Source organism: Streptomyces omiyaensis, from assembly GCF_014650895.1.
Classification (GTDB): domain Bacteria; phylum Actinomycetota; class Actinomycetes; order Streptomycetales; family Streptomycetaceae; genus Streptomyces; species Streptomyces omiyaensis.
This window is the reverse complement of record NZ_BMVV01000039.1, coordinates 1-47550: the sequence shown is the minus strand read 5'-3', so window position 1 is coordinate 47550 and position 47550 is coordinate 1. Positions and strand designations below refer to the sequence as shown.

At 73.5% G+C, this 47550-nt stretch carries 45 protein-coding genes, 1 tRNA gene and 1 pseudogene; 11 read left to right on the top strand and 36 right to left on the bottom strand.

From position 1 onward, the window contains the following. Positions 1–256: 256 nt before the first annotated feature. From IE287_RS35535 to IE287_RS35520, 4 genes and pseudogenes are all read right to left on the bottom strand, one after another. Entirely contained in the window at positions 257–1441 is a 1185-nt protein-coding gene (locus IE287_RS35535; RefSeq protein WP_189853540.1) for a zinc-dependent alcohol dehydrogenase, read from the bottom strand. A gap of 154 nt (positions 1442–1595) precedes the next feature. Beyond that, positions 1596–3064 (bottom strand): annotated as a pseudogene (locus tag IE287_RS35530) (aminotransferase class I/II-fold pyridoxal phosphate-dependent enzyme). Positions 3065–3275: 211 nt separating this feature from the next. Next, the gene (locus IE287_RS35525; RefSeq protein WP_189853539.1) at positions 3276–3692 is read right to left on the bottom strand and encodes an STAS domain-containing protein; all 417 of its coding nucleotides are present in this window, start codon (positions 3690–3692) and stop codon (positions 3276–3278) included. A 194-nt stretch (positions 3693–3886) separates the two neighbouring features. Then, positions 3887–4312: a MarR family transcriptional regulator gene (locus IE287_RS35520; RefSeq protein ID WP_189853538.1), complete on the bottom strand. Its 426-nt coding sequence runs from the start codon at positions 4310–4312 to the stop codon at positions 3887–3889. A gap of 497 nt (positions 4313–4809) precedes the next feature. On the opposite strand from IE287_RS35520, the gene IE287_RS35515 reads away from it, so the two are divergent. Both IE287_RS35515 and IE287_RS35510 read left to right on the top strand, forming a co-directional pair. After that, the gene (locus IE287_RS35515) at positions 4810–5106 is read left to right on the top strand and encodes a hypothetical protein (RefSeq protein WP_189853537.1); all 297 of its coding nucleotides are present in this window, start codon (positions 4810–4812) and stop codon (positions 5104–5106) included. A gap of 30 nt (positions 5107–5136) precedes the next feature. Continuing rightward, a complete protein-coding gene (locus IE287_RS35510) occupies positions 5137–6051 on the top strand; it encodes a SigB/SigF/SigG family RNA polymerase sigma factor (RefSeq protein WP_189853536.1) in 915 nt (304 codons plus the stop codon). Between the two features lie 162 nt (positions 6052–6213). Here the strand turns inward: IE287_RS35510 and IE287_RS35505 are convergent, their stop codons facing one another. Further along, positions 6214–6660, bottom strand: coding sequence for an ATP-binding protein (locus IE287_RS35505; RefSeq protein ID WP_189853535.1), 447 nt, complete (start codon positions 6658–6660; stop codon positions 6214–6216). 156 nt (positions 6661–6816) lie between these two features. Between IE287_RS35505 and IE287_RS35500 the strand changes: the two genes are divergently transcribed. Beyond that, positions 6817–7191, top strand: coding sequence for an STAS domain-containing protein (locus IE287_RS35500; protein ID WP_189853534.1), 375 nt, complete (start codon positions 6817–6819; stop codon positions 7189–7191). Between the two features lie 139 nt (positions 7192–7330). Here IE287_RS35500 and IE287_RS35495 read toward each other — a convergent pair whose 3' ends face one another. After that, entirely contained in the window at positions 7331–7780 is a 450-nt protein-coding gene (locus tag IE287_RS35495; protein ID WP_189853533.1) for an SRPBCC family protein, read from the bottom strand. A gap of 217 nt (positions 7781–7997) precedes the next feature. Here IE287_RS35495 and IE287_RS35490 point away from each other — a divergent pair, with 217 nt between their 5' ends. Then, positions 7998–8234 carry a hypothetical protein gene (locus IE287_RS35490; RefSeq protein WP_189853532.1) on the top strand — a complete coding sequence of 79 codons (237 nt, stop codon included), beginning with the start codon at positions 7998–8000 and terminating at the stop codon, positions 8232–8234. 523 nt (positions 8235–8757) lie between these two features. On the opposite strand, the gene IE287_RS35485 is transcribed toward IE287_RS35490, so the two are convergent. Together IE287_RS35485 and IE287_RS35480 are read right to left on the bottom strand one after the other, a co-directional pair. Next, positions 8758–8831: transfer RNA gene (locus tag IE287_RS35485), tRNA-Met, on the bottom strand. 65 nt (positions 8832–8896) lie between these two features. Continuing rightward, the gene (locus IE287_RS35480; RefSeq protein ID WP_189853531.1) at positions 8897–9100 is read right to left on the bottom strand and encodes a cold-shock protein; all 204 of its coding nucleotides are present in this window, start codon (positions 9098–9100) and stop codon (positions 8897–8899) included. A 406-nt stretch (positions 9101–9506) separates the two neighbouring features. Here IE287_RS35480 and IE287_RS35475 point away from each other — a divergent pair, with 406 nt between their 5' ends. Continuing rightward, positions 9507–9959 carry a hypothetical protein gene (locus tag IE287_RS35475; RefSeq protein ID WP_189853530.1) on the top strand — a complete coding sequence of 151 codons (453 nt, stop codon included), beginning with the start codon at positions 9507–9509 and terminating at the stop codon, positions 9957–9959. A 156-nt stretch (positions 9960–10115) separates the two neighbouring features. Here the strand turns inward: IE287_RS35475 and IE287_RS35470 are convergent, their stop codons facing one another. The 5 genes from IE287_RS35470 to IE287_RS35450 form a co-directional block, all read right to left on the bottom strand. After that, positions 10116–12467, bottom strand: coding sequence for a phosphoketolase family protein (locus tag IE287_RS35470; RefSeq protein WP_189853529.1), 2352 nt, complete (start codon positions 12465–12467; stop codon positions 10116–10118). Between the two features lie 293 nt (positions 12468–12760). Further along, positions 12761–15136, bottom strand: a complete 2376-nt coding sequence (locus IE287_RS35465) for a beta-xylosidase/alpha-l-arabinosidase (protein WP_189853528.1) — start codon at positions 15134–15136, stop codon at positions 12761–12763. Between the two features lie 8 nt (positions 15137–15144). Then, positions 15145–15966 carry a carbohydrate ABC transporter permease gene (locus tag IE287_RS35460; RefSeq protein ID WP_189853527.1) on the bottom strand — a complete coding sequence of 274 codons (822 nt, stop codon included), beginning with the start codon at positions 15964–15966 and terminating at the stop codon, positions 15145–15147. Next, complete coding sequence (locus tag IE287_RS35455; protein ID WP_189853526.1) at positions 15963–16907, bottom strand: carbohydrate ABC transporter permease; 945 nt, start codon at positions 16905–16907, stop codon at positions 15963–15965. The genes IE287_RS35460 and IE287_RS35455 overlap by 4 nt, the downstream gene beginning before the upstream one ends. 17 nt (positions 16908–16924) lie before the next feature. Continuing rightward, positions 16925–18223 carry an ABC transporter substrate-binding protein gene (locus IE287_RS35450; RefSeq protein ID WP_189853525.1) on the bottom strand — a complete coding sequence of 433 codons (1299 nt, stop codon included), beginning with the start codon at positions 18221–18223 and terminating at the stop codon, positions 16925–16927. 153 nt (positions 18224–18376) lie between these two features. Here IE287_RS35450 and IE287_RS35445 point away from each other — a divergent pair, with 153 nt between their 5' ends. Then, the gene (locus tag IE287_RS35445; RefSeq protein ID WP_189853524.1) at positions 18377–19438 is read left to right on the top strand and encodes a LacI family DNA-binding transcriptional regulator; all 1062 of its coding nucleotides are present in this window, start codon (positions 18377–18379) and stop codon (positions 19436–19438) included. Positions 19439–19786: 348 nt separating this feature from the next. On the opposite strand, the gene IE287_RS35440 is transcribed toward IE287_RS35445, so the two are convergent. The 15 genes from IE287_RS35440 to IE287_RS35370 all read right to left on the bottom strand — a co-directional run bounded on the left by IE287_RS35440 (position 19787) and on the right by IE287_RS35370 (position 33281). After that, a complete protein-coding gene (locus IE287_RS35440) occupies positions 19787–20194 on the bottom strand; it encodes a DUF8189 domain-containing protein (RefSeq protein WP_189853523.1) in 408 nt (135 codons plus the stop codon). A gap of 128 nt (positions 20195–20322) precedes the next feature. After that, the gene (locus tag IE287_RS35435) at positions 20323–20856 is read right to left on the bottom strand and encodes a flavoprotein (RefSeq protein WP_189853522.1); all 534 of its coding nucleotides are present in this window, start codon (positions 20854–20856) and stop codon (positions 20323–20325) included. Between the two features lie 116 nt (positions 20857–20972). Next, the gene (locus IE287_RS35430; protein ID WP_189853521.1) at positions 20973–21233 is read right to left on the bottom strand and encodes a hypothetical protein; all 261 of its coding nucleotides are present in this window, start codon (positions 21231–21233) and stop codon (positions 20973–20975) included. Then, a complete protein-coding gene (locus IE287_RS35425; protein ID WP_189853520.1) occupies positions 21230–21535 on the bottom strand; it encodes a DUF6247 family protein in 306 nt (101 codons plus the stop codon). The genes IE287_RS35430 and IE287_RS35425 overlap by 4 nt, the downstream gene beginning before the upstream one ends. A gap of 167 nt (positions 21536–21702) precedes the next feature. After that, a complete protein-coding gene (locus IE287_RS35420; RefSeq protein WP_189853519.1) occupies positions 21703–23142 on the bottom strand; it encodes an amino acid permease in 1440 nt (479 codons plus the stop codon). Positions 23143–23248: 106 nt separating this feature from the next. After that, on the bottom strand, positions 23249–25012 hold the full coding sequence (locus IE287_RS35415; protein ID WP_189853518.1) for an LVIVD repeat-containing protein: 1764 nt from the start codon (positions 25010–25012) through the stop codon (positions 23249–23251). Between the two features lie 51 nt (positions 25013–25063). Next, a complete protein-coding gene (kynU, locus tag IE287_RS35410) occupies positions 25064–26308 on the bottom strand; it encodes a kynureninase (RefSeq protein WP_189853517.1) in 1245 nt (414 codons plus the stop codon). After that, entirely contained in the window at positions 26305–27357 is a 1053-nt protein-coding gene (gene dmpG, locus IE287_RS35405; protein WP_189853516.1) for a 4-hydroxy-2-oxovalerate aldolase, read from the bottom strand. The genes kynU and dmpG overlap by 4 nt, the downstream gene beginning before the upstream one ends. Then, positions 27354–28268 carry an acetaldehyde dehydrogenase (acetylating) gene (locus IE287_RS35400; RefSeq protein ID WP_189853515.1) on the bottom strand — a complete coding sequence of 305 codons (915 nt, stop codon included), beginning with the start codon at positions 28266–28268 and terminating at the stop codon, positions 27354–27356. The genes dmpG and IE287_RS35400 overlap by 4 nt, the downstream gene beginning before the upstream one ends. Next, entirely contained in the window at positions 28265–29287 is a 1023-nt protein-coding gene (locus IE287_RS35395) for an amidohydrolase family protein (protein WP_189853514.1), read from the bottom strand. Before IE287_RS35395 ends, IE287_RS35400 begins: the two co-directional genes overlap by 4 nt. Beyond that, positions 29284–29856 carry a 3-hydroxyanthranilate 3,4-dioxygenase gene (locus IE287_RS35390; RefSeq protein ID WP_189853513.1) on the bottom strand — a complete coding sequence of 191 codons (573 nt, stop codon included), beginning with the start codon at positions 29854–29856 and terminating at the stop codon, positions 29284–29286. The genes IE287_RS35395 and IE287_RS35390 overlap by 4 nt, the downstream gene beginning before the upstream one ends. Continuing rightward, on the bottom strand, positions 29853–30272 hold the full coding sequence (locus IE287_RS35385) for a RidA family protein (protein WP_189853512.1): 420 nt from the start codon (positions 30270–30272) through the stop codon (positions 29853–29855). The genes IE287_RS35390 and IE287_RS35385 overlap by 4 nt, the downstream gene beginning before the upstream one ends. Next, positions 30269–31036, bottom strand: coding sequence for a 2-keto-4-pentenoate hydratase (locus IE287_RS35380; RefSeq protein ID WP_189853511.1), 768 nt, complete (start codon positions 31034–31036; stop codon positions 30269–30271). The genes IE287_RS35385 and IE287_RS35380 overlap by 4 nt, the downstream gene beginning before the upstream one ends. Continuing rightward, positions 31033–31869, bottom strand: a complete 837-nt coding sequence (locus IE287_RS35375; protein WP_189853510.1) for a 2-keto-4-pentenoate hydratase — start codon at positions 31867–31869, stop codon at positions 31033–31035. The genes IE287_RS35380 and IE287_RS35375 overlap by 4 nt, the downstream gene beginning before the upstream one ends. Further along, on the bottom strand, positions 31866–33281 hold the full coding sequence (locus IE287_RS35370; RefSeq protein WP_229883951.1) for a 2-hydroxymuconic semialdehyde dehydrogenase: 1416 nt from the start codon (positions 33279–33281) through the stop codon (positions 31866–31868). The genes IE287_RS35375 and IE287_RS35370 overlap by 4 nt, the downstream gene beginning before the upstream one ends. Before the next feature lie 207 nt (positions 33282–33488). Here IE287_RS35370 and IE287_RS35365 point away from each other — a divergent pair, with 207 nt between their 5' ends. Then, complete coding sequence (locus IE287_RS35365) at positions 33489–34466, top strand: LysR substrate-binding domain-containing protein (protein WP_189853508.1); 978 nt, start codon at positions 33489–33491, stop codon at positions 34464–34466. Between the two features lie 138 nt (positions 34467–34604). Here IE287_RS35365 and IE287_RS35360 read toward each other — a convergent pair whose 3' ends face one another. The 4 genes from IE287_RS35360 to IE287_RS35345 form a co-directional block, all read right to left on the bottom strand. Then, positions 34605–35966: an ABC transporter permease gene (locus tag IE287_RS35360; protein WP_189853507.1), complete on the bottom strand. Its 1362-nt coding sequence runs from the start codon at positions 35964–35966 to the stop codon at positions 34605–34607. Beyond that, positions 35963–36637, bottom strand: coding sequence for an ABC transporter ATP-binding protein (locus IE287_RS35355; protein ID WP_189853542.1), 675 nt, complete (start codon positions 36635–36637; stop codon positions 35963–35965). Before IE287_RS35355 ends, IE287_RS35360 begins: the two co-directional genes overlap by 4 nt. Before the next feature lie 293 nt (positions 36638–36930). After that, complete coding sequence (locus IE287_RS35350; protein ID WP_189853506.1) at positions 36931–38061, bottom strand: peptidoglycan-binding protein; 1131 nt, start codon at positions 38059–38061, stop codon at positions 36931–36933. After that, positions 38058–38552 carry a hypothetical protein gene (locus IE287_RS35345; protein ID WP_189853505.1) on the bottom strand — a complete coding sequence of 165 codons (495 nt, stop codon included), beginning with the start codon at positions 38550–38552 and terminating at the stop codon, positions 38058–38060. The genes IE287_RS35350 and IE287_RS35345 overlap by 4 nt, the downstream gene beginning before the upstream one ends. 89 nt (positions 38553–38641) lie before the next feature. On the opposite strand from IE287_RS35345, the gene IE287_RS35340 reads away from it, so the two are divergent. The 3 genes from IE287_RS35340 to IE287_RS35330 all read left to right on the top strand — a co-directional run bounded on the left by IE287_RS35340 (position 38642) and on the right by IE287_RS35330 (position 41623). Beyond that, positions 38642–39301, top strand: coding sequence for a response regulator transcription factor (locus IE287_RS35340; RefSeq protein ID WP_189853504.1), 660 nt, complete (start codon positions 38642–38644; stop codon positions 39299–39301). Positions 39302–39618: 317 nt separating this feature from the next. Next, positions 39619–40812 carry an ATP-binding protein gene (locus IE287_RS35335; protein ID WP_229883950.1) on the top strand — a complete coding sequence of 398 codons (1194 nt, stop codon included), beginning with the start codon at positions 39619–39621 and terminating at the stop codon, positions 40810–40812. A gap of 64 nt (positions 40813–40876) precedes the next feature. Then, entirely contained in the window at positions 40877–41623 is a 747-nt protein-coding gene (locus tag IE287_RS35330) for an esterase/lipase family protein (RefSeq protein ID WP_189853503.1), read from the top strand. A gap of 140 nt (positions 41624–41763) precedes the next feature. Here IE287_RS35330 and IE287_RS35325 read toward each other — a convergent pair whose 3' ends face one another. The 3 genes from IE287_RS35325 to IE287_RS35315 form a co-directional block, all read right to left on the bottom strand. Continuing rightward, positions 41764–43074 (bottom strand): competence protein CoiA family protein, encoded by a 1311-nt coding sequence (locus tag IE287_RS35325; RefSeq protein WP_189853502.1) that lies wholly within the window; start codon positions 43072–43074, stop codon positions 41764–41766. Between the two features lie 227 nt (positions 43075–43301). Further along, positions 43302–44501, bottom strand: a complete 1200-nt coding sequence (locus tag IE287_RS35320; RefSeq protein ID WP_189853501.1) for a S8 family peptidase — start codon at positions 44499–44501, stop codon at positions 43302–43304. A 397-nt stretch (positions 44502–44898) separates the two neighbouring features. After that, positions 44899–45123 carry a hypothetical protein gene (locus IE287_RS35315; protein ID WP_189853500.1) on the bottom strand — a complete coding sequence of 75 codons (225 nt, stop codon included), beginning with the start codon at positions 45121–45123 and terminating at the stop codon, positions 44899–44901. A 131-nt stretch (positions 45124–45254) separates the two neighbouring features. Between IE287_RS35315 and IE287_RS35310 the strand changes: the two genes are divergently transcribed. Continuing rightward, positions 45255–45911 carry a hypothetical protein gene (locus IE287_RS35310; RefSeq protein WP_189853499.1) on the top strand — a complete coding sequence of 219 codons (657 nt, stop codon included), beginning with the start codon at positions 45255–45257 and terminating at the stop codon, positions 45909–45911. 606 nt (positions 45912–46517) lie between these two features. Here IE287_RS35310 and IE287_RS38920 read toward each other — a convergent pair. After that, complete coding sequence (locus tag IE287_RS38920; RefSeq protein WP_229883949.1) at positions 46518–47000, bottom strand: restriction endonuclease; 483 nt, start codon at positions 46998–47000, stop codon at positions 46518–46520. Positions 47001–47550 lie beyond the last annotated feature (550 nt).

Below are 47550 nucleotides of genomic sequence, written 5' to 3'. Positions count from 1 at the left end.
GCACCGGTACCGGTACCGATCTCCAGGACCTCCGTGAGGCAACCGACCTCCTCCCGCGCGAGGGCCGCCGCCAGCAGCCGCGTGTCCGCCTGCGGCCGGTAGACACTCGGGAAGGCGACCAGACCGCCGGGAAACGTTCCCGCCGCCAGAGCCGTGCTGGACATCGACTACCTCTTTTCCGGTACGGGCCGGGCTCGCGCACGAGCCGTGCACCTGGGTCGCGGGGATCCGGGGCCACGGCGGGCGTGGCCCCGTGTCAGGGGGAGAAGAGGACCTTGACGGCCCCGTCCCGCTTCTTCTGGAACATGGCGTAGGCGTCGGGAGCCTGTTCGAGCGGCAGGCGGTGGGTGGCGAAGTCGTCGACCCCCAGCGGGTCCCCCTCGGTGAGCAGGGGGAGGATGTCGTCGACCCAGCGCAGCACGTTGGCCTGGCCCATGCGCAGCGTCAGCTGCTTGTCGAACATGGTCAGCAGGGGCAGCGGATCGGCCGCGCCGCCGTACACCCCGGACACCGAGACGGTGCCGCCGCGGCGGACGAGGTCGATGGCGGTGTGGAGGGCCGCGAGCCGGTCGACCCCGGCGCGCTTCATCATGGCCGCGGCCAGCGCGTCCGGGAGGAGGGTGGTCAGGCCCTGGGCGGCCGCGGCGACGCGGCTGCCGTGGGCCTCCATGCCCACGGCGTCGATGACGGCGTCCGGGCCGCGTCCTCCGGTGAGGGACCGGACGGCGTCGGACAGGTCGCCGCCGTACTCCTTCAGGTCCAGGGCGTGGAAGCCGCGCCGGCGCGCCCTTTCCAGCCGCTCGGGGACGAGGTCGATGCCGATGACCGTCTCGGCGCCGCGGTGGGCGGCGATGCGGCAGCTCATGTCGCCGATGGGCCCGAGCCCGAGGACCGCGATGCTGCCGCCCGGAGGGACGGCCGCGTACGCGACCGCCTGCCAGGCCGTGGGCAGGACGTCGGAGAGGTAGACGAAGCGTTCGTCGGGCGGCCCGTCCGGAACGGGGATCGGCAGGGAGTCGCCGAACGGCACGCGCAGGTACTCGGCCTGCCCTCCGGGTACCTGGCCGTAGAGCTTGGTGTACCCGAAGAGCGAGGCTCCCGTGCCGTGTTCTCGTACCTGAGTCGTCTCGCACTGGGAGTGCAGCCCCTGGCCGCACATGAAGCACGACCCGCAGGAGATGTTGAACGGGACGACCACCCGGTCCCCCGGCCTCAGGGCGGTGACCGCCGGACCCACTTCCTCGACCACCCCCATGGGCTCGTGGCCCAGGATGTCGCCGGGAGCGAGGAACGCTCCGAGGACCTCGTAGAGGTGCAGGTCGGAGCCGCACAGGCCGGTCGTCGTGATCCTGACGATCACGTCGTCGTCGTCGCGGATCACCGGATCGGGCACGGTGTCCACGCGTACGTCCCTCTTGCCCTGCCAGGTGAGTGCTCTCATGACGCCTCCTCATCGGACGTGCCGTGTCGTCTGCTCTCGTTCGCGGGCGTGTCGTCGTTCCCCGGCCGGGCGGACTGCCGCCCCGCGCGCCGGCCGGTCGCACGCCCGTCGGCCGCGTGTCGCGGTCCGTCGTCGTCCGGCCGGGTCCGCGGGGTCACGTGTCGCGCACCACCCGGACGCTCGTGACCTGGGTGTCCACGGCGTCCGGCACGACCATGCCCGCCTCCACCCCGCTCCGCAGGTAGCGCAGAACGCCGTCGTTCAGGCGCTCCCCCGGCACCACCGCCGGAATGCCCGGCGGGTAGGGCGTCAGCATCTCGGCGGCGATCCGGCCGTCCGCCTTCTCCCAGGGCACCTGTTCCGTACGGCCGAAGAAGGCGTCCCGGGGAAGCATCACCTGGTCCAGCCGCAGCGTCGACGGCGGCGGGATCTCGACGGGCCGGCCCGGGCGCAGCTCCGTCCGGTGCGCGGACAGGTCCGTCAGGCCTTCCACGAGCGCTTCCACCGTGTCGGCGTCGTCGGCGTGGGTGAGCTGGGCGCTGATGCGGCGGTGGTCGGCGATGTGGAGGTTGATCCGGTGGTGCGCACGCAGCCAGTCGGCGGCCTGGTAGCCGGTGATCTCCCACGCGCTGATGTCGATGACGATCTGGAGGGGGTCCATGTCCGCTGCCCCGCCCGGCCCGCAGAAGTCGTCACGGTCGTGGACGTGGACGCCGTCGATCCCGGAGAGGCGGGCGCGGGTCTCACGGGCGAGGGCCAGCGCGTGGTCGTACAGGGCCTCGCCGTGTTCGGTCATCTGGCGGCGCCAGCCGTCCAGGGCGGCGTAGACGAGCACGTTGGGGCTGGTGGTGCCCAGGAGGTCCTCGCGGCTCCTGAGCACCTCGGGGCGGACCAGATCGCCCTGGAGGTGGAACACCGAGCTCTGCTCCAGGCCGGATCCCATCTTGTGGACGGACGTGACGCACACGTGTCCGCCCCGGCGTCCATGGCCCAGGTGGGGAGCTCGGGGTGGAACGGCAGGTGGGCGCCCCACGCCTCGTCGACGATGAGGGGCAGGCCCCGCCGGTGGCAGACCTCGGCGATCGCGGCCAGGTCCGAGCAGGTGCCGTAGGGCGTGGGCGTCGTCACCAGCGCGCCCCGGGCGTCGGGGTGCTCGGCGAACGCCGCCTCGAACGCCTCGGCCGCCGGCGGGTGGGCCAGGTGGCGCCCGGCGTCCCATCGGGGGTCCACCCAGGCGGGCTCGATCCCCGAGAGGATCAGGCCCGACACCACGGACTTGTGGGCGTCCCGGCCGACCAGCAGCTTCTCGTGCGGTCCCGCGACGGACAGCATCGCCGACTTCACCGAGAGGGAGCTTCCGCAGGTGGAGAAGAAGGCGTGCTCCGCCCCCACGGCCTCGGCCATCAACGCCTGGGCCTCCTCCACCACGGCGCGGGAGGAGGTGCGGTCGTCCAGCCCGCTGGTGGCGAGGACATCGGCCCGGAAGACCGCGTCGCCCAGCACGGCCCGCACCCTGGGGTCGGCCCCCCTTCCCTGTTTGTGTCCTGGTGGCGTGAACGGGGTCTGGCCCTTCTCGTGGTAGTCCGCCAGTGCATCGAGAACGGGTGCTTTCGACTGGTCCATGGCGCGCGCCTGCCCCAGGACCGATCACGAAAACGGACATCCGGCAGGATTCGGTGCGCGGCGCGTGACGTCGGCGGGGCCGTCCGGGGCCCGCCGTGCCTCGAACGGCGGGCGAACACCGCCGAGGCGCCGGTGGAGGTGCGAAGCCCCTCCGGGGCCGTGCGGCGGCCTTCCCGGGCCAGTGCGGCCCCGCCCCCGGGCCGTTCGCCTCTCAGGCGGCGTCGAGGGCGATGTCGAGGGCGTGGCGGGTGTCGGTGAGGTCGAGCAGACGGGCGACCTGGCGGGTGAGGGGTCCGAGGAGGACGTGCCGCTGGGGGCGGCCCTGGGTGTCGGTCAGCTCGTGGACGAGGGCCGAGTCGCCGAAGGTCACGCCGGTCATGTCCAGCAGGACCAGTTCGATCTGCGGGGTGCGGACCGTGTCGAGGGCCTCGCGCAGGCAGGAGACGGTCTCGGCGTCGAACGCGCCGCTCAGCAGCAGCACCGCCGTGGCGGGGCTGCCGGAGGGCGCGTAGCGGACCAGGGCGTCGCCGCAGGACGGGCGCCAGGCCAGGGTGCCGACGGCGAGCTGGAGACGGACGCGGGACGCGTCGCTCAGGGGGTTGTCGCGCAGGGGTCGGTCGGGGGTCACGGGATGCACCTCGATCCGTGAACGGGAGCCCTCCGGGAGAGTGCTCCCGCTGGCCTCCGCGGGATTCCGGGCGTCGAGGCCCGGTCTCGAGACGACATCGCCGCCGGCGGGAAGGTGGGTGCGCCGGCGATGACCCGGATCGGTCCGGTACCCCCACCATCCTCCTCCACCGGCCGGAACGCACACTCCGCAGGTCAGGGCCGTGCGTGGGGCGTCGAGGCGGAGGCGGAGGGGCTCTGGCGCCTCGGCTCCGGTGTCGGGCCGGAGCCGTCGCGGGCGGCGCGTCCGAGGCGGTGCGGCTGGTCGGCCGGCGGGGGCGCGGGGAGGGGGGTGAAGAGGGTGATGAGTTCGGCGATCTCGTGGCCCTCTTCGGCGGGGTGGCGGAAGGGGGCGGTGGTGTCGACGCGGTACTGGTTGCGGCGGCCGTCGCGGGCGCGTTGCCGGGTGAGGTACTTGGCCTGTTCGAGGTCGGCGACGATGCCCTGGACGGTCCGTTCGGTGACGTCGCAGCGTGCCGCCACGTCCCTCAGACGGATCCCGGGGTCGGCTGCGATCGCGAGCAGGACCCGGGCGTGGCTGGTGAGGAAGGTCCAGCCCGACCGGTCGACACTTCGTCCCATGCTTCCCCTTCTACCCGTACTCTGAATTTTTAATACGAAATGGATTACATGTAACTGTTGACGCATATGCCGGACGGACGGAAAATCGGATCGAAGCCTTCCGTCTCAGGAGCAGGCATGGCCCCCACGCCCGCATCGCGAAATTCTCGCCCCCCGCTTCCGCCTTCGGAGCCGGGAGGGACGCACGTGGTGATCGACGCGGACGGGACCGTCCGCCTGGGGGGCGGGACCGACGGGGACGACGTGGAGCGCCCGGAGACCGTCTCGGCGCGCGCCCCGTCCCTCCGTACGGCGGGCGCTGCCCTCGTGGTGGACACGTCCGGGGCGTCCTTCTGCGACTCCACCGGCCTCGACGCGCTCCTGCGGGCCGGTGCCGCGGCCCGCCCGCGGGGCGTCCGGAGGGCGGTTCCCCCCGCGAGCCCAGGTCTCCCGCCCGTACCGCCTGACCGGAACCGGCCCCCTTCTCGGACACACGGACGCGTCCCCGGGAGGACGTCATGAACCGCGACCTCCTGCATCAGGTCGAACTCCTGCTCGCCGATGCCGGATACGGCGCCGACAGCGGTCTGACCGCGACCAGCGACGGCCCGGCCGTCGTCCTCGCCTGGACGGCGGATCCCCTGGTCCGGCCCCTCATCGACGCCCACGCGGCCGATCCCGACATCCATGCCATCGCGGGAATCCACGGGTTCCGTGCCGCTCTGGAGACCGCCTTGACGAGCGTCTTCCAGTCCGCCGGCCTCACCTCCCGACCGGACCCCGGAGGACTCCTCCGCGTCACCTCCGCCCGCTGAACCACGCGCTCGACCGCGGAAAGGAGCGCCATGAACACCCGTCGAACCACCGCCGGACCGGGGCCCGCCGCAGCCGGTCCCCCGCCCGGCGCGGCTGTGCGCCGCAGGGCGCTCGGGCCGCTGCCCGAGATCGAGCGCCCGACCCGGGCGAGCACCGACGAGGCCCGCGATCTGTCCGTCGCGCTGTTCGGACGGCTCCGCGAGCTGGAGGAGGGGACCGCGGAGTACTCCTACGTCCGCAATACGCTGGTCGAGCTCAACCTCAGCCTGGTGAAGTTCGCCGCCCGCCGGTTCCGCGGCCGTCCCGAGCCCCGGGAGGAGATCGTCCAGGTCGGTACGATCGGGCTGATCAAGGCGATCAACCGTTTCGACCCCTCGCGCGGCGTCGACTTCAGCTCCTTCGCCATCCCCACGGTCGTCGGGGAGATCAAGCGCTTCTTCCGCGACACCTCCTGGAGCGTCCACGTCCCGCGCCGGCTGCAGGAACTGCGGATCGAGCTCGCCAGGGCCCAGGAGGAACTCGAACAGCGGACGGGGCGCCGCCCCACCCGTACGGAACTCGCCGGACGACTCCGCGTGAGCGAGGCCGACATCGTCCAGGCCGAACTCGCCCACCACGCCTACGCCGCCGATTCCCTCGACGCCCCCCTCACCGGCGAGGACGCCGACGACCCTCCCGCCAGGGCCGCGGGGCGTGCCACCGCCGTCGCCGAACCCGCCTACGGCCTCATCGACGACCTCGTCTCGCTCCAGCCGCTCATCGCCCGCCTCGACGACCGCGACCGCGAGATCCTCTCCCTCCGCTTCGTCCACGACCTCACCCAGGCCGAGATCGGCCGCCGCGTCGGCCTTTCGCAGATGCACGTCTCCCGCATCCTCACCCGCGTCCTCGACGATCTCAGAACCGGCCTGCTCGCCGAGGACACGCACCCCACGGCCCCGTGACGCCGGGCCTGCCACCGCGCCGGGGAGGACAGCACGCCCCGGCTCCGGGCCGGCTCGCCCGCTCGGGGCGGGCCCGCCCGGCATCCGACGCGCAGCGGAGCCGCGGAAGGGCCCTCCCCGCGGCGGCCCCGGCTGTTCGCCGGCCCGGCTGCGCGGCCCCGGCTATGCGGTGCCGCCGAGGGACAAGCGCGCGGTGATGCGCTTGCCCACGGGCTCACGGCGCGCTTCGAAGCTGTCGGCGATCCTCACGACGATCTCCAGCCCGTGCCCGCCGACCCGCCCCGCCTCGGCGGCCCGGGCGGCCGGCAGGACGGGGTCGCAGTCCCGCACCACCACCTCCACCTGCTCGCCGACGATCCGCAGCTCCATCACGATGGGGCCGGGGGCGTACTTGACGGCGTTGGTGACCAGCTCGCTGAGGACCAGCTGCACCAGGTCGACCGCCGACGGCGCCACGGAGCGGACCCCGGCGGCGTGCACGTCGGCGAGGAAGCCGGCGGCGAGGCGGCGGGCGTGGGCGATGCAGGCGCCGGTTCCGTCCAGGGGCGCCGACATGTGCGTGACGGGCGCCGTGAAGGCCTCGCGCGTTGCTGTTCCTGGTTCGTGCATGACCGTCCGTACACCCGCTTTCTGCCGAAGGCCGACTACCCCCGCACCGGGGTCCGATGCCCGGTCCTTCATGTGAGACACAGCACTCCGCGAGAGCGCCGATACCAGGTACCGGGCGGGCTGTGGATCGCCCGAAGAGTGTGCCAGGATTCCCGCATGGCTGCGGCAGAGAACACCGACTTCCCGCACCCCGGGTCCGGACAGCTGGTCTTCACCACCGCCTCCGCACCCGGGGGCGTCCACCTCGTGCACCTGACCGGAGAGATCGACCACGCCACCGGAGACACGCTCCGGGGTGCCCTGCGCTCCACCGGCCCGCGGCCGAGGGTCGTGGCCGACCTGAGCCAGGTCACCTTCATGGACTCGAGCGGCATCAACATCCTCATCCACGCCCACCACGAACTGACCCGGGCCGGCGGATGGCTCCGCCTGGCCGCGCCCTCCCCCGCCGTACAGCGCATCCTCACCATCGTCGGCCTGGACGCCGTCATCGACTGCCGTCCCGTACTCGCCGACGCCCTGGCCCCCTGAACAGCCGTACGCTCCCCCCGCCCGCGACCGCACCGGCGCCGCGGGGAAACGGGGCGTCCGCTCCGGACGACGCGAGCCGGGGCCCGGTGCCCAGAGGCGAGAGGCACCGGACCCCGGCCGGCCGCGCGGGTGCCGCGGGTCAGACCTCGCCGCGCCAGGAGCCGGTCTCGCGGCCGCGGTCCTCGATGTAGGTCTTGAAGCGCTTCAGGTCACCGGTGACCTGAAGCTTGACGAAGCCGAGCTTGTCGCCGATGTTCTCCGCGAACCCCTCCGGGTCGTAGTCCATCTGCAGCATCACCTTGGACCTGCCCTCGGCGAGGTGATGGAAGGTCACCACACCGGCCTGCCTCACCTCGCCGCCGACCGTGGTCCACGCGACGCGCTCGTCGGGGATCTGCTCGGTGATCTCCGCGTCGAACTCACGCTCCACTCCCCCGAACCTGGTCACCCAGTGGGTGCGGGTGTCCGTGCGCTGTTCGATCCGCTCCACCCCGTCCATGAAGTGGGGGAACGACTCGAACTGCGTCCACTGGTTGTAGGCGGTGCGCACGGGGACATCGACCTCGATGGACTCTTCGACCTTCGACACGAAAGCTTCCTTCCTCTTCGCCGGCCGCACGGGCCGTCCTCGGGAGCCGGGGAGCTCTTCCCCTCAACACCCCGCCTGCCCGTTCTGTCCTGACTCATGACCCCCTATTCGAGACAAGAGGAAGCGAGAGGGCGAGCGATCCGGCACTCGTCCTGGAACCCGTACTCCTGCGGCCACGTCCCATGACTGCCGCTGTCCCACCATGGGGGGAACCACGATGCTCCGCACCACCGTCGTCCTGCTCACGCTGCTCGTGGGGCTCACCGCGTGCGGCGACTCCGAGGCGAAGAGGCGCGAAACCTGCCGGCTGGCGATCGACGGAACCTCGACGAACACCCAGAGGCCCAGGGCCTGTCAGGACCTCGGCGTCGAGGAGTACACGACCCTGCGGAGCGAATGGGCGAGGAAGAACGCAGGCGTGATCGGGCCCGCCGATACCGCCGCGGACGGGTGAGGCACCGGCGAGTGGCGTCGTTCGAGGACGTGGCCGCCCCGTCCCGGCGATCGCGCTCAGCGCCTGCCGGAGACCGTCGCGGTGGCGGTGTGCAGGACGGGGCACCCTTCGGCGCGTGCCGTCGGAACCTGCGTGCCGTCGTGCCGCCGGCAGCGGACGCAGGACGGATAGGGCGGGGCGCTCGTCGGCGGAGGACCGCCCCGGCGTGGATTCGGCCCACTCCCGGCCGGTGATGGCCGCCGTGGTGTCGATGGCGTTCCAGCCGATGGGGAGTTCGTCGAGCTTCCGGTGGCGGAGCTCCGCCTGGACGCCCCCGAAGTCCCGTACCACGGGGCGGTCCGCGCACCGGTCCCCGTCCTAGGCGAACCGGACCAGCGCGAACCGTGTCGGCCGTCGGCCGGCCGGCGCCGCCGGGCGCGGTCCGTGCGGCCGCCGGATGGCGTCGAGCCCCGTCACGCGCTCGTGCCGCTCACGACGGCGTCACGCGACAGGGGCCCGGCTGCTGCCGGGCCCCTGTCTTTCGTAGCGGGGACAGGATTTGAACCTGCGACCTCTGGGTTATGAGCCCAGCGAGCTACCGAGCTGCTCCACCCCGCGTCGGTGACACCACTCTACACAGTGGCCGACGCGGGACGGTACGCACGTCCGTGAGGAGCGGCAGGTCAGCCGCGGACGATGTTCTCGGCCTGGGGACCCTTCTGGCCCTGCGTCACGTCGAAAGTGACCGCCTCGCCCTCGACCAGCTCCCGGTAGCCGTTGCCGGAGATGTTCGAGTAGTGCGCGAAGACGTCCGGTCCACCGCCGTCCTGCTGGATGAAGCCGAAGCCCTTCTCGGCGTTGAACCACTTCACGGTACCGCTGGCCATACTGCGAGTCCTTCTGTTCAGGCCGGCCTTCCGGCCGGGCGAGAAAAAGGAAGCCTCCCCCTTGCGGGAAGACGTCCGGTGCCCGTCCTACCCCGTCCGCGCGCCGATTAATCGATCATGCGGCCACGCGTGCGAGGCGGTCCCGGAACCACGGGCCGGCGGCCGGGACCGCCCCGGCCACGAAGCCGAGCCCGGGAGGCACCGGTCCCCACGGGAGCGGAAGCGTTCCGGCGGGACCGGCCCCGCTCTCGGCCCCGTCGTGCCGACCTCCGCTCGACACGACGAGGGCGCATGACGATCCGTATACGACGGGTGGGCCGCATCGTTCGCGGACCGTTGACCCGGCCCGGCGACTGGTCCATGATCCTGACCGTTTTCGTCCCGACCCCGTTCAGGAGAGAACTCGATGAACAATCCGCTGAAGAGCCGGGCCGTCACCCTCTCGGCAGTCGGCGCGCTTCTCGCCGGCGCGTCCCTCACCGTCGGGGCCGGCGACGCGGCGGCCGCCTCGTTCACCTTCGAGAAGTCCTCCGTGTCCTCCGACGGGAGCTTCTCCATCGCCGCCTACTACAACGGCACCTACGCGGGCGCCATGGTGTGGAACGCGGACCCCGGCTGCTGCGGCATCCCCGGCGACGCGTTCCAGGTGGTCGACAGGCTTTCCGAGGGATGGGGCATGGAGGCCTACATGATCACCCCCGTCACGGGCCGCAAGGCCACCACCCGCGGCCACTCGGCCGTCTACTACAGCCCCTGGACCACCGGAGACCTGGAGGAGGGCACGACCGTCTCGATACAGCTCTGCGCGGTCAAGGGCGACTACGAGGAATGCAGCATCGCCTACACCGGCCACGCGTGACGGACTCCCGAGGCACGCAACCGGGGCCTACCCCCCGTCCTGCAGGTTTCGAGGGTGTTTCTTCCGGTGCTCTCGGCGGGCCTTCGGTTGCGTCCCCGAGGGGCCGGCGGGGTGGGGGCCCGGAGGAGCCGGTGCCGGCCGCGAGCACGGTGCCGGTCATCCCGGCCACCGCCATGCGGTGATCTCGGCGGGATCCTCGCCGGTGCGGCGCAGTTCGCGGCGGAGTTCGTCACGGTGGTGTGCGTACCGGTCGGCGAGCCGACGGGTCCGGCCGGAGGGCCGGTCCAGGTGGCGCAGGAGCGTGCGGGCGAGGTCGTGGCGGGTGGTCCCGTTGAGGGCGAGGAGGTCGTACGGGGTGGTGGTCGTGCCCTCCTCGACGTACCCGCGGACGTGGAAGCGGTCGGGGCGGGGGCGGCCGTGCAGGAGCTGGTGCACGGCGGAGGGGTAGCCGTGGAAGTCGAGCACGACGGGGGTGTCCTCGCCGAACAGGTCGTGGAACCGCTCCGGTGACATGCCGTGGGGGTGGCGGTCCGGCGGGGCCAGGGCGCACAGGTCGACGATGTTGACGAAGCGGATGCGGGCGTCGGGCAGGTCGCGGCGCAGCAGGTCGGCGGCGGCCAGCGACTCGACGGTGGGGATGCCTCCGGCGCAGGCCAGGACGGCCTCGGCGGGCCCGTCGCCCGCGGTGCCGGCCCAGGTCCACGAGGAGGCCCCGGCCCGGCAGTGCGCGCGGGCGGCGTCGAGGTCGAGCCATTGGGCGGCGTCGTGCTTTCCGGCGACGACGGCGTTGATCTTCCCGGTCTCGTCGAGGAGCCGTTCCATCGTGACGAGCAGGGTGTTGGCGTCGGGCGGCAGGTAGACGCCGGTGACGGTGGAGTTGCGGTCGAGGAGGTTGCTGATGAAGCCGGGGCCCTGGTGGCTGTAGCCGTTGTGCTCCTGGCGCCATCCCTCGCTGGTGAGGAGGTAGGTGAGGCTGCTGACCGGGGCGCGCCAGGGGACCTCCCGGGACATCTTCAGCCACTTCGCGTACTGGTTGGCCATGCTGTCGACAATCGAGGCGAAGGCCTCGTAGGTGGGGAAGAGTCCGTGGCGGCCGGAGAGCAGGTACCCCTGGAGCCAGCCTTGACAGTTGTGCTCGGAGAGGGTCTCCATCACGCGGCCGCCCCGGTCCAGGTCCTCGGCGTACTCCTCGACCGGCCACACGTACGCGCGGCCGGTGGCCTCCAGGACCGCGTCGAGCTTGTTGGAGGCGAGCTCGTCCGGGGAGACGATGCGGAAGTCACGGCGCTCGGCGGTCGCTTCCATCAGCTCGGTCAGCCAGTCGCCGAGCACCCGGGTGGGGCCGGCCGTGGCCGACCCGGGCCCGTCGGGGAGCGCGAGGGCGTACGGGGCGAGGGGCGGGAGCGGGAGGGGGCGGCGGAGCCGTCCTCCGTTCGCGGCGGCCTGGGCGCCGATCAGGGCGTCCGGCTCCGGCAGGGCGGCGAGCACCTCGGGCGCCGGGCGCCCCTCCTCGTCGAACAGTTCCTCGGGGCGGTACGAGCGGAGCCAGGACTCCAGGGCCTTCAGCTGCTCCGGGTCCTCGCGTGCGTCGGGGAGGGGGACCTGGTGGGAGTGGAAGGTGCCCTCGATCGGCGTGCCCTCGACCTCGGCCGGCGCACCGGCCCCCTTGAGGGTGCGCAGCACGATCATCGGCCAGGCGGGCCGCACGGGGAGGTCGCCGGCGCGGGCCCGGCGCTGGAGCTCCCGGAGGGTGGTGTGGGCGTCCAGCACGGCCGTCGTGAGGGCGGCCCCGGGTGCGGGCCCGGTCTCGTCCACGATGCGGGGGTCCCAGCCATGGCCGCGGAACAGGGCCGTGAGCTCCTCGTCCGTCATCGTCGCGAAGAGCGTCGGTGAGGAGATCTTGTAGCCGTTCAGGTGGAGCACGGGCAGGACCGCTCCGCAGGTCACCGGGTCGAGGAACTTCGTGGAGTGCCAGGCAGCGGCCGTCGGCCCCGTCTCCGCCTCGCCGTCGCCCACCACGCACGCCACGACCCGGTCCGGGGCGTCCAGCGCCGCTCCCACCGCCGTCGCGAGGGCGTAGCCGAGCTCTCCGCCTTCGTGCAGGGTGCCGGGCACGGCGGGAGAGAGATGGCTGGGGAACCCGTCGGGGGCGCAGTAGCGGCGCGCCAGCTCCCGCAGTCCCGCCCCGGTCCTCGCGAGCGCGGGGTCGTGGCGTTCGTGGGTGCCCTCCAGCCACAGGTTGGCGTGGATGGCCGGTGCGCCGTGGCCGGGGCCGGTCACCAGCAGGACATCGGCGCCCCGCTCGCGGACCAGGGCGTTGAGGGCCGCGTGGACGAGCGTGATGCCGGGGCAGGAGCCCCAGTGGCCCAGGAGCCTGGGTTTGACGTGCTCGGGCCGCAGGGCTTCGGCGAGCAGCACGTTGTCCCGCAGGAAGATCAGGGCCGCCGCGACGTAGTCGGCCGCTCGTACGTAGGGGCTGGGGCCTGCGGCCCGGCTCTGCGCGGACACAGTGGCGACACCTCCGGCGAATCGGGCAGAACGCTTCGCCCGGCGCCTGCCCCGGCCGCCGTCCCCCAACCGTCGGAGTCGCGCTCCGCGGCGCGTCGCCCGTCCTCGTCGCCCGCATCGCCTCCGAAGAGCGCCGGGAGGGGCGCACGGCCGGATGCGGTGCAGGCTCCGTGCGCGGCGTCGGCGGAGACGACCCGTCCGCCGGAGGATCCGCCGGGCGCCGGTCATGGCGGCTTCTTCGCCGGTGGCGGAGGGGCTCCGGCCGGCGGGGAGGGCCGGCCGGAGCCGTGGGGTCAGCGGGCGGTGTGCGGGGTGATCCGGAAGGAGGCGTGCAGGTGGCGGTGGTGGTCGACGTGGCGCGCGGGACCGGTGAGGGTGACGCGGGCGGTGAGGGTGGGGGTGGTGCTGGAGGTGGAGAGCCGGAGCTCCAGCTCTCCTGGTTCGACCGTGCGCCTGCCGTCGCGGCCGGTGAAGGAGGCGAGATCGGCGGGGACCTCCACGGCGAGGAGCTTCTTCTCTCCGGCGGCCAGGTCGAGCCGCGTGTAGCCGATGAGCCTCTGCACGGGCTGGACGACGGAGGCGACCGGGTCGTGGAGGTAGAGCTGGACGAGTTCGGTGCCGCTGCGGGGCCCGGTGTTCTCGACGGTGAAGGCGAGGCGGATCGTGCCGTCCGTGGGGGCTTCGGCGGCTGCGACGGTGAGGTCGGACCAGGTGAAGGTGGTGTAGGTGAGGCCGTGGCCGAAGCCGAAGGCGGGGGTGGGGTCGATGCTGGAGACCTCGCTGGCGTGGCCGAGGCGGGCGGCGAGGTAGGTGGAGGGCTGGGCTCCGGGGTGGCGGGGCACGGTGACGGGCAGCCGGCCGCTGGGGTCAGTGCGGCCGCTGAGGACGGAGGCGATGGCGGCGGTTCCGGATTCGCCGGGGAAGAAGGACTGGATGACGGCGGTCGCCTCGTCGGTGGCGCGGCCCAGGGCGTAGGGGCGTCCGGCCAGCAGGGTGGCGATCACGGGGGTGCGGGTGTCGAGGAGGGCGTCGAGGAGCTGCTGCTGGGCTCCGGGGAGGCTGAGGGACTCGGCGTCGCAGCCTTCTCCGCTGGTGCCGCGGCCGAAGAGGCCGGCGCGGTCGCCGAGTGCGGCGATGACGAGGTCGGCGTCGCGGGCGAGGGCGACGGCTCCGGGGAGGCCTTCGGTCGCCCCGTCGTCGATGCCCGTGCCCTGTGCGACGGCGATGTCGGCGGCGGGGAACTCCGCTCGGAGTGCGTCGTGGAGGGTCGGCAGGTCGATGCCGAGGGGGACGTCGGGGTGCTGTGCTCCGACGTGGACGGGGAAGGAGTAGCAGCCGAGGACGGCCGTGGGGGCTTCGGCGGTGGGGCCGATCAGCGCGATGCGCAGGGGGGTGGCGGGGTCGAGCGGCAGGGTGCCGTCGTTGCGGAGGAGGACGACGGCCCGTTCGGCGACCCGGCGTGCGAGGGCGCGGTTGGAGGCGGGGTCGAGGTCGACGGTGCCGCGCAGGAGTTCCGGGTCGGTGGTGTCGGCGTGCTCCAGGACCGGTGGTACGGGGCTCCAGTCGGGGTCGAGCAGGCCGAGGCGGGCCTTCTGGAGGAGGACCCGGCGCAGGGCGCGGTCGACGAGGGTTTCGGGGACCTGACCGCGTTCGACGGCTTCGGCGAGGGGGGCGCCGAAGGTCTTGACGGTGGGCAGTTCGACGTCGACGCCGGCGGCGAGGGCGGTGCGGGCGGCCTCGCCGAAGGTCGCGGCGACGCCGTGCAGGGTCTTGAGGAAGGCGATGCCGAAGTAGTCGGCGACGACGGTGCCGGTGAAGCCCCAGGTGTCGCGGAGCAGACCGGTGAGGAGTTCGTCGTCGGCGGCGGAGGGGATGCCGTCGGTGTCGGTGTAGGCGTGCATGACCGACTGGACGCCGCTCTCGCGGATCGCCATCTCGAAGGGGGGCAGGATCACGTCGGCGAGCTCGCGGCGGCCCATGCCGACGGGGGCGAGGTTGCGGCCCGCGCGGGAGGCCGAGTAGCCGGCGAAGTGCTTGAGGGTGGCGACGACGCCCGCGGCCTCCAGGCCCTGGACGTAGGCGGTGGCGATGGTGCCGACGAGGTAGGGGTCTTCGCCGATGGTCTCCTCGACGCGCCCCCAGCGGGCGTCGCGCACGACGTCGAGGACGGGGGCCAGGCCCTGGTGGACGCCGACCGAGCGCATGTCGCGGCCGATGGCTCCGGCCATCTCCCGTATGAGGTCCGGGTCGAAGGTGGCGCCCCAGGACAGCGGGACGGGGTAGGCGGTGGCGCCCCAGGCGGCGAAGCCGGCGAGGCACTCCTCGTGGGCGACGGCGGGAATGCCGAAGCGGTTGCCGGCGGCGATCCTCTGCTGCGTGCGCATCAGGGACAGGGCTCCGAGGGCGGGGTCGACGGGGACCGTGCCGAAGGGGCGGGTCAGCTGTCCGAGTCCGTCGGGGATCAGGGCGTCGAGGGCGACCGGCTCTTCCATGTCGTGCTGGTGGGGTGCGACCTCGGCGCCCTCGTCGGAGGCGCCGACCCAGACGCCGTAGAGCTGGGCGATCTTCTCCCTGGGCGTCATCGCGCGGATCAGGGCGTCCACGCGGGTCTCGGGGTCCAGCGTGGTGTCGCGCCAGGGGGCGGGCGCGGTGTGAGGCGGCGTGGCCATGTGGGCGGTCACTTTCCTCCGACTCCCATCAGGCCCTGGACCAGGGCGCGACGGGCGAACAGATAGACGAGCAGGATGGGGATCACGGACAGGACGACGGCGGCGAGCAGGCCGGGGATGTCGACGCCGTGTTCGGTCTGGAAGTCGTACAGGCCCATGGTGATGACCTTGTTCTGCGAGGACTGGGTGAGCACGAGGGGGAACAGGAAGCCGTTCCAGGCCTGGAGGGCGGAGAAGACGACGACGGTCGACAGTCCGCTCCTGGACAGGGGCAGGACCAGCTGGAGGAAGATCCGCCGGGTGGAGGCGCCGTCGACGGTCATCGCCTCGTAGAGCTCGGAGGTGATGTCGCGCATGACGCCGGTGAGGACCAGGACGCAGACGGGCATGGCGAAGGCGGCGGTCGGGAGGATGACGCCGATGAGGTTGTCGTAGAGGCCGGCCTCGTTGATCAGGTAGAACATCGGCACGATGACGGCCTGCGAGGGGATGGCCAGGCCCAGCAGGAAGAGGCGGAAGACCCTTCCGGTCGCCTTGCCGTCGCTGCGGACGATCGCGTAGGCCAGGGGCGGGACGAGCAGGAGGACGATGCCGACCACGCACACGGTGACGATGGCGGTGTTGAGGAAGTACCGGGCGAAGCCGTCGTCGAGGTCGTTGAGGTAGTTGTCGAGCGTGAGGTCGTCGGGGAGTCCGAGGGGGCCGTTCGCCGCGTAGTCGGCCCGGGTCCGGAAGGTGGCGATCAGCATGACGTACAGCGGCAGGCCGACGACGAACAGCCAGACCAGGGAGCCGAGGCCCGCGAGGTAGTTGGGGCGTTTCCTGGTCACACGCCCTCCAGGGTGCTGCGCATCCTGTCGTATCCGCTGAGGCGGACCATGACCAGGGAGACGAGGCCGGCGACCAGGACGAGCAGCAGGGCGACGGCGGAGGCCGTGCCGAAGTCGAAGCTCTTGAAGGCCTTCTGGTACATGTAGTAGGCGCTGTTCGTGGTGTCGGTGCCGGGGCCGCCCTGGGTGAGGATCAGGACGGTGTCGAAGGTGGTCAGGCCGCCGACGACCATGAGGATCGTCGAGGTGACGACGGTGTTGCGCAGCTGCGGCAGGGTGATGTGGAAGAACTGCCGCACCCGGCCGGCGCCGTCGATCTGGGCCGCTTGGTAGAGCACCCGGGGGACGGCGCGTGCGGCGCCCTGGTAGAGCAGGGTGTGCAGGGGGGTGAACTGCCAGGTGCTGACGAAGACGAGGACGCCGAGGGCGCCGGCCTGGACGCCGAAGAGGTTGCCGTCGCCGAAGAGCCACTTCGCCTGTGCGGGGATGCCGAAGTTGGGGTCGAGGACGGCCCGCCACAGGACGGAGACCGCGGTGATGGAGAGCAGGAGCGGGACGAAGTAGATCGCCGAGAGGACCGCCCGGTTGCGCTGGTGGCCGGCGGCCCAGACTCCGAGCAGGATGCTGAGCGGGGTCTGGACGGCGACGCCGAGGACGGTGAGGACGAGGCTGAGCCAGAGGCTCTTGACCATGACGGGGTCGTCGAGGAGGGCGCTCCAGTTCTCCAGTCCGGCGAACTCGGGTGAGCCGAGGCCGTTCCAGCGGGTGAAGGAGAGCACGGCGACCAGGAGGAGGGGTACGAGGGCGAACAGGCCGAAGAAGACGGCGGCGGGTGCCGCCCAGGCGAAGCCCGGACGGCCCGGCCCGGCGCCGGGACGGGCGGGGCGCCTGCGGTTCCGGGTCTTCTCGCCGTCCGCGGCGGAAGCTGTGGCAGTGGTCATGTCGGGCGTTCCGGAGGTCAGGCCGCGGGCAGGCTCTGCATGGCGGCGATGAAGGAGTCGGTGTCCGTCTGTCCGTTGAAGAACTGCTGGACCGCCTGGTGGAGCGTGGTGGTGGCGGCCGGCGGGAAGGCCTGGTCCCAGGAGAGCTGGAAGGCGGGGGCCTCCTTCACCAGGTCGTACTGGTACTTCGAGTACTCCGGGTTGGCGGCCCGGTCGAGGAACTCCGGGGTGTTGGTGGTGGTGGGCAGGTTGCCGACCGCGAGCTGGGCCTCGACGAACTCGTCGGAGTACATGAGCTTCAGGAACTCGGCGACGGCCTCGGGGTGCTCGGTGGTCCTGAGGACCGAGTAGAAGTTGTTGGTGTTGCCGGCGACGTTGCGGGCGTCGCCCTTGCCGCCCTCGACGGTCGGGAAGGTGCCGTAGCCGAGGTCGTTCTTCACGAAGTCGGGGTAGGCGTCCTGGAGGGTGGAGTACTCCCAGGAACCCATGAGCTCGAAGGCGGCCTTGCCGGTGGCCAGGAGGGCGGGCGAGCCGCCGTCGGTGAACTTGACCGAGTCGTAGTTGGTGCCGAAGGCGCCGGTGTCGATCAGCTCCTCGAGCATGCCGAGGGCCTTCCTGCTGTCGGCGCTCGCCCAGACCTCCTTGTCGCCCTTGACGGCCTTCTCGAAGAGCTCGGGGCCGGCCACGCGGTCGTAGACGTACTGGAACCACATCTGGGTGGGCCACTTGTCGCCGCCGCCCAGGGCGATGGGGGTGATGCCCTTGGCCTTCAGGGTCCCGACGGTGGCCAGGAGCTCGTCCCAGGTGCGGGGCGTGGTGACGCCGGCGTCCTGGAGGACCTTCTTGTTGCTGAAGAGCAGGACGGGCTGGGTGCCGCGCATGGGCACGCCGTAGGGCTTGCCGTCGACGACCGCGGTGTCGAAGACCGACGGCAGGAAGTTGGCCTTCAGGCCGGGGTCCTCGGCGATGAAGTCGTCGAGGGGCTTCAGCAGGCCGGCGTCGACGTAGGGCTCGATGCTGCCGCCGCCCCAGTTGAAGAACACGTCGGGGGCCTGCTTGCCGCTGATGATCGTCTGCAGCTTGGCCTGGTAGTCGGCGCCCGGGACGGTGTCGAGGACCGCTTTGACCTTCGAGGTCTTGTTGAAGGTGTCGACGAGCTGCTTCTCCACCTTGTTCGTCGCGTCGCCGTAGACCAGGACGTGGATCGTGCCCGAGTCGCCGTCGGCGGAGCCGCCGCAGGCGGCCAGGGACAGGGTCATCGCCAGCGACGCTCCGCCGACGACAGCGGTTCTCAGGAGCCGTGCGTGCCTCTTCATCGCGCGCCACACCTTTCGAAAGAGTTTCGGCAGAGTTTCCGAAACTTCATGGGCGGGACGCTAGGCTGAGGGCGTCGAACCGGTCAACCCCTGTGACCGCCCTACGAGAACGCGTGCCCGAAGGCCCCGAGGGGTGTGCTTTATGCTGCTCGGATGCGCGATGACGAGGAGAACCGGCGGATCACCCTCGCCGAGGTGGCCCGGAAGGCGGGGGTGTCGCTTTCGACAGTTTCGAAAGTCCTCAACGGGCGGCAGGACGTCTCGCCCCGCACCCGGAGCAAGGTGGAATCGCTGCTGGAGGCGCACTCCTACCGCAGGACCACCCGCGCGGCGGGCGAGGCGCCCCTGATCGAGATCGTCTTCCACGAGCTCGACAGCGTGTGGTCGATGGAACTGATCCGGGGCGTCGAGAACCTCGCCAAGGCCCACCAGGCCAGCGTGGTCCTCACGGAGAGCGGCACCCGGCACGCTCCGGCGGCCGACTGGATCGAGGGCGTGCTGCAGCGGCGCCCGATCGGGGTCGTGCTCGTCTTCTCCTCGCTTCCCGCCGAGGTCAAGCAGCAGCTGGGCTCCCGCTCCATTCCCTTCGTGATCGTCGACCCCGCCGGCGACCCGGAACCCGACGTCCCCTCGGTGGGCTCGGCCAACTGGTCCGGCGGGGTCGCCGCCACCCGCCACCTCATCGACCTGGGGCACCGCCGCATCGGCATCATCACCGGCCCCGAGGACGTCCTGTGCTCCCTCGCGCGCCTCGACGGCTACCGCTCGACCCTCGGGATGGCCGGCATCGACGTCGACCCCGCCCTGATCCGTTTCGGCGACTTCCACGTCGAGGGCGGGCAGGCGCACGGCCTGGACCTGCTGGGGCTTCCGGACCGCCCCACCGCGATCTTCGCGGGGAGCGACCTCCAGGCGCTCGGCGTCCTGGAGGCGGCCAGGATCCGCGGTCTGCGCGTGCCCGAGGACCTGTCCGTCGTCGGGTACGACGACGTGATGCCCGCGCGCTGGTCCAGCCCCGCGCTCACCACCGTCCACCAGCCGCTGCGGCAGATGGGCGAGGAGGCGGTACAGATGCTGCTGCGCCTGCGTGCCGGAGAACCCTCCGTCACCCGCCTGGAGCTCGCCACCAGCCTCGTCGTAAGGAACAGCACGGCGCCCCCGCCGGAGGACCCGGCGGCCGCCTCCGCTCCGCCCGGCGGCCGCGGCACGGCCTGACAGCCCGCCCGCACCCCGAGCGGGCCCGTCCGCGGGTCGGCCCTGCCGGGCTGCGGACAGCCGGGCCCGGCCCGGTGGTCCGGCCGGGCGTCCTCAGGTTTCCCGTCGCGCCCTCCCCGGCTCGCCCCTGGTCTCCCCCGACGCCGGCCTTCCGCCGCCGGGCCCCGGAACCAAAGGGGCCCCTCCCGGCCGCACGCGGGGTGACGGCGGCCGGGAGGGGCCGGGCGGGCCCGTCGTCGGCGTACGGGGACTCGTACGGGGACGGGCGCGTCCGCGCGGCACGGCACCGGAGGGGGCCGGGGTGCCCGCGGACGAGGAGCGTCGCTCCTCGGGAACCGCTCCGGACGACTACTCCGGGTCGGGCATCGGCATCCAGCCGCTCCAGCCGCCGTCGTGGTCACGGATGTTGACGTAGCGCCAGCCGTCGGCGGTCGGAACGCTGAGCGCGAAGCGCCACGGGTCGCCCCCGCTGAAGCGGTCGATGACGGCGACGGCGCCGGAGACCCTGCCGCCCATGGACTGCCAGCCGGTCCACTTGCCGCTCGTGTTGGTCCAGCGGGTCCACACCGCCAGGTCGGTGCCGACGACGAACTCCTGCTTCGTGCCGTCGGGGAGCGGGTGGACGGTGACCCCGTACTCGCAGACGTGGACGCCGCCGGCCCGGCTGCAGTAGGTCAACGCCTGGGCGGGCGCGGCCGTCCCCACGAGTCCCGCCAGGACGGCGGCGGCGACGAGGGCCGCCCTCATCTTCTTCATTCCTTCGTGCTCCTTGCTCCGACGCGCAGGCGAACCCGCTGGCGGTCCCCACCCTGCCGTCCGCCGCTTGCCTCCCACTAACGCTCCGCTGTCGCCGGGAGATCACGCCGGTCGCGCCGCCCGTGGGTTCACAGCAGGTCCGCGACGGCCTTCAGCGCCTCGGACCAGGGGTAGGCGGAGTGCTCCCCCCAGCCGGGCCCGTGCGGCACGAACCCGCCTTCGCCGTCGACCAGGTGGACGCCGGCGGAGCGCAGCGTCTCGATCGACCGCTCCCATTGCGGGTGGGCGGTGAGGGCACTGCCGACGCACGGCGTCATCGCGATCGGTAGGCCCTTGCCCATGCCTTCGGCGACCACTCCGACGATCCACTCGTCCGTGAGGCCGAGGGCCCAGGCGTTCACGGTGGCGAAGGTGGCCGGCGCGACGAGGACGGCGTCCGGCTCCGGCCACACGTCCGGTTCGCCGGGGAAGGGGTGGTCCCACCGCACGGGCCGGCCCGTGAGCGCGGCCAGACCGTCCAGGGATTCCTGGAGCCACCGGGCCGCGGTCGGGGTGAGCCCCAGGCAGACGTCCCAGCCGTCGGCCTGCGCCTCCTCGATGACCCGGGCGATGTCGAAGACCGGGGGTGCCGCGCTGCTGAACAGGTACAGGGTCCGCGTCATGCCCCCATCCGATCACACGGACCCGCGCGGAAACGGCGCGGCCGGGGAAGCCGTACCGGCCGGGGCCCGGTTCCGGTGGACCGGGAAGGCGCGCGGCGGCGTGCGGGCCGCGGTGCCTATCCGAGCCAGACGATGTCCAGGACGGTCAGCCGGCGCAAGGGGCGGTTGACCCAGTAGGTGAGGGACAGGCGGCCGACGGAGGCGTAGCGCACGTCCTCGCCGTCGGGGTCGTCGGCGTCCCACCGGCGAAAGCCCCAGGGGTCCGCCGCGGCGGCCTCGAGGACGTCCCACACCGTGTCCTCGACGTGCTCGGGCAGGGTGTCGAGGACCTTGGCGGCCCGCGCGGAAGCCCGGACCGCGTAGGGCGGGTCGGTCACCGGCGCCTTCCCGCCGACCTCGTCATGTCGACGGCGCCGCTGTCGTCGCAGCCGGAGGCGACGAACGCGTCGACCGCCGGTGCGTGGGCGAGACGGCCCTGCCAGTCCTGGACGACCTCGTAGAGCCCGGCGAGGGAGAACGTGCGGCGGGACTCCTCCAGCGCGGCCCTCCAGTCCCGCTCGAAAGCCGGCACCCACCGCTCCGCGTGGCCGCTGGAGCGGAGCCGGGCGAGGAGTTCGGCCGGGGCCCCGGGCGCGGGAGCGTGGGGCGGGGGTGGGGTGTGGTCGGGCTGCGCGCTCATCGGCACCTCCGTGGGGGACGTGGTGATGCCACCGTACGCGGCGGGCGGACCCCCATGAACCGTCTCGGGCAGAAGGGACGGCGGCCGCCCGGGGCGCTCTGCCCGCGAGCGGCCCCGGGGCCGTGCCGCGCGGGTGCGGCACGGCCCCGGGGCGTGGGGAGCCGGGGTCACGGGCGGCGGCGGCGCGCCGTCAGGGCGTGACAGGCGAGGAGGAGGGCGGTGAAGGCGAGGCCGATGCCGGCGGCCTGCCGCATGTCGGGCACCTCCACCGCCGTCGCCGCCACCGCGAGGACCCCGACCGTCGCGACGACCGCGAGCTTGTCGCCGCCGGGGACGCTGAAGCCGGTGAACTCCTCCGGGTGCGCCTTCCGGTGGCGGTGGAAGGCGACGTACGAGGCGAGGATCAGCAGCCACACGAGCAGCACCGCGAAGATCGCGATCGACATGAGGATGCCGAACAGGCCGCTGACGTCGTAGAAGGCGAGCAGGGCCGCCGCGGCGATGCCCAGGGTGGACGCGGCGAGGGCGGGCGCGGGGACGCCGCGCCGGCTGAGCCGGGCCAGCGGGGCGGGCGCGAGGCCGTCGTCACCGAGGGAGTGGAGCAGCCGGGAGGCGCCGTACAGGTGTGCGTTGGCGGCGGACATGGCGGCGATGAGGACGACCGCGTTGGTGACGGTCGCCGCGGCGGGCACGCCGACCTCGGTGAAGACGCGGACGAAGGGGCTGGACTCGACGCTGCCGTCGCCGCCGGCCAGGGTCCGCCACGGGATCAGGGCGAGGACGAGGGTGAGGGAGAGCAGGTAGAAGAAGGCGAGGCGCCAGGCCAGCTGGCGCATGGCGGTGCGGATGGTGCGCTGCGGGTCGGCCGCCTCGGCGGAGGCGATGGCGACGACCTCGAAGCCGGCGTAGGCGAACATCACGACGGACATGGCCAGCCAGATCGAGCCCGCCCCGTGCGGGAGGAAGCCGCCGTCGTCGGTGAGGCGCGCGAAGCCGGTGGCCTCGGTGTCCGGCAGGCCGAAGACGACGAGCAGGGCGGCGCAGAGGACGAAGGCGCAGAGGGCGACGACCTTGACGGTGGAGAGCCAGAACTCGGTGGTGCCGAAGGACTTCACGCTGATGACGTTGACGGCGAGGACCACGGCGGCGATGACGAGGATGGCCGCCGACATCGGCACCTCGGGCCACCACCAGCGGATGTAGAGGGCGGAGGCGACGACCTCGGTGCCGATGACGACGACCGCGCTGAACCAGTACAGCCAGCGGCTGAGGAAGCCCGCCCGGGGTCCGAGGTAGCGGTGGGCGACGGTGCCGAACGAGCCCTGGACGGGGTGGGCGGCGGACATCTCGCCGAGCAGGACGGCGATGATCGCGACGAGCACCGCGCCGATGGCGTACGAGACGATCACGGCGGGGCCGGCGACCGATATCGCGGAGCCGGAGCCGAGGAAGAGGCCGGTGCCGAGCGCGGAGCCCAGTCCGATCATGGTGGTCTGGCGGTGGGTGAGGGAGCGGACCAGGCCGCCCTCGCCTCCGGGAGCCGGTCTGGCGGTCTCGTCGGCGTCGGCGGGCGGGGCGGTGGGCGCGGATTCGCTGGATGCGGTCATGGCGGTGTGACCCTTCTGCGCGGGGAGGGTGGGGAGGGGTGGGGGCGGGGGGCGGGGCGCCCCCCGGAGGTGCGGCGCGGAACTCTCAGGTGCGGAACTCGCCGGCTCAGAACTCGCTGGCGCGGAACGGCTTCGCGGGGGCGTCGAGGTCGGGCTTGCCGAGGACCTTCGACGAGAGGGCGTAGATGCCGTGGTTGGTCAGGGCCCAGGCGATGTTGCGGTCCCACTCGACGTAGACGCCGTGGGTCTGGTTGCCGTACGCGTACTCGGCGGTGTCCCGGCCGTACGCCTTGGGCACGAAGTACGCGGAGATCTCCGGGGCGGCCGGGTCGGAGACGTCGAAGAACTGGACGCCGGCGTTGTAGAAGCCGTAGCCGAGGAGTCCGGCGTCGTGCTTGCCGGGGTTGGTGTAGTAGCCGGTGCGCTTGGGGCCGAAGCTGCCGCGCCGCTGGCAGTAGTCGGTGAGGCCGGACGCCTTCGGCGGGACGGGGCGGGGCAGGGTGCCGACGACGCGCGGGCGGGCGGGGTCGCGGACGTCGATCTGGTAGACGTCCTTGTAGGGCTCGTGGCAGTCCTCGGTCAGCGGGTAGCCGGAGTAGTAGATCATCCCGGTCTTCTCGTACTGGGAGACGTCGATGTTGTCGCCCTCGGTGCCCGCGACCGAGGCGGGCAGGTCGAGGTGACCGACGGTCCGCATGTGCGCGGGGTCGGAGACGTCGAGCACCGTGAGGCCGTACCCGCCCATCGCGGCGAAGGCGTAACGCCCGCCCTTCTCCACGGGCTTGGGGAGGAAGAGCGGCATCCGGGCGCCCATCCAGCTGGTGCGGTTCCCGCAGCGCGGGTTCTGCCGGTAGGCGGCGTCCTCGCCGGTGCGCTGCCCCGGCAGGTGCCAGGTGTCGAGGAGCCGGGGGTGCGCGGGGTCGGACATGTCCCAGGACTGGTAGCCGGCCGAGTGCAGGTTGGTGGGGTACTCGGTGCCGGAGTAGGTGTCGTCGGGGGCCGTGGCGAGGAACATGTACTTCTCGCCGGTCCAGTAGGGCACGTCGATGGAGCCGGAGCCCTGCTGGGCGGTGGCGGGGTCGCTGCGCAGCGGGTCCTTCTGGGTGGAGTCGGTGGAGACGGTCGCGAGGAGCTTCCAGTCCTTCTTGCGCGGGCCGTCGAGGCGGTAGACCTTGAACCCCTTGAGGCCGGGCTTGGCCCGCAGCTTCCGGACGCCGTCGGGGTTGTCGTACTTGTCGAGCGGCGGGTGGTCGGAGAGTTCGGAGATCTGCCGCTTGCTCTCGAAGCTCTGCACCATCACGTACGCGCCGAGCTTGCGGTTCCACTGGATGGTGGAGGCGCCCCAGTAGTCGTGCGCGGCCCAGTCGCCGTTGGCGCGGGTCTCGTCGCCGTCGACGTCCTCGCGGCTCAGCCTCTCGACGACCTCGACCTTCCTGACGTCGGTGATGTCGTAGACGCGGCCCTCGGAGCGGTCGTACTGGAAGAGGTAGCGGCGGCCGTCGAAGTCGACGACGTTCTGCCAGGTGTGGAAGTAGTCGGGGGTGAAGTCGGCGCCCTCGTAGGCGGCTTCGACCTTCATGTTCCTGATGTACGCGCGGGTGTCGTACTGGTCGGCGCGGCCGGGGAAGGGGTGGTCGGACTCCTCGTCGACCGGGGTGAGGGCGGGGTGGCGGAACGTGCCGTCGAGCTGCATCCCGTACGCGCCGGGGTCGGCCGGCCCGGGGCGGCGGTCGGCGCAGACCTCCCGGACGTCCGGGTCGGCCGCGGCGGCCGCGACGGGTGTGGCGGAGGTGCCGGGGGCGAGCAGCGTGGCCGTGGCGGCGGCCGCGACGAGGGTGGCGAGCACCGTGGTTCCGCGGGTGAGGCGCATGGACGGTCCTTTCGGGGGGCTGCGCGGAGAGGGGGCGGGGCGGGCGGGTGGTCAGGTGACGGTCGGCCGGGCCTGGAACGCCGGGGCCCGGTGGGCGCCGGTGACCGCGATGTCGCGGAGTTCGCGCACCGCGCGCAGGACGTCCGCGTGGGTGACGTACAGGGCGTTGAAGCCGAAGCGGAGCAGGTCGGGGGCGCGCATGTCGCCGATGACGCCGCGGGCGGTGAGCGCGGCGACCAGGGGGTACGCCTCGGGGTGGCGCAGCGCGACCTGGCTGCCGCGCCGTTCGGGGTCGCGCGGGGTGGCCGGGGTGAAGCCGAGTCCGTCGAGGAGGGCGTCGGCGCACTCCTGGAAGAAGCCGGTGAGGGAGAGGCCCTTCTCCCGGACGGTCTTCATCCCGACGCCGTCGAAGGCGGTGAGCGCGGCCTCCAGGGCGAGGAGCGAGAGCAGGGCGGGGGTGCCGACGCGGGCCCGGGTGATGTCCGCCGCCGGGGTGTACGTGCCCGACATGGCGAACGGCTCGGCGTGCCCGTGCCAGCCGGTGAGGGGGTGGTCGAAGGTGTCCTGGTGGCGGCGGGCGACGTACGCGAAGGCCGGGGCGCCGGGGCCGCCGGACAGGTACTTGTAGCCGCAGCCGACGGCGAAGTCGGCCTCGATGGCGTCGAGTTCGACGGGGAGGGCGCCGGCCGCGTGGCAGAGGTCCCAATGCATGAGCGCGCCGGCGGCGTGGGCGGCGGCGGTGAGCGCGGCCATGTCGTGGAGTTCGCCGGTGCGGTAGTCGACGGGGGCGTACGCGGCGACGGCGACGTTCCCGGACTCGGCGGCGAGCACGGCGGCGGCGTCGCGGGCCGGGACGCGGCGCACGTCGAGGCCGAGGAGCCGGCCGACGGAGTCGGCGATGTACTGGTCCGTCGGGAAGTGGTCCGGGTCGGTGAGGAGCAGGCGGCGGCCGGGGCGGAGCCGGGCGGCGGCGAGGAGGGTGTTGAAGAGCTGGACGCTGGTGGAGTCGCCGGCGACGACCTGGCCGGGGGCGGCGCCGATGAGCCGGCCGATGGCGTCGCCGGTGCGGACGGGGGCGTCCCACCAGCCGTTGGCGTTCCAGGAGCGGATGAGGTCGGTGCCCCACTGGCGGTGGACGGCGTCCTCGACGGCGGCGGGGACGGCGGCGGGCAGGGCGCCGAGGGAGTTGCCGTCGAGGTAGACGACGTCGTCGGGGAGGAGGAAGCGGTCGCGGACGGCGGCGAGCGGGTCGGCGGCGTCCAGGGCGGCGGCGCGTGCGGTGAGGTCGTGCGTCATGCGGGGGCTCCGGGGACGGCGGGAACGGGGCCTGCGGGGGCGGCGGCGGGGCGGGCGAGGTCGAGGGCGATGTCCGTGAGGAGGTCCTCCTGACCGCCGACGAGCCGGCGCCGGCCCGCCTCGACGAGCAGGTCGCGGGTGTCGAGGCCGTGGCGCGCGGCCGTCGCCTCGGCGTGCCGCAGGAAGCTGGAGTACACCCCGGCGTAGCCGAGCGTGAGGGTCTCCCGGTCGACGCGGACGGGCCGGTCCTGGGTGGGGCGGACGAGCTCCTCGGCGGCGTCCATGAGGGGGAAGAGGTCGCAGCCGTGCGCGATGCCCATGAGGTCGAGGACGGCGACGACGGGTTCGAGGGGCGCGTTTCCGGCGCCGGCGCCCTGTCCGGCGAGGGAGGCGTCGACGCGGTGGGCGCCGGCCTCGACGGCGACGATGCTGTTGGCGACGCCCAGGCCGAGGTTGTGGTGGGCGTGGATGCCGATCTCGGTGGCCGGGTCGAGGACGTCGCGGTAGGCGCGGACCCGGTCGCGGACGCCGTCCATGGTGAGCCGGCCGCCGGAGTCGGTGACGTACACGCAGTGGGCGCCGTAGGACTCCATCAGGCGTGCCTGGGCAGCGAGTTCGGCGGGCGGGGCGAGGTGGGACATCATCAGGAAGCCGGAGACGTCCATGCCGAGCTCGCGGGCCAGCCCGATGTGCTGGGCGGAGATGTCCGCCTCGGTGCAGTGGGTGGCGACGCGGACCGAGGTGACGCCGAGGGCGTGGGCGCGGCGCAGGTCGTGGGCGGTGCCGATGCCGGGCAGCAGCAGGGTGGTGAGGCGGGCCCGGTCGAGGACGCCGGCGGCGGCCTCCAGCCACTCCCAGTCGGTGTGGGCGCCGGGACCGTAGGTGACGGAGGAGCCGGAGAGGCCGTCGCCGTGGGCGACCTCGACGGCGTCGACGCCGGCCGCCTCCAGGGCGGCGGCGATGGCGCGGACCTGGTCGGGGGTGTAGCGGTGGGAGACGGCGTGCATGCCGTCCCGGAGGGTGACGTCCTGGACGTAGACCCGGTTCATCGGTTCCGGCTCCGTTCGGCCAGGCGCTCGGCGGTGCGCAGCGCGGCGGCGGTCATGATGTCGAGGTTTCCGGCGTAGGCGGGGAGGTGGTGGGCGGCGCCCTCGACCTCCAGGTAGACGGAGACGAGGAGCCTGCCTCCGGCGCCGAGGCGAACGAGCGGGTCGTCGGCGGGGAGCGTGCGGAACTGGGGTTCCTGCTTGAGCCGGTAGCCGGGGACGTAGGCGGCGACGGAGGCGGCCATGGCGTGCACGGAGGCGGTGATGCGGTCGGTGTCGGCGTCGTCGACGAGGCAGTGGACGGTGTCCCGCATGAGCAGCGGTGGTTCGGCCGGGTTGAGGACGATGATGGCCTTGCCGCGGGCGGCGCCGCCGACCTCCTCGAGGGCGCGGGCGGTGGTCTCGGTGAACTCGTCGATGTTGGCGCGGGTTCCGGGCCCGGCGGAACGGGAGGCGATGGAGGCGACGATCTCCGTGTAGTGGACGGGAGTGACGGCGGAGACGGCGGCGACGACGGGGACGGTGGCCTGGCCGCCGCAGGTGACCATGTTGACGTTGGTCTCGCCGAGGTGCCGGTCGAGGTTGACGGACGGGACGACGTACGGGCCGATGGCGGCCGGGGTGAGGTCGACGAGCGTCTTGCCGTAGGGGGCGAGGGCGGCGGCGTTGCGGTGGTGGGCGGCGGCCGAGGTGGCGTCGAAGACGACGTCGATCTCGTCGAAGCCGTCCAGGGCGATGAGTCCGGCGACGCCGTCGGCCGTGGTGGGGACCCCGAGCCTGCGGGCCCGGGCGAGCCCTTCCGAGGCGGGGTCGATGCCGGCCATCGCGGCGGCGGTGACGTGCCCCTCGCCCCGGATGATCTTGATGAGGAGATCGGTGCCGATGTTGCCCGATCCGATGACGGCTGCCTTCACCGCGCGGCCTCCTTGAGCCTCGGGGTCAGTCCGAAGAAGCGGACGGCGTTGCCGCCGAGGACGGCGTCCCGCTCCTGGGGGGTGAGGTCGCTCTCGCGGACCAGCCGGCCGATGGCCTCCTCGCCGAGCGGGAAGGGGTGGTCCGAGCCGAGGAGCACCCGCTCCGCGCCCATCACGTCGACGAGGAGCCGGAGCGCGCCCGGGTCGAAGACGGCGGAGTCGACGGAGAAGCGGTCGGTGTAGGCGGAGGGCGGGCGGGGGCTGTCGGCGCGGACGATGTCGCGGCGGTGCCACGCGTTGTCCGCCCGGCCCAGCAGGTAGGGGAAGCTGCCGCCGCCGTGCGCGAAGAGCAGCCGCAGGGAGGCCGGGAGCCGCTCGAAGGCGCCGGAGAGGATCAGCGACAGGATCGTCAGGTGGGTCTCGCCGGCCATGCCGGCCAGCCAGGCCAGCATGTACCGGGCGTGGCGGGGCCCGGAGGGCAGGTCCCACGGGTGGACGAGGACGGCCGCGTCCTCGTGCGCGCAGTGCGCCAGGAACTCCACGAGCGCGCCGTCGTCGAGGTCGCGGTCGCCGAGGTGGTTGCCGATGTGGACGCCGTGGAAGCCCTGCCGCATCGCCTCGGTGACCGCCTCGCAGGCGGCCTCGGTGTCCTGGAGGGGCACCTGGCAGAGCGGGGCGAGGCGGTCGGGGGCGTGGGCGGCGTACGCCAGGAGGTGGGCGTTGACGGTGCGGCACCAGTCGGCGGCCCGGGCGGGTTCGAGTCCGTAGCCGAAGAGCAGCGGGGTGCTGGAGAGCACCTGGGCGTCGACGCCGAGCCGGTCGAGGTCGGCGACGCGCTCGGCCGGGTCCCACAGGGTGCGGCGCACCGGGCGGTACTCGGCGGTGCCGGCCATCATCATCCCGGTGCCGGGGCCGTCGGTGGTGCGCAGCCACGGCGCGTCGTCGCTGCCGGTGATGCGGCGGGCTTCGGCGCGGCCGATCTCGGGGAAGACGTGGGCGTGGATGTCGACGACGGTCATGCGCCGTCCACCCCGTCGCGGCGGGTGCGGGGGCGGAGCTCCTCGGGCCAGTCCCTGCCGGGGTGGAGGGCTCCGCAGTGGCCGCAGGTGCGGGCGGTCTCGTCGGCGTAGAAGGCCCCGAAGACGGGCGGCAGGTCGTCGACGATGGAGGTGAGCTGGACCTCGCTGCGGTGCACGAGGTGGTGGCACTCGACGCAGTACCACTCGAAGGCGTCGCGGTGGCCCTGGGGGCGGGCGAACTCGACGACGAGGCCGATGCTGTCCTCCTCGGGGCGCTGCGGGGAGTGCCGGAGGTGGGCGGGGGCGAGGAAGACGTCGCCCTCGCGGATGTGGAGGTCGTGCGGCGGCCTGCCCTCCTCCTCCATGACGCGCAGCACCATGTCGCCCTTGAGCTGGTAGAAGAACTCCTCGATGGGGTCGTCGTGGAAGTCGGTGCGGCGGTTGGGGCCGCCGACGACCGTCACCATCAGGTCGGCGTCCTGCCAGATCTGCACGTTGCCGACGGGCGGCTTCAGCAGGTGGCGGTGCTCCTCGATCCACGCCTGGAGGTTGAACGGTCTGAGGTTCATCGGTGCGTTTCCTTGTCCTGCGGGAGGTGGGCCACCGCGCTGATCTCGATCAGCAGGTGGGGGTGGGGCAGCTGGTGGACGGCGACGGTGGTCCGGGCGGGGCCGGTCTCGTCGAAGTACTCGCCGTAGACCTCGTTGTAGCCGCCGAAGTCGTTCATGCTGACGAGGTAGGCGGTGACCGACACGAGGTCGCGGAGGCTTCCGCCGGCGGCGGCGAGCAGGGTGTCGATGGTGTCGAGGACGGCCCGGGTCTGGACCCGGACGTCGAGGTCCGTGACGCCCATCGGGTCGGCGCTCGCGCCGGCGAAGGTGCCGTCGGGGCGGCGGGAGCTCGTACCGGAGACGAAGACCAGGTCGCCGGCGCGGCGCAGGTGCGGGAAGCGGCCGCGCGGGGGCGCGGCGCCGGGGACGATCACGCCGCCTCCCCGGTGGTGAACCGGACGGCGCCGAGGCGGGCGACGGTGGCGCGCACGTGGGTGCCGGGCGGCAGCGGTGCGGCGGCGGTGGCGGCTCCCGCCAGGATCACCGTGCCGGCGGGGAGCGGGCCCGCGAGCCGGGCCGCGGCGGCGAGGGCGCGCAGCGGGTCGCCGAGGATCGCGGCGGTGGAGCCGGTCTCGGCGGGGCGGCCGTCGAGTTCGAGGACGACGCCGAGGTTGGCGAGGGAGCGGAGTCCCCCGAGGTCCTCGGGCCGGGTCCAGGGGCCGGTGGCGTAGGCGGCGGCGGAGGTGTTGTCGGCGATGACCTCGGGCAGCGAGAAGCGGAAGCCGTCGTAGCGGGAGTCGATGACCTCCAGGGCCGGGGCGACGCCCGCGACCGCGGCGGCCGGGTCACCGCCGGGGGCGAGTTCCGTGCCGAGGAGGAAGGCGATCTCGGGTTCGACGCGCGGGTGGATGAGGCCGGCGACGTCGAGGCGGCCGCCGTCCGGGATCTCCATCCGGTCGGTGAGCCGTCCGTGGATGAGGTCGGCGACGCCCATCTGGCGCATCTTGGCGAGGCTGGTGAAGCCGAGCTTGACGCCGGTGGGGCGTTCGCCGCGGGCGAGGCGGAGGGCGACCAGGGCCTGCTGGACGGCGTAGGCCGCGTCGGTGCCGGTCTCGGGGAGGCCGGTGGTGCCGCCGGGGAGCGGGCGGGCGTCGCGGGCGGCGGCGTCGAGCCGTTCGGCGAGTGCGGTCGGGTTCATCGGGCGTCTCCTTCGGGGGTGGCGGGGCCGAAGGCCGCGCGCACCGAGCCGAGGCCGTCGATGCGGGCCTCCAGCACGTCGCCGGGCGCCACTTCGGCCATGGGTCCGAGCGCTCCGGTGAGGACGGTGTCGCCGGCGCGCAGCGGCCGGCCGAGACGGACGAGGGTGTCGGCGAGCCAGACGGCGGCGTGCAGCGGGTTGCCGAGGCAGGCGACGCCCGCGCCGGTGGAGACGGGCTCGCCGCCGCGCTCCAGGACCATGCCGGCGGTCCGCAGGTCGAGGTCGCGCAGGAGGACGGGGCGGGTGCCGAGGACGTAGGCGCCGCTGGAGGCGTTGTCGGCGACGGTGTCGACGGCGGTGATGTCCCAGTCGCGGACGCGGCTGCCGACGATCTCGACGGCGGGCAGCGCGAAGGCGGTCGCCCGGATCACGTCGGCGACGGTGTGCCGTTCGTGGCCGAGGTCGTGCTCCAGGACGAGGGCCACTTCGGCTTCCGCCTTCGGCTGGAGGACCTCGCCCCAGGGCAGCTCGGCGCCGTCGGGGACGGCGGTGTCGTCGAGGAGGGCGCCGAAGTCGGGTGTCGTGACGCCGAGTTGCCGCTGCACGGCGGGCGAGGTGAGGCCGATCTTCCAGCCGGTGATCCGGCGGCCCCCGGCGAGCCCGCGCCCGGTGAGGAGGGCCTGGACGGCGTAGGCGGCGTCGAGGTCGCCGGGCGGCAGGAGGTCGCGCACCGGGGCGCAGGGGACACCGGTGCGGCGGGCCCGGTCGAGGCGGTCGGCGGCGGCCGTCACCGCCTCGGTCGCGTGCGGGGTCGTCCGGGGGGTCGTCGTCACAGTTTCACGCACACATTCATCGGTTCGGAGAAGAAGTCCAGCGAGTGGTCGCCGCCCTCGCGCCCGATGCCGGACGCCTTCACCCCGCCGAACGGCGTGCGCAGGTCGCGCAGGTTCCAGGTGTTGACCCAGGCGATGCCGACGTCGAGGGCGGGGGCGACGCGGTGGGCCCGGCGCACGTCGCCGGTCCAGACGGTGGCGGCGAGCCCGTACGGGCCGGCGTTGGCGAGGGCCAGCGCCTCCTCCTCGGTGTCGAACGGAGCCAGGTGCACGACCGGTCCGAAGATCTCGTCGCGTACCGCCGGGTGGTCCTCGGGGAGGCCGGTGAGCACGGTGGGCTCGATCCAGAAGCCTCCGTCGCGGGCGTCGCCGAAGTCGGGGACTCCCCCGCCAGCGAGGACCCGGCCGTCGGCGGCGGCGCGCGCGAGGTGGCCGCGCACCTTGTCGCGGTGGGCGGCGGAGATCATCGGACCGTAGCCGGTGAGCGCCTTCGCCCCGGCGGCGAGCGCGGCCGCGAACGCGTCGAAGACCGGCCGCTCCACGTACACGCGCTCGGTGCAGAGGCAGACCTGGCCGCTGTGGGTGAAGGAGGAGCGGAGGGTTCCCGCCACCGCCTCGTCGAGGTCGGCGTCGGCGAAGACGAGTCCGGCGTTCTTGCCGCCGAGTTCGAAGGAGACCGGGGCCAGCCGGGCCGCCGCCGCCCGCATGATCGTCGTCCCGGTGCGGGACTCGCCGGTGAAGGCGACCGCGTCCACCTCGGGGTGCTCGGTCAGCCACTGGCCGGCGGCGTCGGCGCCCCGGCCGTGCACGAGGTTGAAGACGCCGGCCGGGACCCCCGCCTCGTCGATCACCTCGGCGAGCAGGCAGGCCGTGCCGGGGGTGAGTTCGGACGGCTTGGCGACGACGGTGTTGCCGGTGGCCAGGGCCGGTGCGACCTTCCAGGTGAGGAGGAGCAGCGGCAGGTTCCACGGCGAGATGACCGCGACGACGCCGAGCGGCTTGTGCACCGTGTAGTTGAGCGCGCCGCGCCCGTCGGGGGTCGGGGTGTTCCAGGCGCGCTCGTGGCGGCCGGCCAGGAGGTCGGCGTAGGCGCGGAAGTTGGCGACGGCGCGCGGGATGTCGACGGTCGAGGCGAGCGCATGGGGTTTGCCGGTGTCGGCGCACTCGGCGGCGGTGAACTCCTCCGCGCGGCGCTCGATGCCGTCCGCGATCCGGCGCAGGAGCCGTGCCCGCTCCTCCGGGCTCCAGGCGGCCCACGGCCCGCGCAGCGCCGCGCGGGCCGCGCCCACCGCCCGGTCGACCAGCTCCCGGGACGCCTCCGGCACCTCGCCGACGACGCGCCCGGTGACCGGGTCGACCAGCGGGAACGGCACGCCGGACGCGTCGAACCCGCCTCCTACGTAATGCCGCACGGGTGAACTCACCTTGCAGACCTCCGTTGCTGAGCCGGGGACTGTCCGAAACTCGCCCCCGGGGCGTGTCGGTATAGTGCGCCCACTCAGCTATGCCGATCCAATGCCGATCGGCGAGAGCGGTATAGCAAACCTGGTATGCCGGGAGGGCCGGGCGGAGGAACGGCGCCGCTTCCCTCCCCGCGTCCCCCGGAAGGAGCCCTGACGGTGGATCTCCTGGACGGCCGGCTGAAGTTCCGGCACCTGACCCTGCTGATCGCGGTGTACGAGCACGGGAGCGTCGTCCGCGCCGCCGAATCGCTGCACCTCACGCAGCCCGCCGCGACCCGGACCCTGCGGGAACTGGAGGCGGTGGCGGAGCTGCCGCTCTTCACCCGCGTCCCGCGCGGCATGCTCCCCACCGTGTACGGCGAGGCGCTCGTCGGACACGCGCGCGCCGTGGTGGCCGAGGTGCGGCGCGCCGAGGAGCACCTCACCGGGCTGCGGCAGGGACGGGACGGGACGGTGACCGTGGGCACCCTGCTGGCCGGGGCGAACGTCCTGCTCCCCCGGGCGGTGGCACGCCTGAAACGCGAACGCCCCCGGCTCACCGTCGTGGTCCGGGAGGGCACGCCCGACGTCCTCCACCCCGCACTGCTCGGCGGCGAGGTCGACGTCATCGTCGGACGGGTGGGGGCCGTGTCCGGTGACGGCGAGGGGGGCGAGCGGATCCGCCAGCGCATGCTCTACCGCGAACCCATCCGGCTCGCGGTACGGGCCGGTCACCCGCTGCTGGAGCGGGCGCGGCACGGCGGGGCCGGCCCGGGCGTCACGCTCGCGGACGCCCTCGCCCATCCGTGGATCCTGCCCGTCGAGCAGACCGCCCTGCGGCAGGAACTGGCCGCCCTCTTCGTCGACCGGGGCCTCTCGCTCCCCGTCGACCGGGTCGAGTGCACGTCCATCCTGACGATGCGCGCGCTGCTGCTCCAGACCGACATGGTGGCGCTCCTGCCGGAACTGGTCCTCCGCGACGACGAGCACCTGGCGGCGCTGCCGGTCGAACTCCCCTCCGTCGGCCGCACGGTGGGCGTCACCGAGGCCGCCCACCGCACCCGCACCCCGGCCCTGGAGGCGCTCCTGCACCACCTCGACGAGGAGGCGGCCCTGCTCCGCGCCTCACTGACGGGCGGGAACCACGGGGACTGAGGGGTCCTGCTCCCGGGAACGGCTCCGCCTCCCGGGAACGGCTCCGCCCTCGGCGCGGCCGGTCCGGCGCGCACGAGGGCGGAGGGAGGAGGGCGGGGTGCGGTACCGGGGTGGGGCGCCGCGCCGGGGCGAGGTGCCCTACCCCGCCGCCAGGGCCGCGGTCGGCGACTGCCGGGAGGCGCGGACCGCCGGGTAGAGGCCCGCGACCGTGCCGATCGCGAGCGTCGCGACGAAGCCCGCGCCCGCCGCCCACGGCGGGACCACCCAGGGCAGGCCGCCGGCGGCGGCGTACACGCCCGTCGCCGCCGTGCCCAACGCCACCCCGGCGACGCCTCCGAGCCCGGAGAGCATCAGGGACTCCGTGACGAACTGGATCCGGATCTGGCCCCTCGTCGCACCGAGCGAACGGCGCAGGCCGATCTCGTGGCGGCGCTCCAGGACCGAGATGATCATCGTGTTGGCGACGCCGACGCCGCCCACGAGGAGGGCGATCCCGCCGAGCCCCAGGAGCAGCGTGGAGAAGGCCCCCTCGGTCGCCGCCTTCGCCTTCAGCGCCTCGGACGGGTCGCTCACCGCCACGTTCTGCGGGTTCCGCGGGTCGATCGTCGGGGCGAGGAGCCGCTGGACCCGGCGGACGGAGGCGTCCGTGGACCGCTCGTACACCGCCGTGGGGTGGCCGTCGAAGCCGAGGAGCCGCTGTGCGCCCTCCCAGCCGACCAGCGCGGCGCGCTCGATCTCGGGGGCGAGCGGGAGGGGGGCGAGGACGCCGACCACGGTGAAGTACCGGTCGCCGATCCAGACCTGGCGGCCCGGCCGGTCGATGCCGAGGCGTTCGGCGGCGACGTGCCCGAGGACCACGGCCGGGTAGCGGCCGTTGGCCGCGTTCAGCCAGGTGCCGGACGCCGTCGTGCCGCGGAGCACGCCGAGGAGCCCCTCGGTCGCCGCCTTCACGGCGATGCCGCCGGTCTCCTCCTCCGGGATCACCTGCGAGCGGCGCACCGCGTGCCGGAGGTCGCCGCTCGCGCCCGCCCCCTCCACGCCGTCGATGCGGCCGACCATGCCGACGGCGTCCTTGGGCAGCTTCACCTCCTGGCCGCTGAACATCCCCTCGCCGGGCTCGGCGACCAGCAGGTTGGTGCCGAGGGCGTCGAGCCGCTGGAGCAGCTGCGCCTGGCTGGACGCCGAGATGCCGACGACCGCGATCATCGTCGCGATGCCGATGGCGATGCCGAGCGCCGACAGCACGACCCGCGCGGGCCGACTGCGCAGTCCGGCCGAGCCGACGTGCAGGACGTCGCGCGGGCCGAGCCTGCGGGCCTTGAGCGCCACGGCCCGCCGTCCGGACGCGGCCCGCCGTCCGGACGCCGTCGGCACGGCGGACGTGACGGGCACGGGGGACGTGACGGGCACGGCGGACGCGGTCGACACGGTGGGCACGCCGGACGCGGTCGGCTCGATCGGCGCGTGCGGCGCGTGCGCCTTCTTCCGCCTGTCGCTCATCGGACCACGGCCTTTCCGCGCGCCGAGTCGGCGACGACCCGTCCGTCCCGGATCCGGACCCGCCGGGGCAGGCGCTGCGCGATCTCGGTGTCGTGGGTGATGACGGCGATCGTGGCGCCCTCCCGGTTCAGACTGTGCAGCAGTTCCACGACGGCCTCGCCGGACGCCGTGTCCAGCGCACCGGTGGGTTCGTCGGCGAGCAGCAGGTCGGGCTGTCCGACGATCGCGCGGGCGATCGCGACGCGCTGCTTCTGGCCGCCGGACAGTTCGTGCGGCCGGTGCCGGGCGCGGTCGGCGAGCCCGACCCGGGCCAGCGCCTCCGCGGCGAGCGCGCGGCGGCGGGCCCGGGGCAGTCCGGAGTACAGGAGCCCCTCGGCCACGTTGTCCACGGCGGTGACGCCCGGAGCGAGGTGGAAGGCCTGGAAGACGAAGCCGATGTGGCGGGCGCGCAGCGCGGAGAGCTTCCGGTCGGCGAGCGCGGCGATGTCGTGGCCGGCGATCGCGACGGTGCCGGTGGTCGGCCGGTCGAGGGTGCCGACGATGTGGAGGAGGGTCGACTTGCCGGAGCCCGAGGGGCCGACGATGCCGAGGAGTTCGCCCTCCTCCACGGTGAGGTGGACGCCGTCGAGCGCGCGGACGCCGCCCGCGTACTCCTTGACGACGTTCCGCAGTTCGACGACGGGCGTCCGGGAGGCCCGAGCGTCCGGCGCCGGACCGCCGGACCCGTGGCACGGCGGGTTTCCGGCCGCGTCAGGGCCCCGGCCCGGGAGGTCGACGGGACCGTGGACGGGACGGCCGACGGGACCGTGAGCAGGAGAGCCGACGGGACCGTGGACAGGAGAGTCGACGGGACCGTGAGCAGGAGAGCCGACGGGACCGTGGACAGGAGAGTCGACGGGACCGTGAGCAGGAGAGCCGACGGGATCACGGCCGAGGCCGGGGGCGGGACGGTGCGTGCCGGTCATCAGGACGGCACCCCGACCTTCGCGCCCGCGCGCAGGCCGTCGCCGCTGACCTCGACCCGGCCCTGTGCGAACATGCCGAGCTCGACCCTGACGTCCCGGGCCGTCCCGTTCTCCACGACCTGGACGCCGAACCCGCCGTCGGGAAGGGCGAGGAGGGCGTTGACGGGAACGGAGAGGACGTCCCGGCGGGTCTCGCCGGCGAGTTCGACGGCGACCGGGGACTGGTCGACGCCCCCGGCCTTGCCCGGGTCGTCGAAGGCGACGGTGACGTCGATCTTCGGGGTCCTGTCCTGCGGGTCGTCGCCGGCCGTCGCGGTCCTGCCGACGGTGGACACCTCGCCCGGCAGCCGCGTCCCGTCCGGGAGCGTCACCACGACCTTGGTGCCGGTCTTCGCGGACGCGGCCTCGGAGGCCGGGACCTCGAAGGTGACGACCCGCTCGGAGCCGGTCACGGTGAGGACCGGGGTGCCGGTGGAGAGCCGGTCGCCGGGGGCGATCCGGCCGCCGCCCGCGTCCGCGCCCGCTTCCTTGACCCGCACCGCGCCGCCCGCGAAGGCGATCCGGTCCGGGCCGACGGTGCCGGTCCGCTTCAGGCCGTGGGACTTCTGCCAGCGCCCGACCGCCGCGGCGGTCTTGGCGGTGTACTCGTCGTCCACGTCGAAGCCGGTGTGGCCGAGCGCGGCGAGGTTCTCCTCCAGCTGCCGCACGTCCTTGCCCGTGTCGCCGGTCTTGAGGTTCCGGTACATGGGCTCCTCGCCGTACATCAGCCGGACGGCCTCGCCGTCGACCTCGTACAGCCGCTCGTCGCGCTCCACGACGGAGCCGGCCGGGGCGAGCCAGGTGAGGGTGCCGCCGGGGCCGCCCGCGTTGATCCTCCGCTCCCCCAGGTGGCCGAGGGTGCCGTCGCGCCGGGAGCTGTCCGTGAGGTCGCCGCGGGTGACCGGCGCGGTGGCCGGCGGCAGTCCCTGCGCACCGGCGTCGCCGGCCGGACCCTTCGACGGGGTCGCGAGGGCGGTGACGGCGACGCCGCCGCCCGTGAGGGCGAGGAGCGTCACGAGGGCGAGTCCGAGCCGGCGCCGCCCCAGCGGCCGCGCCCCGGCGGCGCGGGGGTCCGGCGTGCCGCCGCTCATCGGGCGACGCCTTCGCACGCCTTCACGGCCTTCTCGAACTTCTGCTTCTCCGCGCCCTGCGGTATCGGCAGGGCCTTCTGGGCCGCGCCGTCGAAGGCCGGGTCGGGCATGGGGAAGCCGTTCTCGCGCATGCACTTCGCGTACGCGAGCGCCTTGTCCTTGTCGGCCTGCGTCGGCTCCTTGCCGAACCCGGCGCCGCCGGCCTTGTCCGCGCAGGCCTTGAAGGCCTTCTCCATCTTCTCCTTGGACATGCCGTCGCCGCCGATCGTCAGCCCGACCCCCTGCTCGCCCGGCTTCGGCTCGGGCACGTCGAGGCCCTGCTCGCGCAGGCACCTGCGGTGCTCGAAGGCCTGGTCGGCCTTCTTTCCCTCGTCGCTCGCGCTTCCTTCGTCCTTCCCTCCGGCCGCGGAGCCCGAGCAGGCGGTGGCGAAGAGGGCGAGGGCCGCGGCCAGGGAGGGGGCGGCCGTCCGGATGATCCGTCGAATCGTCATGGCGGCGACGGTGCCGCGCGGGGGTGTTTCGTTTCTCTCAGCGGTTTCGTTTACATCGGCGAAAGGTCCCTTTCGGATACACAGGGGTCATGCGCGTACTGGTGGTGGAGGACGAGGCGTTCCTCGCGGAGATGATCGCGGAAGGGCTGCGCCGGGACGCGCTCGCCGTGGACGTGGCGACCGACGGCCTCGAAGCCCTGCGGAAGCTCCGGCTCGGGGAGTACGACGTCCTCGTCCTCGACCGGGACCTGCCGGGGACGCACGGCGACGACGTGTGCCGCCGGGTGCTCGAGCAGCGGCTGATGACCCGGATCCTGATGCTGACGGCCGCCGGCACCGTACGGGACCGGGTCGAGGGCCTCGGACTCGGCGCCGACGACTACCTCGCCAAGCCGTTCGCGTACGACGAGCTGCTCGCCCGCGTCCTGGCCCTCGGCCGCCGGGCCCGGCCCGCGCTGCCGCCCGTCCTCGAACGGGCCGGGATCGTGCTGGACACCGCCCGCCGCCAGGCCAGCCGCGACGGCCGGCACCTCCACCTCTCCCCCAAGGAGTTCGGCGTGCTGGAGGAGCTGCTGCGGGCCGAGGGAGCGGTGGTGAGCGGCGAGGACCTGATCGAGCAGGTCTGGGAGGAGCACACCAGCTACCGCACGAACGCGGTGCGGGTGACCCTCAGCAAGCTCCGCGCCAAGCTCGGAGAGCCACCGGTGGTGGAGACGGTGCCGGGCGCGGGCTACCGGATCGCGTCGTGAAGGGGCGGCGGGAGGCACACGGGGGGCACGCCGCGGACGACGGCCACGGGGAGCGCGGGGAAGCCGGTGTACGCGGGGAACACGGGGGTCCCGGTGTACGCGGGGAACACGGGGGTCCCGGTCCGCGCGGGCGACTCGCCTCCCGGCGGGCTCGGCGGCGGTCCCGGAACTCCGGTGCGGCGGCCCCCGGCGGGGCGGCCGCGCAGCTGCCGGCCTTCCGCGGCGAGCGGGCGCGGCTGACGGCGCTCTACGCCGGGTTGCTCGTGCTCGCCGGTTCGCTGCTCACGGGCGTCGTATACGTCCTCGTGGGAGAAGGCATGTACTCGTCGATCAGCATGGCCGTGACCACGGCCGTCCCGGCGCAGCGGCTCGACGGACCGACGGCCCCGTGGGCGACGACCCCGTGGACGACGGTCCCGTGGGCGACGGCCCTTCCCAGCGGGCCGCCGAGCGCCGCGCCCGCCGGTCCGCTGCCCTCCCCGGGGACGGGCGCCTCCCCGCGCGAGGCGCTGGCGATCACGCGGACGGTGAGCGACGCGGCGGAGGCCGCCGCCCTCGACCGGCTGCTCACCGTCTCCGTCGCCGTCCTCGTCTGCTACGCGGTCCTGTCGGTCGCCCTCGCCTGGTGGACGGCGGGCAGGGTGCTCCGGCCGATCGCCGTCATCACCGACACGGCCCGCCGTCTCTCCGGGGAAAACCTGCACGAGAGGATCGCCCTCGACGCGCCGCCCGGCGAGCTCAAGCGCCTCGCCGACACCTTCGACGACATGCTCGGCCGGATGGAGCGCCTGGTCTCCGCCCAGCAGCGGTTCGCCGCCAACGCCGCGCACGAGCTGCGCACCCCGCTCGCCGTGCAGCGGGCGGCGGCCGAGATCGGGCTCGCGGGCGACCCGTCTCCCGGGCGGGTGGCGCGGATGCGGGCGAAGCTGATCGAGGTCGCGGACGGCAGCGAGCGGATCATCGAGGGCCTGCTGCTCCTGGCCGCCTCCGAGCAGGGCCTCAAGGAGCGCGGCACCGTCGCGGTGGACGAGCTCGCCCGGCGGGCGGCGGCCGCGCTGGCCGGCGAGGCGGCGGAGCGGGACGTGACCCTCGACGTGCGGGCGCTGCCGCTGGACGTGGAGGGGGACCCGGTGCTCCTGGAGCGCCTGCTGCACAATCTGGTGGCGAACGCGGTGCGGCACAACGTCCCGCACGGCCGGGTCGAGGTGCGCACCGGCCCGGGAACCGGGATCGAGGTGACCAACACCGGCCCGGTCGTCCCGCCCGACACCGTCGCGCTGCTCTTCGAGCCCTTCCGCCGGCTGAACGAACGCACCCACGCACCCGGCGAGGGCGCCGGCCTCGGCCTGTCGATCGTCGACGCGATCGCCCGCGCGCACGGCGCCACCGCGACGGCGTCGGCGCACCCGGAGGAGGAGGGCGGTGGGCTGACGGTGCGGGTCGCGTTCCGGCCGCACCACGGCACAGCACGGCGTACCGGCGGTAAATCCTCTGCGGCGGGAGGGGTTTGATTTATCTGGCGGTGCGTCAGACATGGAGGGGACCCGCCCCGCCGCTTCTCACCGGAGGTCACGCATGCGCCGCAGTGCCACCCTGCTCCTCGCCGGACTGCTCCTCGCCGGTACGGTCGCCGTCCCCGCCACCGCCCAGGCCGCGCCCCGGCCCGCCTCGGCGGACGCGTCCCGGGCCGCCTCGGCGGGCGCGTCCCGGGAGGACTCGGCGGGCGCGCCCCGGCCGGTCGTGCTCGTCCACGGCCGGAACGCCGGACCCGGCGTCTGGGGATCGCTGACGGAGCGTCTGACCACCGCCGGGACGCCCGCCGACCGGATCTTCGCCTGGAGCTACGACTCGTCCCGTTCGACGAACGAGGTGCTCGCCGGACAGCTCGCCGCCTACGTCGACGACGTGCTCCGGCGGACGGGGGCCGACCGGGTGGACCTCGTGGCGCACAGCCTGGGCTCCCTGCCCACGCGCTGGTACGTGAAGTACGGGGGCGGCGCGCCCAGGGTCCGCAACTGGGTCTCCCTCGCCGGTCCCAACCACGGCACCGGCCTCGCGTGGGCCTGCGCGCTGTGGGACCAGGGCTGCCGGGACATGACGCCCGGCTCGTACGTGGTGTCCCGTCTGAACGAGGGCGACGAGACGCCGGGCGACGTCCGCTACACCACGTTCCGGTCCGCCGGCGACGGCCAGATCCTCCCCACGAGCAGCACCGCCCTGTCGGGGGCGCGCAACGTGCAGGTGGCCGACATGGGCCACAACGACCTGCTCGGCGACCCGGGCGTCGCCGAGCAGGTCCTCGCCACCCTCACCGCACCGTGAGCCGTCCCCACCGGGGAAACACGGCCGGACACCGCTCGGCGGGGCCCGCCGGCCCCTCGTCCGCACGCGGGACGGGCGACGGGCGGACGGCGGACGGCGGACGACCGACAGCCGACGGCCGACGGCCGACGGGCAGCCGCCTACATCCGGCCGAGGCCGAACATCCGGTCCACGGCGGCCTCGACGGTGAGTCCGCCCGGCTCGCGTCGGGCGGACAGCGTCGGGGGCGGGACGTCGACCGTCAGGACCTCGACGCGCTGGCCGGGCTCGGCCTGGGCGGCTATCCGGTCGCGCTCGCGCTCGGTGGCGGCGAAGAGGACGAGCGGGGCCAGGGCGTCACGCAGGGCGGGGACGCGGCCGGCGACGGGGCAGATGACCGCGTAGGGCTTCCCGCGGACGTACACGGGCACGCCCATGGCGAACTCGGGGAGGCCGTCACGACCGACGTTCGGAGAGGCCCCGGACTCGTGGAAGACGAACTCCACCACCGGCCTGACCAGGGCCTTCTGGCGCCGGAGCAGGGCCTCGATCGCCGTCATGTGCTCCCGTTCGGCGGCGGCCCCGGCTTCGCGCTGCCGCTGCTGGACGGCGGCCAGCCGGTCCATCACCCGCTTCCGCCGGGCCGTGGCCCGGACCTGTTCCTCCTCCAGCTCGAAGTACCGGCGGGTGATCCACCGCCAGGTCTCCCCCTGTTCCCAGCTCGGCACGCGCAGGCGGTGCGGACGGGTGGTGTTCGCGCAGACGGCCGCGACGAACCGGTCGAGCGGGAACGGCTCGACGTCCGCCCACTTCCCGTGGCCTCCGCACGGGAGGGCCCCTTCGACGCCCCAGCCGCTCCAGGAGCAGTCGGCACGGTCGTGGCACCACTCCGGTTCCATGCGGGCGGCGCCGGCCGTGATCCGGACGGCGCCGCCGTCCTCGGGGCGGGCGATCCGGACGGACGGCACCGCGTCGAGCCAGGGCACGGTCCTGCGGTCGGTGAACCAGCAGACCTCGACGCCGGCGGCGGCGTAGCGGTCGGTGCGGGCCTTGGCGTCGGCGAGGGAGAGGGAGGACATCTGCGCCTCCAGCGCGATCCGCCGGCTCCCGTCCGGGGAGGTGGCCATCACGTCCGCGCGCCAGGAACCGTCCGGGGCGGCGACCTCGTACTCGGCGCTCCAGCCGGCCGCGCGGGCGTGGTGGGCGAGGTCGAGCTTCAGGAGGTGGTGCGCCATGCCCTCGCCCGCGAGCCGCGCCTCGCAGTGCGGCGCGTGGGCGGCGTGCCGCAGGAACCACAGCTCGTACGCCCCGTGGGTCCTGTGGACCAGGTGCAGGCGCCAGCCGCACTCGTAGCAGGTGAGCGGCGCGGCCGGCTTCGCCCGGTAGATGCTTTCCCGGTCCTGCCCGCACCCGAGGTCGGCCTGGGTGGCATCGATCCGCCCCCACTCCCCGTGTACCCCCACGAACACCATCACGCTCTCCTTCACCGAAGCCGTACCGAGCCGGACGCCTACGACCGGACGGTAGCGACCCGGTCCGACAGGACATCCCCCGAACGGAGCGGCGCGACGCGTCCCCCGCGTGACGGTCCTCGGGTCGACGCAGGCACCCGCCCGTGGGACCCGCGGCGAGGGACGTCGCCACGGGGACGGCCCCCTGGATCTCCAGGGGACCGTCGTGTGCGGTGCGCGGGTCCGGGTCAGGGGGCGATCTTCAGGAGCTTGTTGGGGGTGCCGGGGGACGGGTTCTCGATGGCGTCCGCCGTGGCCGCCCCGGTGAGCGCGGCGGCCGTGTCGGCCGGGGTCGCCGTCGGGTTGGCCGCCAGGTGGAGGGCGGCGGCGCCGGCCACGTGGGGCGCGGCCATGGAGGTGCCGGAGATCGTCTTGACCCCGGTGTCGCTGTCGTTCCACGCCGAGGTGATCTCCGAGCCGGGGGCGTAGAGATCGACCGTGGCACCGAAGTTCGAGAAGTCGGACTGCTCGTCGGTGGCGGTGCTGGAGGCGACCGTGAGGGCCTCGGGCACCCGGGACGGCGAGCCCTGACCGGCGTCGGAGGACTCGTTGCCGGCGGCGACCGAGAAGCTGATTCCGGAGGCGATGGCCCGCTGGACCGCCGCGTCGAGCGCCTCGTCGGCGCCGCCGCCGAGGCTCATGTTGGCGACGGAGGGACCGGTGTGGTTCTTCGTCACCCAGTCGATGCCCGCGACGACCTGCTCGGTGGTGCCGGAGCCGTTGTCGTCCAGGACCCTCACGGCCACGATCCTGGCCTTCTTCGCGACTCCGTGCGCGGTGCCGGCGATGGTGCCGGCGACGTGCGTGCCGTGGCCGTTGCCGTCGTCGGCCGACTCGTCGTTGTCGACGGCGTCGTAACCATGGGACGCCCGGCCGCCGAAGTCCTGGTGCGAGACGCGGACTCCGGTGTCGATCACGTACGCGGTCACGCCCTCCCCGCCACCGGCGGGGTACGTGTACTTCGCGTCGCCGGCGGTCTCGGCCTGGTCGATCCGGTCCAGGCCCCAGGACGGGGGCTTCTCCTGCGTCTCGTTGATGGTGAAGCGCTTGTTCTGCACGACCGTCCCGACGGCCGGGTCGGCCGCGAGCCGCTTGGCCTCCTGGACGCTCAGTCCGGACGCCGAGAAGCCGTTGACCTCGGAGCCGTAGGCGCGGTCGAGCGTCCCGCCGTACTTCTTCGCCAGGGCTTCCTTGTTCGCGGACGCGTCGAGGATGACGACGAAGCTGCCGTCGACGGCGCCGGGTGCGCCGAGTCCGTGCACGGTCCCTTCGGCCGGGGAGGCCGCGCCGGCCAGGTTGGCCGCGAGCAGGCCCGCGGCGGCGGAACCCGCCACGCCTGCGGCTATGACCGTGTTGCGAAGTCCGCGCGATCGCTTGTGAGTTGCCATGTAGGGGGTTTCTCCTCGTCTTGACGTGTGGGGCGTCAAACGTTCGAGAGAACCCTGTGCGGATTGGCAGGCGCAAATCAAGAGCGAACCAGCCGGCGGCTTTATTCAACAAGGTTTCTTAAAAAGCCCCCCGCATCGCCTCCACGTCGTTCACACGTCCCGCCGCGCCCCTCCCCCGAACGGCCACATCACACGGCCCTCCTGACACCCCCTCAGCGACGCGATCAACCGAAGGGATTCGACGCGGCGACGAACCCGAAGCGGACGTCGGGCACTTCGGGCATCGCCCCGCCCGCACACGCACCGACAGGCCCCGCGGGAGGGCGGCCCGGACACACCGCATCCGGTGTGTCCGCACCGAGCGACCCCGTACGACGCGCCGTTCGAGGGGCACCCCCTACCGGCGGCGCGGAGCTCCGGGCCCGCACCGAGGGGACCAGTCCCCCGCCGGCGCCAGCCGCTCTCCTCCGGCCCGCACGACGACAAGCACGCCGCCCTCGAAACCGACCCGGTCACCGGCGGCCAGGAAGAGCGGGCTCGCCGGCTCGAAGGCATAGCCGTCGTCGGTCTCCAGATCGTTCACCAGCACCGACCGCGAGACCGGTGTGGCTCCGTCAGCCATCAGCCGCATCCCGACATGCTCCCACGCGGCACGAGACCGCCTCGGCCCTGCCCGACGGGCGGCCCCACGCCCCGGACTCCGGGGATCGCCCGAGGAGGACTCGCACGGCAAGACGACGGACAATGACCCGCATGACAGCCACATCACCCGCCACCCGCCTGGTCACGGCGGCCGCCCGCGAGGTCCTCCGGCCGCTCGGTCTCCAGCAGCGCGGACGGTCGCGCACCTGGATCGACGACCACGGCTGGTGGCTGGGCGTCGTCGAGTTCCAGCCCGGCCGGAGCGACGGGAGCTACCTCAACGTCGGCGTGATGTGGTTGTGGCAGGACAGGGACCACCTGTCCTTCGACGCCGGCGGTCGCGAACCCGGATTCGAGCGGTTCGTGAACCCCGCCCAGTTCGCCCTCGACGCGCGGAACCTCGCGCGACGGGCCGCCGCACTGGTGCGGGAGAACCGGGCCCGGTTCGTCGACCTGCCCTCCACGACCGCCTTCCTGACGTCCCAGAAGCCTCGCCCCGACCACTTCTGGGACGGCTACCACGCCGGCGTCGCCGCCGGGCTGTCCGGCAGGACCACCACCGCGCGGCACCACCTCGACCGGGTCCTGGCCGAGGACGCCTTCGCGCCCTGGATGGTCCGGGCCCAGGAATCGGCCCGCCGCCTCCACGCCCTCGCGGAAGACCCCAAAGCCTTCCGCGCCTGGGCGACGGCCACCACCACCTCCTGCAGACGACGACTCGAACTCCCGACAGGAAGGACAGCGGCCACCGCCGACTACTGGAGCTGACCCGCACGCCGAAACGTCCCGCCGCCAAAACCGAAGCACCGGCGATCGCGCTCCTCCAGACCGGCCTCGGACTCCCCCGGGCCGGATCACGGACGCCGTCCACGCCGCACTCACCCTCCCACCGGCCGGCTCGGACCGAGGCGGTTCCCGGGCTCGTATGATCTCGCGGTGAGGATTCGGAGCAAGCGCCGAGGGGGACGGGGCGAGCGGAAACCCCGCTGCCGACGAGTGGGAGCAGGATCTGTCCTGGCTCGGCGACCTCGATCCCGCAGACTTCCACTGGGGCGAAACCGGCAGCCACTTCTACGTGGAGATCGCCTACCGCACACGGGTGATCGAGGTGGCATTGAGCTTCTGGGTCAAGCCTGTCGACGCCGGCTGGATCATCGCGGGACCGGGCACCCTCTGGTAGGACGCGCAAAAGAGCGGCACGATCCAGGTGTCGGCGGGATCCTTCCGCTGGCGGGCCATCACCTGCTGTCGATCGATGATGCGCCGGACCATCCCACCGTCGGGCACCGGAATCCACCGACGAGCACCCTGCTCTCGGGACCCGCTACGGCCGTAGGGCCGAGACGGGCCGGCCCGAGGCACCGACTCAACCGCTCAGGTCTCGCAGGACGTACCGCTCCGGAGGCCGCGGGTCGCGTCCTCCGCCCGGGCGGCCCAGGGGGCCGGGGCCGCCGATCCGGTCCAGGCCTCCAGCTCCGCGCCGTCGACGCAGACGATGCCGCAGGAAGCCGCGTACTCGAGCGCCGGGTCCGTGAAGGAACTGGTGGTGACGACGACGGCCACATCGGCCTCGTGCACCGCGTAGCAAGTGCCCCCGAAGCGCTGGAGGTCCGGAGATCCGACGCGATGGTCCGCCGCGTACTGCTTGCACTGCAGGACCACGCGCAGCCCGTCGGGAGTCGTCGCTATCACGTCCGCGCCGAGGTCGCCGGCGCCACCGACCACCTCGACGGGAGAACAGCCGTCGCGTGCGCACAGCGCGGCGACCGTGTGCTCGAAGCCGTCCGGGTCGACGGCCAGGTGGTCCAGCGCCCCGGAATCGACGGCGGGCGAGGCCGCGGGAGGAGGTTCGACCACGGGCGGGACGGTCGCGAAACCGGGTCCACCGACGTCCGGAAGCGGGACCGTCGCCTCCGTCCCGCCGTCGCTGCCGTACACGTCCACGGCTCCGGACACCACGCGCGTCCGCCCCCGCACCGCGGGAATCCTGCCCCTCCGTGACAACAACACCCCCACGCCGAGCAACAGCGCGAGGCCCGAGAGGACGGCCGGGAGGTACGAGCCGGTCGCACGGGCCGTCCTGACCATCAGCGCAGCCCCTCCGGCCAGCACGCCCAAGAGCCCGACCGCGAGTACCAGATCCCTCAGCGGGCGCGCCCGGCCTCCGCGTCTCATCGCGCCCCTGCCCTCGTCACCGACCGCTGCCATGTAGGCCCTCTCCCTCCACCCCGCCCCTCCCCGACGAGAACTCACCTCACCCCGTACGCGCCTCCGAAACCCGAACGGGACAGCGTCTGCGGGGACCCGCAGGCGGGTCCGGCGGGGAAGGCGTCGTGAACGCAGAAATGCCTCAACCCCCGGACATGGTCCGGGGGTTGAGGCTAAAAATTGTTCGGCGGTGTCCTAC

Coding starts and splice junctions, on each gene's coding strand:
- IE287_RS35535 (WP_189853540.1), bottom strand. CDS start 1,441: ATGAGAGCACTCACCTGGCAGGGCAAGAGGGACGTACGCGTGGACACC.
- IE287_RS35520 (WP_189853538.1), bottom strand. CDS start 4,312: ATGGGACGAAGTGTCGACCGGTCGGGCTGGACCTTCCTCACCAGCCAC.
- IE287_RS35515 (WP_189853537.1), top strand. CDS start 4,810: ATGAACCGCGACCTCCTGCATCAGGTCGAACTCCTGCTCGCCGATGCC.
- IE287_RS35510 (WP_189853536.1), top strand. CDS start 5,137: ATGAACACCCGTCGAACCACCGCCGGACCGGGGCCCGCCGCAGCCGGT.
- IE287_RS35505 (WP_189853535.1), bottom strand. CDS start 6,660: ATGCACGAACCAGGAACAGCAACGCGCGAGGCCTTCACGGCGCCCGTC.
- IE287_RS35500 (WP_189853534.1), top strand. CDS start 6,817: ATGGCTGCGGCAGAGAACACCGACTTCCCGCACCCCGGGTCCGGACAG.
- IE287_RS35490 (WP_189853532.1), top strand. CDS start 7,998: ATGCTCCGCACCACCGTCGTCCTGCTCACGCTGCTCGTGGGGCTCACC.
- IE287_RS35480 (WP_189853531.1), bottom strand. CDS start 9,100: ATGGCCAGCGGTACCGTGAAGTGGTTCAACGCCGAGAAGGGCTTCGGC.
- IE287_RS35475 (WP_189853530.1), top strand. CDS start 9,507: ATGAACAATCCGCTGAAGAGCCGGGCCGTCACCCTCTCGGCAGTCGGC.
- IE287_RS35465 (WP_189853528.1), bottom strand. CDS start 15,136: ATGGCCACGCCGCCTCACACCGCGCCCGCCCCCTGGCGCGACACCACG.
- IE287_RS35455 (WP_189853526.1), bottom strand. CDS start 16,907: ATGACCACTGCCACAGCTTCCGCCGCGGACGGCGAGAAGACCCGGAAC.
- IE287_RS35450 (WP_189853525.1), bottom strand. CDS start 18,223: ATGAAGAGGCACGCACGGCTCCTGAGAACCGCTGTCGTCGGCGGAGCG.
- IE287_RS35445 (WP_189853524.1), top strand. CDS start 18,377: ATGCGCGATGACGAGGAGAACCGGCGGATCACCCTCGCCGAGGTGGCC.
- IE287_RS35440 (WP_189853523.1), bottom strand. CDS start 20,194: ATGAAGAAGATGAGGGCGGCCCTCGTCGCCGCCGCCGTCCTGGCGGGA.
- IE287_RS35435 (WP_189853522.1), bottom strand. CDS start 20,856: ATGACGCGGACCCTGTACCTGTTCAGCAGCGCGGCACCCCCGGTCTTC.
- IE287_RS35425 (WP_189853520.1), bottom strand. CDS start 21,535: ATGAGCGCGCAGCCCGACCACACCCCACCCCCGCCCCACGCTCCCGCG.
- IE287_RS35420 (WP_189853519.1), bottom strand. CDS start 23,142: ATGACCGCATCCAGCGAATCCGCGCCCACCGCCCCGCCCGCCGACGCC.
- IE287_RS35415 (WP_189853518.1), bottom strand. CDS start 25,012: ATGCGCCTCACCCGCGGAACCACGGTGCTCGCCACCCTCGTCGCGGCC.
- kynU (WP_189853517.1), bottom strand. CDS start 26,308: ATGACGCACGACCTCACCGCACGCGCCGCCGCCCTGGACGCCGCCGAC.
- dmpG (WP_189853516.1), bottom strand. CDS start 27,357: ATGAACCGGGTCTACGTCCAGGACGTCACCCTCCGGGACGGCATGCAC.
- IE287_RS35395 (WP_189853514.1), bottom strand. CDS start 29,287: ATGACCGTCGTCGACATCCACGCCCACGTCTTCCCCGAGATCGGCCGC.
- IE287_RS35390 (WP_189853513.1), bottom strand. CDS start 29,856: ATGAACCTCAGACCGTTCAACCTCCAGGCGTGGATCGAGGAGCACCGC.
- IE287_RS35380 (WP_189853511.1), bottom strand. CDS start 31,036: ATGAACCCGACCGCACTCGCCGAACGGCTCGACGCCGCCGCCCGCGAC.
- IE287_RS35360 (WP_189853507.1), bottom strand. CDS start 35,966: ATGAGCGACAGGCGGAAGAAGGCGCACGCGCCGCACGCGCCGATCGAG.
- IE287_RS35350 (WP_189853506.1), bottom strand. CDS start 38,061: ATGAGCGGCGGCACGCCGGACCCCCGCGCCGCCGGGGCGCGGCCGCTG.
- IE287_RS35345 (WP_189853505.1), bottom strand. CDS start 38,552: ATGACGATTCGACGGATCATCCGGACGGCCGCCCCCTCCCTGGCCGCG.
- IE287_RS35340 (WP_189853504.1), top strand. CDS start 38,642: ATGCGCGTACTGGTGGTGGAGGACGAGGCGTTCCTCGCGGAGATGATC.
- IE287_RS35335 (WP_229883950.1), top strand. CDS start 39,619: ATGTACTCGTCGATCAGCATGGCCGTGACCACGGCCGTCCCGGCGCAG.
- IE287_RS35330 (WP_189853503.1), top strand. CDS start 40,877: ATGCGCCGCAGTGCCACCCTGCTCCTCGCCGGACTGCTCCTCGCCGGT.
- IE287_RS35325 (WP_189853502.1), bottom strand. CDS start 43,074: ATGGTGTTCGTGGGGGTACACGGGGAGTGGGGGCGGATCGATGCCACC.
- IE287_RS35320 (WP_189853501.1), bottom strand. CDS start 44,501: ATGGCAACTCACAAGCGATCGCGCGGACTTCGCAACACGGTCATAGCC.
- IE287_RS35315 (WP_189853500.1), bottom strand. CDS start 45,123: ATGGCTGACGGAGCCACACCGGTCTCGCGGTCGGTGCTGGTGAACGAT.
- IE287_RS35310 (WP_189853499.1), top strand. CDS start 45,255: ATGACAGCCACATCACCCGCCACCCGCCTGGTCACGGCGGCCGCCCGC.